This is a genomic window from Shewanella cutis, assembly GCF_022410515.1.
GTDB classification, from domain to species: Bacteria; Pseudomonadota; Gammaproteobacteria; order Enterobacterales; family Shewanellaceae; genus Shewanella; species Shewanella cutis.
The window spans coordinates 114,910-172,580 of sequence record NZ_JACSDI010000006.1 but is presented as its reverse complement, the minus strand read 5'-3'; the positions used below and the strand labels follow the sequence as shown (position 1 = coordinate 172,580).

46 protein-coding genes, 1 pseudogene and 1 riboswitch (2 of these 48 only partly in view) are annotated in these 57,671 nt (G+C 47.2%); of the genes and pseudogenes, 30 read left to right on the top strand and 17 right to left on the bottom strand.

Features of this window, described 5'->3' with window-relative positions; all coding sequences use genetic code 11:
- Positions 1-1,390 carry the 3' portion of an ABC transporter ATP-binding protein gene (locus tag H9J30_RS11235; protein WP_240131103.1) on the top strand. The gene continues 524 nt to the left of window position 1, outside the view, so 1,390 of the gene's 1,914 nt are visible here — the last part of the coding sequence; the start codon falls outside the window, past its left edge; its stop codon occupies positions 1,388-1,390.
- A gap of 34 nt (positions 1,391-1,424) precedes the next feature.
- A complete protein-coding gene (locus H9J30_RS11230) occupies positions 1,425-1,886 on the top strand; it encodes a DUF2390 domain-containing protein (RefSeq protein WP_240131102.1) in 462 nt (153 codons plus the stop codon).
- Positions 1,887-1,903: 17 nt separating this feature from the next.
- Here the strand turns inward: H9J30_RS11230 and H9J30_RS11225 are convergent, their stop codons facing one another.
- Complete coding sequence (locus H9J30_RS11225; protein ID WP_240131101.1) at positions 1,904-2,314, bottom strand: GFA family protein; 411 nt, start codon at positions 2,312-2,314, stop codon at positions 1,904-1,906.
- Positions 2,315-2,411: 97 nt separating this feature from the next.
- On the bottom strand, positions 2,412-2,747 hold the full coding sequence (locus H9J30_RS11220) for a winged helix-turn-helix transcriptional regulator (RefSeq protein ID WP_023266941.1): 336 nt from the start codon (positions 2,745-2,747) through the stop codon (positions 2,412-2,414).
- Between the two features lie 103 nt (positions 2,748-2,850).
- On the opposite strand from H9J30_RS11220, the gene H9J30_RS11215 reads away from it, so the two are divergent.
- Positions 2,851-3,633 carry an SDR family NAD(P)-dependent oxidoreductase gene (locus tag H9J30_RS11215; RefSeq protein ID WP_240131100.1) on the top strand — a complete coding sequence of 261 codons (783 nt, stop codon included), beginning with the start codon at positions 2,851-2,853 and terminating at the stop codon, positions 3,631-3,633.
- 70 nt (positions 3,634-3,703) lie between these two features.
- Positions 3,704-4,363 carry a cupin domain-containing protein gene (locus H9J30_RS11210; protein ID WP_240131099.1) on the top strand — a complete coding sequence of 220 codons (660 nt, stop codon included), beginning with the start codon at positions 3,704-3,706 and terminating at the stop codon, positions 4,361-4,363.
- Between the two features lie 87 nt (positions 4,364-4,450).
- Here H9J30_RS11210 and H9J30_RS11205 read toward each other — a convergent pair whose 3' ends face one another.
- Together H9J30_RS11205 and H9J30_RS11200 are read right to left on the bottom strand one after the other, a co-directional pair.
- Positions 4,451-6,046, bottom strand: a complete 1,596-nt coding sequence (locus H9J30_RS11205) for a GMC family oxidoreductase (RefSeq protein ID WP_240131098.1) — start codon at positions 6,044-6,046, stop codon at positions 4,451-4,453.
- A 46-nt stretch (positions 6,047-6,092) separates the two neighbouring features.
- On the bottom strand, positions 6,093-6,599 hold the full coding sequence (locus H9J30_RS11200) for a TAT leader-containing periplasmic protein (protein WP_240131097.1): 507 nt from the start codon (positions 6,597-6,599) through the stop codon (positions 6,093-6,095).
- A gap of 111 nt (positions 6,600-6,710) precedes the next feature.
- Here H9J30_RS11200 and H9J30_RS11195 point away from each other — a divergent pair, with 111 nt between their 5' ends.
- The 3 genes from H9J30_RS11195 (at position 6,711) to H9J30_RS11185 (ending at position 8,921) form a co-directional block, all read left to right on the top strand.
- Positions 6,711-7,694, top strand: coding sequence for a hydrolase (locus H9J30_RS11195; RefSeq protein WP_240131096.1), 984 nt, complete (start codon positions 6,711-6,713; stop codon positions 7,692-7,694).
- Between the two features lie 9 nt (positions 7,695-7,703).
- Positions 7,704-7,949 carry a YheU family protein gene (locus tag H9J30_RS11190; protein WP_037429042.1) on the top strand — a complete coding sequence of 82 codons (246 nt, stop codon included), beginning with the start codon at positions 7,704-7,706 and terminating at the stop codon, positions 7,947-7,949.
- An 84-nt stretch (positions 7,950-8,033) separates the two neighbouring features.
- Complete coding sequence (locus H9J30_RS11185; protein WP_011071167.1) at positions 8,034-8,921, top strand: phosphoribulokinase; 888 nt, start codon at positions 8,034-8,036, stop codon at positions 8,919-8,921.
- A gap of 360 nt (positions 8,922-9,281) precedes the next feature.
- Here the strand turns inward: H9J30_RS11185 and H9J30_RS11180 are convergent, their stop codons facing one another.
- Both H9J30_RS11180 and pepB read right to left on the bottom strand, forming a co-directional pair.
- Positions 9,282-9,779, bottom strand: coding sequence for a GNAT family N-acetyltransferase (locus tag H9J30_RS11180; protein ID WP_240131112.1), 498 nt, complete (start codon positions 9,777-9,779; stop codon positions 9,282-9,284).
- Between the two features lie 190 nt (positions 9,780-9,969).
- Positions 9,970-11,262: an aminopeptidase PepB gene (pepB, locus tag H9J30_RS11175; RefSeq protein WP_240131095.1), complete on the bottom strand. Its 1,293-nt coding sequence runs from the start codon at positions 11,260-11,262 to the stop codon at positions 9,970-9,972.
- Positions 11,263-11,430: 168 nt separating this feature from the next.
- Here pepB and sfsA point away from each other — a divergent pair, with 168 nt between their 5' ends.
- From sfsA to H9J30_RS11135, 8 genes are all read left to right on the top strand, one after another.
- Entirely contained in the window at positions 11,431-12,135 is a 705-nt protein-coding gene (gene sfsA, locus H9J30_RS11170; protein WP_240131094.1) for a DNA/RNA nuclease SfsA, read from the top strand.
- Positions 12,136-12,298: 163 nt separating this feature from the next.
- Positions 12,299-12,742 (top strand): RNA polymerase-binding protein DksA, encoded by a 444-nt coding sequence (gene dksA, locus H9J30_RS11165; protein ID WP_007644947.1) that lies wholly within the window; start codon positions 12,299-12,301, stop codon positions 12,740-12,742.
- A 136-nt stretch (positions 12,743-12,878) separates the two neighbouring features.
- Positions 12,879-13,775, top strand: a complete 897-nt coding sequence (gluQRS, locus tag H9J30_RS11160) for a tRNA glutamyl-Q(34) synthetase GluQRS (RefSeq protein ID WP_240131111.1) — start codon at positions 12,879-12,881, stop codon at positions 13,773-13,775.
- A gap of 282 nt (positions 13,776-14,057) precedes the next feature.
- Complete coding sequence (locus H9J30_RS11155) at positions 14,058-15,365, top strand: polynucleotide adenylyltransferase PcnB (protein ID WP_240131110.1); 1,308 nt, start codon at positions 14,058-14,060, stop codon at positions 15,363-15,365.
- A complete protein-coding gene (gene folK, locus H9J30_RS11150) occupies positions 15,365-15,853 on the top strand; it encodes a 2-amino-4-hydroxy-6-hydroxymethyldihydropteridine diphosphokinase (protein WP_240131093.1) in 489 nt (162 codons plus the stop codon). The genes H9J30_RS11155 and folK overlap by 1 nt, the downstream gene beginning before the upstream one ends.
- 56 nt (positions 15,854-15,909) lie before the next feature.
- Positions 15,910-16,704, top strand: coding sequence for a 3-methyl-2-oxobutanoate hydroxymethyltransferase (panB, locus tag H9J30_RS11145; protein ID WP_240131092.1), 795 nt, complete (start codon positions 15,910-15,912; stop codon positions 16,702-16,704).
- A 76-nt stretch (positions 16,705-16,780) separates the two neighbouring features.
- Entirely contained in the window at positions 16,781-17,626 is an 846-nt protein-coding gene (gene panC, locus H9J30_RS11140; RefSeq protein ID WP_240131091.1) for a pantoate--beta-alanine ligase, read from the top strand.
- Positions 17,627-17,922: 296 nt separating this feature from the next.
- The gene (locus H9J30_RS11135; protein ID WP_011071158.1) at positions 17,923-18,444 is read left to right on the top strand and encodes a hypothetical protein; all 522 of its coding nucleotides are present in this window, start codon (positions 17,923-17,925) and stop codon (positions 18,442-18,444) included.
- On the opposite strand, the gene H9J30_RS11130 is transcribed toward H9J30_RS11135, so the two are convergent.
- Together H9J30_RS11130 and H9J30_RS11125 are read right to left on the bottom strand one after the other, a co-directional pair.
- Complete coding sequence (locus tag H9J30_RS11130) at positions 18,368-18,586, bottom strand: hypothetical protein (protein WP_240131090.1); 219 nt, start codon at positions 18,584-18,586, stop codon at positions 18,368-18,370. The two genes, H9J30_RS11135 and H9J30_RS11130, sit on opposite strands and share 77 nt — an antisense overlap.
- 181 nt (positions 18,587-18,767) lie before the next feature.
- Entirely contained in the window at positions 18,768-21,275 is a 2,508-nt protein-coding gene (locus H9J30_RS11125; protein ID WP_240131089.1) for a S8 family serine peptidase, read from the bottom strand.
- A gap of 400 nt (positions 21,276-21,675) precedes the next feature.
- Here H9J30_RS11125 and H9J30_RS11120 point away from each other — a divergent pair, with 400 nt between their 5' ends.
- The gene (locus H9J30_RS11120; protein ID WP_240131088.1) at positions 21,676-22,095 is read left to right on the top strand and encodes a curlin; all 420 of its coding nucleotides are present in this window, start codon (positions 21,676-21,678) and stop codon (positions 22,093-22,095) included.
- A 14-nt stretch (positions 22,096-22,109) separates the two neighbouring features.
- The gene (locus tag H9J30_RS11115) at positions 22,110-23,618 is read left to right on the top strand and encodes a curlin (protein WP_240131087.1); all 1,509 of its coding nucleotides are present in this window, start codon (positions 22,110-22,112) and stop codon (positions 23,616-23,618) included.
- Between the two features lie 214 nt (positions 23,619-23,832).
- On the opposite strand, the gene H9J30_RS11110 is transcribed toward H9J30_RS11115, so the two are convergent.
- Both H9J30_RS11110 and H9J30_RS11105 read right to left on the bottom strand, forming a co-directional pair.
- Positions 23,833-24,504 (bottom strand): helix-turn-helix transcriptional regulator, encoded by a 672-nt coding sequence (locus tag H9J30_RS11110; RefSeq protein WP_240131086.1) that lies wholly within the window; start codon positions 24,502-24,504, stop codon positions 23,833-23,835.
- Positions 24,505-24,874: 370 nt separating this feature from the next.
- On the bottom strand, positions 24,875-25,480 hold the full coding sequence (locus H9J30_RS11105; protein WP_240131085.1) for a DUF2238 domain-containing protein: 606 nt from the start codon (positions 25,478-25,480) through the stop codon (positions 24,875-24,877).
- Between the two features lie 156 nt (positions 25,481-25,636).
- Between H9J30_RS11105 and serA the strand changes: the two genes are divergently transcribed.
- Both serA and ygfZ read left to right on the top strand, forming a co-directional pair.
- Positions 25,637-26,866: a phosphoglycerate dehydrogenase gene (serA, locus tag H9J30_RS11100; RefSeq protein WP_011071152.1), complete on the top strand. Its 1,230-nt coding sequence runs from the start codon at positions 25,637-25,639 to the stop codon at positions 26,864-26,866.
- Positions 26,867-27,000: 134 nt separating this feature from the next.
- Positions 27,001-27,957 carry a tRNA-modifying protein YgfZ gene (gene ygfZ / locus H9J30_RS11095; RefSeq protein ID WP_240131084.1) on the top strand — a complete coding sequence of 319 codons (957 nt, stop codon included), beginning with the start codon at positions 27,001-27,003 and terminating at the stop codon, positions 27,955-27,957.
- Positions 27,958-28,029: 72 nt separating this feature from the next.
- Here the strand turns inward: ygfZ and H9J30_RS11090 are convergent, their stop codons facing one another.
- The 3 genes from H9J30_RS11090 to H9J30_RS11080 all read right to left on the bottom strand — a co-directional run bounded on the left by H9J30_RS11090 (position 28,030) and on the right by H9J30_RS11080 (position 35,888).
- On the bottom strand, positions 28,030-29,046 hold the full coding sequence (locus tag H9J30_RS11090) for a response regulator (protein WP_240131083.1): 1,017 nt from the start codon (positions 29,044-29,046) through the stop codon (positions 28,030-28,032).
- A gap of 61 nt (positions 29,047-29,107) precedes the next feature.
- Complete coding sequence (locus tag H9J30_RS11085) at positions 29,108-34,405, bottom strand: PAS domain S-box protein (protein ID WP_240131082.1); 5,298 nt, start codon at positions 34,403-34,405, stop codon at positions 29,108-29,110.
- A gap of 124 nt (positions 34,406-34,529) precedes the next feature.
- Positions 34,530-35,888, bottom strand: a complete 1,359-nt coding sequence (locus H9J30_RS11080; RefSeq protein ID WP_240131081.1) for an alanine/glycine:cation symporter family protein — start codon at positions 35,886-35,888, stop codon at positions 34,530-34,532.
- 153 nt (positions 35,889-36,041) lie between these two features.
- Positions 36,042-36,164, bottom strand: a riboswitch (glycine riboswitch).
- A gap of 371 nt (positions 36,165-36,535) precedes the next feature.
- Between H9J30_RS11080 and H9J30_RS11075 the strand changes: the two are divergent.
- The 8 genes and pseudogenes from H9J30_RS11075 to napB form a co-directional block, all read left to right on the top strand.
- Positions 36,536-37,057 (top strand): annotated as a pseudogene (locus tag H9J30_RS11075) (ABC transporter ATP-binding protein); the annotation flags it as partial.
- Positions 37,058-37,211: 154 nt separating this feature from the next.
- The gene (locus tag H9J30_RS11070; protein ID WP_427915910.1) at positions 37,212-39,902 is read left to right on the top strand and encodes an FtsX-like permease family protein; all 2,691 of its coding nucleotides are present in this window, start codon (positions 37,212-37,214) and stop codon (positions 39,900-39,902) included.
- A gap of 50 nt (positions 39,903-39,952) precedes the next feature.
- Positions 39,953-41,176 (top strand): lipocalin-like domain-containing protein, encoded by a 1,224-nt coding sequence (locus tag H9J30_RS11065; RefSeq protein WP_240131109.1) that lies wholly within the window; start codon positions 39,953-39,955, stop codon positions 41,174-41,176.
- Positions 41,177-41,444: 268 nt separating this feature from the next.
- Entirely contained in the window at positions 41,445-41,729 is a 285-nt protein-coding gene (locus H9J30_RS11060; protein WP_037414522.1) for a chaperone NapD, read from the top strand.
- Positions 41,726-44,206, top strand: coding sequence for a nitrate reductase catalytic subunit NapA (napA, locus tag H9J30_RS11055; RefSeq protein WP_240131078.1), 2,481 nt, complete (start codon positions 41,726-41,728; stop codon positions 44,204-44,206). Before H9J30_RS11060 ends, napA begins: the two co-directional genes overlap by 4 nt.
- Positions 44,207-44,257: 51 nt before the next feature.
- On the top strand, positions 44,258-44,992 hold the full coding sequence (gene napG / locus H9J30_RS11050; RefSeq protein WP_240131077.1) for a ferredoxin-type protein NapG: 735 nt from the start codon (positions 44,258-44,260) through the stop codon (positions 44,990-44,992).
- A complete protein-coding gene (gene napH / locus H9J30_RS11045) occupies positions 44,989-45,993 on the top strand; it encodes a quinol dehydrogenase ferredoxin subunit NapH (protein ID WP_240131076.1) in 1,005 nt (334 codons plus the stop codon). The genes napG and napH overlap by 4 nt, the downstream gene beginning before the upstream one ends.
- Positions 45,990-46,421 (top strand): nitrate reductase cytochrome c-type subunit NapB, encoded by a 432-nt coding sequence (napB, locus tag H9J30_RS11040; RefSeq protein WP_011071135.1) that lies wholly within the window; start codon positions 45,990-45,992, stop codon positions 46,419-46,421. Before napH ends, napB begins: the two co-directional genes overlap by 4 nt.
- A 173-nt stretch (positions 46,422-46,594) precedes the next feature.
- Here the strand turns inward: napB and H9J30_RS11035 are convergent, their stop codons facing one another.
- A complete protein-coding gene (locus tag H9J30_RS11035; RefSeq protein ID WP_240131075.1) occupies positions 46,595-46,747 on the bottom strand; it encodes a hypothetical protein in 153 nt (50 codons plus the stop codon).
- Positions 46,748-46,841: 94 nt separating this feature from the next.
- On the opposite strand from H9J30_RS11035, the gene H9J30_RS11030 reads away from it, so the two are divergent.
- Positions 46,842-47,723 (top strand): LysR family transcriptional regulator, encoded by an 882-nt coding sequence (locus H9J30_RS11030; RefSeq protein WP_240131074.1) that lies wholly within the window; start codon positions 46,842-46,844, stop codon positions 47,721-47,723.
- 186 nt (positions 47,724-47,909) lie between these two features.
- Here H9J30_RS11030 and fusA read toward each other — a convergent pair whose 3' ends face one another.
- Both fusA and H9J30_RS11020 read right to left on the bottom strand, forming a co-directional pair.
- A complete protein-coding gene (gene fusA, locus H9J30_RS11025; RefSeq protein WP_240131073.1) occupies positions 47,910-50,003 on the bottom strand; it encodes an elongation factor G in 2,094 nt (697 codons plus the stop codon).
- Between the two features lie 637 nt (positions 50,004-50,640).
- On the bottom strand, positions 50,641-55,194 hold the full coding sequence (locus H9J30_RS11020) for an ATP-binding protein (protein WP_240131072.1): 4,554 nt from the start codon (positions 55,192-55,194) through the stop codon (positions 50,641-50,643).
- Positions 55,195-55,316: 122 nt separating this feature from the next.
- On the opposite strand from H9J30_RS11020, the gene H9J30_RS11015 reads away from it, so the two are divergent.
- A complete protein-coding gene (locus tag H9J30_RS11015; protein WP_240131071.1) occupies positions 55,317-56,228 on the top strand; it encodes a LysR family transcriptional regulator in 912 nt (303 codons plus the stop codon).
- 273 nt (positions 56,229-56,501) lie between these two features.
- Here H9J30_RS11015 and blaOXA read toward each other — a convergent pair whose 3' ends face one another.
- Complete coding sequence (gene blaOXA, locus H9J30_RS11010) at positions 56,502-57,299, bottom strand: OXA-48 family class D beta-lactamase (RefSeq protein ID WP_240131070.1); 798 nt, start codon at positions 57,297-57,299, stop codon at positions 56,502-56,504.
- A gap of 371 nt (positions 57,300-57,670) precedes the next feature.
- On the opposite strand from blaOXA, the gene H9J30_RS11005 reads away from it, so the two are divergent.
- Position 57,671: a 1-nt sliver of a hypothetical protein gene (locus H9J30_RS11005; protein ID WP_240131069.1), read on the top strand. It continues 1,157 nt past the right edge of the window; only 1 of the gene's 1,158 nt is visible here; only part of the start codon is in view: it crosses the right edge, with 1 base visible at position 57,671; the stop codon falls past the right edge of the window.

Here is a 57,671-nt window from a genome sequence, read left to right as displayed (position 1 = left end):
ACCGACCAACCACTTAGACTTAGATACCATGTACTGGCTCGAAGGGTGGATTAAGTCCTATCAAGGCACGCTGATTTTAATCAGCCACGATAGGGATTTTATCGACGAGATTGTCGATGAAATCGTCCATGTCGAGAATCAAAAACTCAATTATTACAAAGGCAACTACAGTGCCTTTGAGCGCATACGTGCCGAACGTATGGCGCAGCAACAGGTCGCCTTTGAGCGCCAACAAAAAGAACGGGCGCATATGCAGTCCTTCGTTGACCGTTTCCGCTACAAGGCCAGTAAAGCCAAGCAAGCACAGAGCCGCTTAAAGGCGCTGGAGCGGATGACTGAGCTGTTGCCATCCCAGGCCGATAGCCCGTTTTATATGGAGTTTCGCCCGCCGGAAGCCCTGCCCAACCCACTGATTAAAATGGAGCAAGTGGCCGTTGGCTATGGCGATAAGCAAATCCTTAGCAAAGTGCATTTGAACTTAGTCCCCGGCGCCCGTATCGGCCTCTTAGGGCGCAACGGCGCGGGTAAATCGACATTAATCAAACTGTTATCGGGACAACTGTCACCGATGACCGGATTATATGAGCCCAATCCCGGCCTGAATATTGGATACTTTGCCCAGCACCAAATCGAATTTTTACGCCTAGACGATACGCCGCTGCAACATTTGGTGCGCCTTGCGCCCAATGCCCGTGAGCAGGAATTACGTAACTTCCTCGGTGGTTTTGGCTTCCATGGCGATATGGCGCTATCGCCGGTTCGTCCCTTCTCCGGTGGCGAAAAAGCACGTTTAGTATTGGCATTATTGGTATGGCAACGGCCCAATCTGTTGCTGCTTGACGAACCAACCAACCATTTAGATTTAGAGATGCGCCATGCGCTCACTATGGCATTGCAAACCTTTGAAGGTGCAATGGTAATTGTATCGCACGATCGCCATTTATTACGCTTAACCTGTAGCGACTACTATTTGGTTGACCAAGGTGAAGTACAAGCCTTTGATGGCGATCTTGACGATTACCACCAATGGTTGCTCGACGCCGCAAAAGCCGCCAGTGCCAACCAAACGGCCAACAGCGATGACACCAAACCCGCTGTCGATAAGAAGCAGCAAAAGCGCTTAGAGGCTGAGCTACGCCAAAAAGTGTCACCCCTTAAACGCAAACAGGCGAAGCTTGAAACCGATCAACAAAAGCTCAGTGAGCGTCTCGCCGAGCTAGAGCATTTGCTGGCCGATAGCGAATTATATGATCAAGACAACAAAGCTAAGCTCACTTCGGTACTCAGTGAGCGTACCAGCTTGACACAGGCGCTAGAAGAAAGTGAAATGCAATGGCTTGAGTTACAAGAAGAAATAGATGCAATGGAACTTGAGCTAATGGGGCAGTAATTGCCCTCTATCGCCTAACATACAAGGAAGCGGTATGTCGGATGCAAACCCGCTAGACAGCCAAATTTGGCATTGGTGTGATATGAGCTACGGGCAAAATAAGCCACTTTGCCTTGAGCTACAGGATAACAATCAAGTGAACGTGAATTTACTATTGCTGGCGCAATATTTAGATCTCACGCTTGATGTGGCGGGTCCGCGACAGTATACGACCGAACAATGGCAACAGCTAGTGAATGCAGTTTGGGAGTGGGACGAAAAGTTTCTTACACCCTATCGCCGTTTGCGCCGTCTCGCCAAGGCCAGACTGAATGAAGAAGAATACCAGCAAATGCTTGATGTTGAGCTGATGTTGGAGCGCAAGGCGCAGCGCACAATTCTAAATGCCATCAATGGATTATCGCCAACTGGCGAACAAACCAATCTGGTGAGTTATCTCGCTCTATTTGGTTTATCCGCAGCGGATGTTAACGCACTGGATTTGATCGCACCTTAACTGGCCTCACGCACAACTTACTTAGTGCGGGCTTGAGGGTAACGCTGGCAGTTATCCTCAATCTTAAGCCAGCTCAGCTGCTGCTCAGTATAAATATGGTAATTTGGCTGCACTGAATTAGGATCATCTAAGCTGGCAATCGTTAGGGTGAGATAGTCGGGATACTCAGTGTGCCTAAAGGTCAGTGAGCAGCCACACTGGGCGCAAAAACCACGCCTCACATATTCTGATGAGGCAAATTCAGTCACTTTGCCCTTAAGCCAAGTCACTTGCTGCACCTTAAAATCCATCCAAGCACCAAACACGGCCCCAATGCTTTTTTGGCACATGCGGCAGTGGCAATAATCGGCATCGAAGGGCTTACCCTCAATCCGATAACGAATTGCTCCGCATAAACAGCCGCCTTCTCGTCCTATCTGAGTAAACATATCGCCCCCATCACCGCCCATCAAATAGCGCGGGATCAAAATATCGTTAATGACCTTAATTTAGCGTATCGACACAGCCAAGCTGAAATCCCACGCATTACCCATCGATTTCTTGCTGCAATTTTTCGAGTTCATCCAAAATATGCAGAAACTTTTGACCAAACTCAGTTACCTGATATTCGACCCGCGGCGGTAATTCGTTATAGATAATTTTATCTAAGATGCCAAATTCAATGTTCTTTTTTAAACATTGATTCAATACTTTCGTGGAGAGTCCCTCAACCGAACGCACCATTTCTCCAGGCCTTTGGATCCCATTGGCCAACAACTGATAAACCGTTAATGACCATTTACAGCCATAAATCGTCTCGACCATTCGGGCTGAACGCTCAGGCGGCGATTTACGTGAAATTATTTTTTCATTGTTATTCATAAAGATGTACCAAAAAGTACCTGCTTAACCAATTTGTACTTACTGTTCATATAGTTATTGAGTCCATAAGATTACCACCTTGATAATACATAAGGAGTAGCAAATGCAATTTAATACCTCAAATCTCGCCATTATTATCGGTGGCAGCAGCGGCATCGGTTTTGAAACCGCTAAACAACTGGTCAAGCAAGGCGTATCAGTGCTTATCGTGGGTAATCAACAAGAAAAACTCACTGCCGCCGTCGCTGCACTCAAACAGGAAAATACAACCCCCGAGTTACAGGTCGAGGGGTTTCAAGCCAACCTTTATCAAGCTGCGGATCTTAATCGACTGATTGCACACATTAATCAACTCGAACATAAGGTCGGCTATCTCGTCAATGCGGCGGGTTATTTCAACCCAAAATCTTTTATTGACCACACTGAAGCGGATTACGAACTGTATATGGGGTTAAATAAAGCCCTGTTCAAAATCACCCAAGCCGTCACCCACAAGATGATCGATGCTGGCGGTGGTAGTATAGTGAACATAGGTTCAATGTGGGCAAAACAAGCGGTTAAAGCCACGCCTTCGTCGGCCTACTCAATGGCAAAAGCCGGGTTACACGCATTAACCCAACACTTAGCGATGGAACTCGCAGATAAACATATTCGCGTTAATGCGGTTTCACCCGCGGTGGTGAATACGCCAATCTATAACGCCTTTATTCCAAAGGAAGAGCGAGACCAAGTGCTTGCAAGCTTTGATGCTTTTCATCCCATTGGACGAGTCGGTACTCCTGCCGATGTGGCAAATAGCGTGTGCTTTTTGCTATCCGATGATACCAGTTGGGTTACAGGTGCAATTTGGGATATTGATGGCGGCGTGATGGCAGGACGCAACTAAATTCGCAAGTTAATGCACTGCGAGCAACACATAAATCATTATTAGAAAAAGTTAAATCAGGTCTAACACTATGCTTAATATGGACTTTAGTGAACGTGTCGTTATCAATGCCGAGCCACAACCATGGTTGCCAAGTCCTGCTCAAGGCGTGTGGCGTAAACCACTTGAGCGGGAGTCTAAAGAATCAGGACACACCACCAGCATAGTGAAATATGACGCAGGCTCGCAGTTTACGACTCATAAGCATCCGCTGGGCGAAGAAATCTTTGTGCTCGAAGGGGTATTTTCCGATGAAAACGGTGATTATCCCGCAGGCAGTTATCTTCGCCATCCCCCTAGGAGCCAGCATGCCCCTTTTAGCCAAACAGGCTGCGTGATTTTCGTAAAACTTAACCAATTCGATCCGCGGGATCTCAAACTGATCAGAATGAATACCCAACAGACCCCATGGTTACCGGGTATTGGTGGCTTACAAGTCATGCCGTTACATGAGTTCGAGCACGAACATACCGCATTAGTGAAATGGCCCAACGGAGAAAAATTTCAGCCCCATCGGCATTTTGGTGGCGAAGAAATCTTAGTGTTATCGGGCAAGTTTCAAGATGAGTTAGGTGAATATCCACGCCACACTTGGATCCGCAGCCCTCATATGAGCGGCCATTTTCCTTTTGTCGAAGAGGAAACCATTATCTTAGTAAAAACAGGCCATTTACCCATTAGCACCATGTAACGCAAGTAGACAACTCATTGGGTTTATACCGCATAAGTGTTAACGACTGACTTATGCGGCAATATGCCACCCCATGCCGAGGAAATATCAGCCTTTACCATCTGTCAGCTTTTGCGCCAACGCGGTGGCATTGCGCGCGGTAATGCCATAAATCGACAGCTGCGGATTAGCCCCGAGACTGGTCGGGAAGATAGAGCCGTCCATCACCGACAGATTATCCAGATAATGTGACTGACCATAACTATTGACCATAGAAAGCTTTTCATCTTCGCCGAATGGACAGCCGCCCATCACATGGGCAGAGGCCACCACAGTCTTTAGTGGCGCTAAGTCCATTTGCGCTATGCTCTCTTTCGCCTCCTTCCATGAGGACAGATAAGGCATACCGTCACTAATAGGCAGTACTTTTAAAGCGCCCGCCGAAAATTGCAATTCGGCCATGCTGGCGTAGGCTCGCCGCGCCGCCCGCCAAAAGGCCTCGGTTAGTGGATAATCTAACGTAAAGCCGGTTGGGGTTAAATGCACTTGCCCGCCTTGGCTGTCGGGATGATAGCCATCACGAACCAAGGCAATGGTGACCTGTAACTGATTAAACTGCGCCATCAACTCAGCATGGCTTATGCCGTAACCTATGGTCTTAGAGGCGATTAATATAGGATGCACCGGCGGCACTTCAAGCTTGTAACCTAACTCGCCATCTGCGCCATTTTTCCAAACAAATTCATCCGAATAGATAGATTGCGGCGCGCCGCTGTGGGCATTAATCACATCGGCAAATACCCCACCAGACAGCACCGTGGGATGTAAAAAAGTGCGTTTGCCCAATAGTTGGTAGGGATCAGGCACCTCGGAGCGCATCATTAAGGTCGGCGTGTGGATAGCGCCCGCACTTAAAATATAGTGTTTGGCTTTAAACAGCAGCTCAACCGACGTCGGCCGTAAATTCACATCTAACGCTTGTGCCTTAAGAGCAAAAACTTGGCCATTATGATGTTCTATCTTAACAACTTTGGCGCGGCTGATAAGTTGAGCGCCCTTGTCTAATGCGCTCGGAATTGTCGTGACTAACATCGACTGCTTGGCATTAACAGGGCAGCCCATACCGCAATAGCCAGTATTCCAACAGCCCGCCACATTGCGCTTGATGACGGTATATTCCCAACCTAGATTGATACAGCCTTGCTTGAGCGCGCCGTTATTACGGTTAGGTTCATAATTCCATTCATGAATATTGAGCCGTTGCTCCATTTGTTCAAACCAAGGCACGAGGGCTTCGGAGTCAAGCCCCGCAACGGATTTATGCTGCGCCCAAAAGGCTAAGGCTTCCTTTGGCGTACGGATGGAAGTGGTCCAATTGATGGTGGTCGAGCCACCCACGGCACGACCTTGGAAAATACCAATCGCCTTATCAGCGGTTTTCATCGCCGCAGCCTGTTGGTACAAATTCGGGTATGCGACTCGCTCTTCCATATTAAAATCGCTGGAGGATTTAAGCGGCCCCGCTTCAATCATGATCACACTGAGTCCGGCTTGAGTGAGGATCTCCGCCGCCACACCGCCGCCAGCGCCCGTGCCCACAATCACCACATCGGCTTCAAATTGTTGATTTGCTTGTAGCTGACTCGCATCAGTGTGCTGCCAACCGGCATTTAAGCCTGTCACTATGGGGTCTACGATTGCCAATTGGAACGCTCCACTTTCACTTAATTGTTATTATTAGAAATTTTGCCTATTTGAATAATTCAGGCTTGGCATAATGGAGTCGACTCCAATGCTCAGGACAGGCGTAATAACTTGCCATGACTAACTCTCGTAACCCTAAGTAAGCCGTTTGCAACAAAGCAAAATAGCTGTGGCGCCAACTCTCCAGCATTTGAGTGAGTTCGGCGGGAGAACGCATTAGCAGCGGCGTCATACTCGAGGTGAGGAGCAGTAAACCGAGGCGATTTTCCAGCATATCGAGTAGCTCAAATAGCTCGGCCTGTTGTTCATCGGGCAATACTGCAATCGATTGTTTAATGGCATCTAAGGTACGATTTTGTGCCGCCGCCTTGTGAGTTGCCACATCGGGCAAGGCCCCATCAAGCATCACAGGCAATAACACACTGAATAATAAACGGTAGTCTTTACCCTCAGCTTCATCGGGCAGACTAAATTCGGGAGAATAGAGATTAACCCCCAAGGCTATCGCCGCGGTACCGGCAAACGCACCTAATAAAAAGGTTCGTCTGTTCATCAATGTCTCCCCAAGACGTTTAGTGTTAAATTACTGTGCTACAATGACTGCGAGTCTAAATTAAACACACGTTTTAATTTTCAGCAATAGTTGATATCAAGATAAGATCCCATGCCGAACGCTTTTACACCGCCTTGGTGGGCCAAAAGTCCCCATGTACAAACAATTTTGCCCGTATTCACTAAAGTGGCCAAACCTGTGCTTGAACGGCAACGACTGGAGCTGCCCGACGGCGATTTTATCGATTTAGATTGGCAAGCCACTCCAAAAGTTGGTAAACCGATTGTGGTCATCATCCATGGATTAGAAGGCAGCGCACAGTCACACTATGCCAGACGTATACTGCAAGCCTGCAAAACGCAGGGGCTGGCTGCGGTAGTTCACCACCACCGGAGCTGCTCGGGAGAAGCCAATCGCCTCGCCCGCAGTTATCACAGTGGTGACACCGATGACCTGCAGTTTAGCTTAAGCCTGCTGCAACAAACCTATCCGCAATCACCTTTATTGGCCGTAGGTTACAGCTTGGGCGGCAACGTACTGACCAAATACCAAGGCGAATATCAAGACCAAAGTCTGTTAACGCGTGCCGTAGTGGTGTCAGCCCCATTGCAATTATCAGCGTGCGCTAAGCGTTTAGAACACGGCTTCTCAAAGGTGTACCAAAGCCATTTAATCAAGCAGTTACAACATAAGGTCAATCAAAAGCTTACCGACCCAGATTTGGCTAGCGCTATGCCGTTGACCCCAGCACAAGTCACTAATCTCAATACTTTTTATGACTTTGACGACAAAGTGACCGCGCCACTCCATGGATTTTTAGGCGTGGAAGATTACTATACTCGTGCTAGCGGCTTAACTTATGTTAATCGCATCACCAAACCCACACTCATATTGCACGCTTTGGACGACCCCTTTATGACGGATGAGGTCATCCCCCATCCAAGCCAGATTTCTGAGCATGTAGAATATGAGCTCCATGCCCATGGCGGCCATGTTGGTTTTATCGAAGGCGGCGCACCTTGGAAGCCACGCTATTATCTAGAGCGGCGCATTTTAGACTTTTTACTCGCCAATGACGCGTCATCGGCACCTTAAGGAACCCGAATGCTTATCCCCTATGATGCTTTGCTACAACTTCCCAAAGAGACCTTAGTCAACTTGATCCGCGAATATCTGTTAGGGCAAGTGGAGGATGGTAGTTTTACCAGCCTCGATGAGCAAGAACTATCAGGTGCAATAGTGCAATGCCAACAAGCACTTAAACAAGGTAAACTCGTCTTAGAATACAGTGAAGAGGATGAGTCTTTTGCCATTCGTCACGCTGACCAAGTGGCCAAACGGCAAGATTGACCATTAGTATCCCTGTGCCGTATAAATAGCTTATACGATTTATCGCTTCAACTGAGCGGCTCTTTAGGTTCCTAGGTAGAAAAAATGTCAGCAAAACATCCAATTATTGCAGTTACAGGCTCATCCGGCGCAGGAACCACCACAACCACCACAGCCTTTAGTCATATTTTTCGCCAACTTGGAATTAATGCCGCCTTTGTCGAAGGGGATAGTTTTCATCACTATACCCGCGCAGAAATGGAAGTGATGATCCGTAAATCCCAAGCCGAGAATCGTAACCTGAGCTATTTTGGCCCCGAGGCCAATAATTTTGCCCGCCTAGAGCAATGCTTTCGCGATTATGGCGCCACCGGCCAAGGTGAAACCCGCAGCTATTTACATACCTTCGATGAAGCCGTGCCCTTTAACCAAATGCCAGGCACCTTCACCCAATGGCGGCCACTGCCTGAAAACACCGATATGCTTTATTACGAAGGCTTACATGGCGGCGTAGTCACAGGTGATGCCAATGTAGCCCAGCATGTCGATTTGCTGATCGGCATGGTGCCCATCGTAAACTTGGAGTGGATCCAAAAGATCATTCGTGATACTTCGGAGCGTGGCCATAGCCGCGAAAAAGTCATGGGCTCGATTGTCCGCAGTATGGACGATTACATTAAGCATATGACGCCGCAATTTTCGCGCACCCATATCAACTTCCAACGGGTGCCGACGGTAGATACCTCTAACCCCTTCAGCGCCAAGGATATTCCAAGCCTAGATGAAAGCTTTGTGGTGATCCGTTTTCGCGGCATAAACAATGTCGACTTCCCCTATTATTTAAGCATGATCCAAGGATCCTTTATGTCGCGGGTCAATACCCTAGTTGTACCCGGAGGCAAAATGTCCTTAGCGATGGAACTTATACTCACACCGCTGATTAAGGATTTAATGGAAAAACGCCAACAGCTCAATAGCCCTCAAGCCAACTAATATAGGTCTATTTTTGGCTGACGAATAATGAAATAAAACCTTTTTGAGCAATAGATTAAGCTTGATTTAAGCCATAGAAGTTAATCTTATTGCCATCGGGATTTCAGGCGAAAGAACGATAGTTGGCATACTCTTGGGAGTTAATTCCCCCATCTTGATCTGTTGATTCCCTTGGGTATGCCAGCAACCCTATTCAGCGTTAAGTCTTAGCAGTTAATTCCACGTCCATGCTTGATCTGTTGATTCCCTTAGGTATGCCAGTAACGTTCAACAAAATAGGTTCTAGGTTCTAACAGCGAAGCACTCTAGTTGTTGCGAAGCAACGCCCTAGATTCTAGCAGCAGCGTTTTTGGCTGCGCCCTAGCAAGCCAGATTTTTATACATCACCATACATTCCAAGGCGATGCCACGGGGTGAGCAATAGATGGAGTCTTCCTCTAAGCCTTCACCACCGAATCCGCAGTGGCGATAAAACCCTACGGCATTGAGGGTAGACTCTAATCGCAATTGGGCGATGCCTAAGTTAAAAGCTTTTGTTTCAATAAATTGCAGCAGAGATTTACCAACACCTAACCCCATAGCGTCGGGGGACACAAATAACGCTTCAACCTGAGCGTAGGGTTCATCCAGCATGACCATACCGATCACTCTCTTAAGTGGTGGCTTATTGTTGGATTGCTCTGCCACATAAAAATGCGCATCGACGATACGACTAAATTGCTCGGTCAATTCGCCTTCGGTCCAAATAATCAGATCGTCCGCATCATAAAATCCGGCGCAGCCTTTATTAATGGCTGCATTGCGGATATCCCAGCAGGCCTTTGCATCCAATTGCGTCGCTTTACGTATCCTTAGCATCATTTTCCCCAGGCAATCATCTCTGCCAGAATCATGAAATAAAATATTGAATTACAAATAAAACTTAAGAAGCAAGTACATCCAATTCCTAAAGTATGCAATAAAAAACCGCCCGCAGGCGGTTTTAACTCAATAAGAAATTGCACTCGTAAGCTTAGCCGCAAAGGTAAACTTAGTCGTGAAGGCAAACTTAGCTTTTAATCAGCTCACTAATGGTCAATACGCCATGAGTCGTCGCGCCAGCACCCCACAGTGCAGAAGCCGAATCTTCGAAGGCCGCCGCTAAATCCACGTGTAGCCATTTGGCTTCTGGTGAAACGAAACGCCATAGGAAACCTGCCGCATTCGAGGCGCCGCCGGCACCACCACCTTTCACTGGGCGGCTGTTTGCCGTGTCAGCATAGGCTGATGGGCACATTTCTTTGTGCCAAGGATCCAATGGCAATGGCCATACACGCTCGGCCACAGTCGACGCCTTTTGCTGAGCTAACTGTAATACGTCAACCTGTGGCGAAAAAATCGCGTTGTAGTTAGAGCCCACCGCCATGACCGCCGCGCCGGTTAAGGTTGCAGCATCGATAATAAAAGGTGCTCCCGTGGCAGAGGCAGCTTGTAGACCATCGGCCAATACCAAACGACCTTCGGCATCGGTGTTTACCACTTCAACTGTGACACCATTTTTATAGGTGAGGATATCGCCCAGTTTGTAAGCACGGCCGCTGATCAGGTTTTCTGCGCAGCATAAGAAGAGTTTAACGCGCTTGTTTAGGCCCGATTTGATCGCTAAACCTAAAGCTGCGGTCACTGTGGCTGCGCCGCCCATATCGCACTTCATCCCCAACATCCCCTCAGAGGCTTTAATGCTGTAACCGCCTGAGTCGAAGGTAATGCCTTTACCGACTAAAGCGACAGACACGGGGGCATCGGCCGCAAGAGGATTAAAATCAAGCTCTAACATCGCAGGTGGACGCTCACTACCGCGACCTACCGCATGGATGCCAATCCATTGCTCGGCTAATAATGCTTCGCCTTCAATGATACGGTAGCTCACCTTAGCGCCACCGATATCAGCTAACCATTTGGCCGCTTGTTGCGCCAGTTTCACTGGTGAGAGATTCTCAGGAGTCTCATTGATCAGTTGACGGGCAAATGTAGCCACTTCTAAGCGACGCTGTAATTCGGCTTGTACCTCGGCATCGCCGCACCATTGGATCTTGTAACCTGGTTTTGCGGTGGCGAAGCCCTGAGCAAACACCCATTGGCTATTTAGATCCCAAAGTGAGCCTGACAAGGCCACATTACTGATCCCTTGATTGCGTAATTTACGTGCCGCCATTTGGATTTGACGCAACTCGTCTCCACCGCTCAGATGCACTAAGGCGCCTTCTGCCGTAAAAGTCACATCTGCCTTACCCCAATGGGCTGCGGGGGTATCTTTGGTTAACGCAACGCTCATCACTTCAGTTACTTTCAATTCACTCATGAGGGATCCTTATTTTGATTTGTTCTTGCACATACATCAGTTGGCGGCAGTTTACTGCCAGCGGCTAGGGACTAAAAGCCATCAACCTAAGTTACTCAGGTAAAATATGTAAACATTTGCGAAATTTGTTAGTCTTGGGCGCCAGAATCACCCAGATACAGGGATAGCATGCACTTTACTCCAGCACTGAAACCGGGAAAATTACTCGAACGTTACAAGCGTTTTCTCGCCGATGTTCAACTCGAAGACGGCAGTGAAATCACCGTCCACTGTCCGAATACAGGCTCAATGCGTAACTGCCTGTTCCCCGGTGAAACCCTGTGGTTCTCAACGTCCAGCAATACTAAACGTAAGTATGCCCACACGTGGGAATTAATGACGACCCCAACAGGCGCGCTGATTGGCATTCACTCAGGCAATGCCAACGCCCTGGTCGAGGAAGCACTTAATAAAGGCATCATCACCGAACTGACAGGCTACGACAGTTTACGCCGCGAAGTGAAGTATGGAGATGAAAATAGCCGTATTGACATTTTGCTGGAGTGCGCTCAAAAACCCGCCTGCTATATAGAAGTCAAAAGTTGTACTTTGCAGGAAAATGGCCAAGGTTATTTCCCTGATGCGGTGAGTCTTCGCGGCCAAAAACACCTGCGAGAATTAATGCATATGGCTCGCCTTGGGCATAGAGCGGTATTGTTATTTGTGGTGCAACATACTGACATTATGAGTGTGGCTCCCGCAGCACACATCGACCCTGAATACGCTAACTTATTGAAAAAAGCTGTTTTATCAGGAGTAGAAGTACTAGCGTATCGCTGTGAAATATCCCCTAGTGAGATACATCTAGCCCAATCGTGTCCAGTCCGAGTATGATGTTAAGATTCAGTAAAATGCTTTTTCATTTCAATTAGCGAAGGCAGTCAAAAATTTCTGCCAAGGTGAAATGAAAAATTTGCCTCGTTGTAAAGATTCTGATATAGATAGCGGCCGTTCTTAAGGACGCCCTACAAACGCAAATGATGACAGGAGATGCGTTATGCCTGAAGGCACCAAAAAACTTGGCGTACTCGCTATCGCAGGTGTAAGTCCCTACCAGGAAAAACCCGGTGAGGAGTATATGAACGCTAAGCAACTGGGTCACTTCAAGACAATTCTTGAAGCTTGGCGCAATCAGTTGCGTGAAGAGGTCGACCGTACTCTGAGTCACATGCAGGATGAAGCAGCAAACTTTCCCGATCCTGTAGACCGTGCAGCACAGGAAGAAGAGTTCAGTCTCGAATTACGTGCGCGCGACAGAGAACGTAAACTGATCAAGAAGATCGAAAAGACCCTACAAAAAATCGAAGAAGACGATTTTGGCTTCTGCGATTCTTGCGGTATCGAAATCGGCATTCGCCGTCTCGAAGCGCGCCCAACAGCTGATCAATGTATCGACTGTAAAACGCTTGCAGAGATCAAAGAGAAGCAAATGGCGGGTTAATCGACCATCTCAGGCGGGGATTTCCCCGCCTACTTGTTTATTCGCTCTGGTTTATCCTCCTTGTAATATTTCGCTTTTTCTGAACATCCCTCTAAAATACAGCCACTTTAACTTGTCACCCATGTCAAATCCTATGATGGCGACCTTAACCACTGCTATTTCACCACAAGGTCCTTACGTTGGCCGTTTTGCACCTTCACCTTCGGGGGCATTGCATTTTGGCTCGCTAGTCGCCGCCCTTGGCAGTTATCTGCGGGCGCGCTCATTGGGTGGTAAGTGGTTAATACGCATTGAAGATATTGATCCACCAAGGGAAGTAAAAGGTGCCGCCGATGATATTTTGTGCACCCTAGAAGCTTATGGTTTCGAGTGGGACGATAGCGTGCTGTATCAAAGTGCGCGCACGGACGCCTATCAGGCCAAACTTGATGAGTTACTCGCCGAGGATAACGCCTACTTTTGCCAGTGCAGTCGCAAACAAATTCAAGCCATGGGTGGAATTTACGATGGCCGCTGCCATCAATTAGCTACGCCGCATCAGTCTGGCGCAATTCGACTGGTTAATCGCGCTCAAGTTGCTGAGTTTAGCGATAATCTGATGGGGAAAGTGGTTGTAGATCATGACTTCGCCACTGAAGATTTTATTATCAAACGCAGTGATGGCCTCTATGCCTATCAACTTGCCGTGGTACTGGATGACGCCCACCAAGGTATCAGCGAAGTGGTACGTGGTTGCGATTTGATTGAAGCCAGTTGCCGCCAATTAAGCCTATATCAAAGCTTAGGATTAACAGCGCCACAGTGGCTGCATTTACCACTCGCCTGTTTAACGCCGGGATTTAAACTGTCAAAACAAAACCATGCACAAGCCATCGATAAGCAGCATCCGCAAGCGAGTCTCAATGCGGCCCTCAGCTTTTTAGGTCAATCCCCAGTTGAGCCAACAAACGTGGCACAAATGCTGGCGCAGGCGGTGGCACAATTTCAACTGTCGGCCATTCCTAAGCAGCGGGAAATCATACTGACGACTTAACTTAATCGAGCTAGGCGCCTGCGAAACGGACACTTTTAACAACCTCAGCGTCATGGCATAGCTCAGCAATCGGTATATACCCATCGGAGCGCAATTGGTATATCATAGCCGCCAGATTTTTAACCACGTAACAGATACATTCCGAGGTGTCCCATTTTTCGCCGTATCAGCCAATTCTGCAAGCAGCTATTTGAAGACGCGCCTAAAACGACCGCTCCAACTCCAGCTCAGATTGAACCCCAAACGCCTGAACTCACATCCGGCGGCTTAAGCTTGGCGCTCGTGCCTCGGGATGCGCACTCCATTTCCCGCAAGCAGATTAGTGAAAATGCGCTTAAGGTACTATATCGACTGAATAAAGCCGGTTTTCAAGCCTATTTAGTGGGTGGGGGTGTACGGGATTTGCTCCTCGGACTCGAACCGAAAGACTTCGACGTTGTCACCAATGCGACGCCGGAAGAAATCAAAAAACTATTTCGCAATTGCCGTGTAGTCGGCCGTCGATTCCGTCTGGCGCATATCGTTTTTGGCCGCGATGTGATTGAAGTGGCGACTTTCCGTGGTCACCACGGTGAAAGCAATGAAAAGATTTCCAAAGCCAATGCCGAAGGGCGTTTGCTCAGGGATAACGTGTACGGAGAAATCGATGAAGACGCCGAGCGCCGCGATTTCACCGTTAACGCCCTTTACTATGATATTAGCGATTACTCTATCCGCAGTTACGGCGGCGGTATGGAAGATCTTAAGGCGGGCACCTTAAGACTGATTGGCGATCCCGAAACCCGTTACCGCGAAGATCCGGTACGTATGCTCAGAGCCGTGCGTTTTGCCACTAAGCTCAGCATGACCATCGACGAAGTGACCGCTAAGCCGATCAAACAGTTAGCACCACTGCTTAAAGATATTCCTGCAGCCCGCATGTATGAAGAAGTGCTCAAACTCTTCTTCGCTGGCAAAGCCGTGGCAAACTTTGACATGATGCAGGAATATAAACTGTTTGCGCCCCTATTTCCTCAGGTGGATGCCCTCTTAAAAGAAGCGCCAAAAGGCCCTACGATGAAGATGGTGCAAGCCATCATGAAGAGCACTGATGATCGGGTAAATGAAGATAAGCCCGTGACGCCATCGTTTTTCTATGCGGCGATCCTCTGGTATCCACTGCGCCAACGCGCCGAAGATATTGCCGTAGAAAGTGGCCTCACCTTATACGATGCCTTTTTCGCGGCGATGGGTGATGTCATGGAGCAGCAATGCCAAACCATTAGCATTCCGCGCCGTTTTAGCACACCAGCCAAAGATATCTGGCAATTACAACTCCGCTTTGAGCGCAGCCAAGGCACACGCGCCTTTAAACTGCTAGAGCATCCGAAGTTTAGAGCAGCATACGACTTACTGTTACTGCGTGGTGAAGTCGAAGGTGGCAATTTGGCCAAGAGTGCCGCTTGGTGGCAACAGTTTGTTGAAGCGGATGAAACTGAGCGTTTAGCCATTGCTCGCAGTGGTAACAAAGCCTCAGGCAACCGTAATCGCAATACCCCCCAGCGCCGTCGTCGTCGCCCAAGTGCCGCAAAAGCTAAAGCCGAAGAATAATGACTCAAGTGTTTGTCGCCCTAGGGGCGAATCTTGAAGATCCCAAAGCACAGCTGGACAATGCCTTGATGGCCTTGTCCAGCTTGGCTGAAAATCAAAACCTTAAGGTTTCGCCCTACTATCACTCAACGCCGATGGGAGAGGTAGTTCAACCCGACTATATTAATGCCGTGGCAAGTTTTGAGACCAAGCTTACCCCACTCGCCTTGTTAGATGCATTGCAACACATCGAAAATACCCAAGGTCGTGTGCGCAAAGAACGTTGGGGACCTAGAACCTTAGATCTCGACTTACTCTTATATGGTGATGCCATCATCGATGAGCCCAGACTCAAAGTGCCGCACTATGGCATGAAAGAACGTAGCTTTGTACTGGTGCCTTTAGCCGCTATTGCTCCCGATCTGGTTTTACCCTGTAAAACACCGCTACAAAGCCTCATCAGTGAAAAATTCTTGGCCGAGTTACAACTACTGGGCAATGATCATTGAAGTCAGCACCCAGTTAGCTTATAACACCACTTCCATTTGGTTTGAAGATCACCCATATGTCTAAAGTTACTAGCTCAACCCTGTTGAAATACAAACAGGAAGGTAGAAAATTCACCGCTCTGACAGCCTATGATGCCAGCTTTGCCAGCGCGTTCGACGGCGAAGGCATCGATGTGCTACTGGTCGGCGATTCTTTGGGAATGGTTCTCCAAGGCCACGATGATACCCTGCCCGTCACGACCGCCGATATTGCCTATCACACCCGTTGCGTGCGTCGCGGTATTGAGCGCTCACTGCTGATCGCTGATATGCCATTTATGAGTTATGCCACGCCAGAGCAGGCCATGGATAATGCCACCACGCTCATGCAAGCGGGTGCCAATATGGTCAAACTTGAAGGTGGCCACTGGTTATTGGAAACAGTCACCAAATTGACTGAACGTGGCATTCCTGTTTGTGCTCATTTGGGCCTAACGCCACAATCAGTAAACGTTTTTGGTGGTTTTAAAGTGCAAGGCCGCGACGCTGAAAATGCCCAGCGCATTATCGATGAGGCCAAAGCCTTAGAAGCAGCAGGCGCGCAGCTATTAGTGGTTGAATGTATTCCCGCATCACTTGCCACCGCAATTACTCAAGCCTTAACTATTCCCGTTATCGGCATCGGCGCAGGCGCCACGACAGATGGTCAGATCCTAGTAATGCACGACGTGCTCGGTATTTCGAGTGGTTATATCCCACGTTTTTCAAAGAACTACCTAAAACAAACTGGCGAGATCCGTTCTGCCGTGCGGGCATATATTGAAGAAGTCGCCAACGGCAGCTTCCCAAGTGCGGAGCACACGTTTAACTAAGAGTACAGAGCGCACATTCATTTGATTGTGCCGATACACATCCAACTCATTTTAGGTTTTAGCAAGGTAAGAGTTAATGATCACTAGCGCCCATATCGATGATATTCGTACTCAAGTGCGAGCATGGCGTGCCAAGGGCGAAACCGTCGCCTTTGTGCCAACCATGGGTAATCTCCATCAGGGACATATCACCTTAGTGAAAGAAGCGGCCAAGAAGTGCGACCACGTAGTCGCGTCGATCTTCGTCAATCCCATGCAATTTGGGCAAAATGAAGATCTCGATGCCTACCCGCGCACCTTAGAGGCCGATAGCCAAGCGTTAACTGCAGCGGGAGCAGAGCTGTTGTTTACACCAACCCCAGCGGTTATTTATCCCAAAGGGTTAGCACAGCAAACTTATGTGGAAGTACCAGGGATCTCCGATGTGCTCTGCGGCGCCAGTCGTCCTGGTCACTTCCGTGGCGTCTCGACGATTGTCTGTAAACTGTTCAACATAGTGCAACCGGATGTCGCGTTCTTTGGTAATAAGGATTATCAACAACTGTTAGTGATCCGCACTATGGTTGAAGACTTATCTTTACCCATTGAAATAATTGGTATTGACACCATTCGCGAAGCCTCAGGTTTAGCCATGAGTTCACGTAATGGCTACCTTACTGTGGAAGAAAAAGCCGCTGCGCCCGCACTGAAAAAAGCCATTGATGCCATGGCGCAAGGGATCAAGCAAGGTATCAGCATCGAACAAGTCACCGAGGAAGCCAAAGCGAGCTTAACCGCTGCAGGCTTTACCCCTGATTACTTAGAAGTGCGTCATGCAGATACCTTAGCAAAGGCTGAAACCCAGGATAAAGCCCTCGTAATTTTAGCCGCAGCTTACCTTGGTAAAGCGCGTCTTATCGATAATCTGCGCTTTGATCGTTAAGCATCAATTTAAGATTTGAGAAAAGGAGCTTAGGCTCCTTTTTTATTACCTCTGCACTACTCGTATTTTGGGGCGTCTAGCTGAGCGTCAAAAAATTTCCATTGTCAAAAAACTGGTTTTATTCTTTAACTTACGTCATAGTATTCACAAATGTTAACCTTAAGTAACATATGTTTATAGCACACGGATTGATACCTGCTAGAGTTTAAATGGGGAGAAAACAACTCCATTTTACTCTGGCTTAGTACCCATAGTGATAACTTCATTCATCGCGTATACAAAGGATTTGTCGTCGAATGGCAAGACTCATCGTGACCCTTATTTGCGTAACCCTGCCCACTGCAGCGCTCGCAAATACCGTCTATAAATGTCGTAAAGACGATAAAGTCGTCTTTAGCCAAACCGCTTGCCCACAGGAATATAGTCAACATAAAATTGAATATCAGTTAGGGATAACGACTGAAATTGATTCCGATAAACGTGAAGACAAAGTCGACCCGCTGCATGCCTTACTAAATAGCCAGACTTTATCCAAGGATAAATTGCTGCAATTACTCGACGGTGAGCTCTATCGCTTAAAACAAGAAAATAGCTATTTTGATATCCTAAGGGCAAGTGAATTACAAAAACTCGAACGTCAACGATATTGGCAAAATAAAGAGAAAACAGATCCTGACTACTTAAGCCAAGTAAATAAAATTAATGCTCATTTTGATGAGCTTACCTCAATCAATCGGCAACTCATGCAACAATTATCCGAACGAAAAACGCAAATTGGCGCCGAAACTCAGCCGAAGAAATTATCAGATAAACATTAATACCAATCGTATTAAATATCTGTTCATTCAGCGGGAATTCAACGCGCTTTAGACAAGGCGAAGGCTTGAAGGCATAGTGGTGCTCTGTCGAAAGCCTTAAACGCAGTATAAAGCGCGTTGAAACCCGCCCTTTGGGAGCCACACAGACATCTCACTCCGGTGTTGCATTGACTTAAAAGGGAATGACCATTTCTGCGTCAATGCGCCTTGGATTGAAATGCCTGTGAGGCTCTGAACTGATTAGATATTTAATGTGATTGGTATAACATAACGACCATAAACAAAAGGCGACCCTAAGGTCGCCTTGTTATTTTATCCATCCATTAGAACTGTGCAACAACTGGCGCAGAACATAATGTTCCAGTGGTTTCACACACTTGGTAAGTCACACTTGAGGCAGTGGTAGTAAAGCGATCACGATAGTTACCATCGTTCTCAGTCGTTACCACCAACTCACCATTCCGGTAAAGGGCAACGTTTTCACCTAAAGCACTATCCCATGTAAGATCCACCATCGCACTGCCACGGCGTGATACTAATGCGCGGCTAACCGCCGCATTAATATTATGCTCATAGACTTGTACTTGCATCGTCACAGTGTTGCTGTGCTCCATTGAATCAGTCACAGTCAAAGACACAGTATAAGTGCCCGCTGCAGCATATACATGGCTTGGGTTCATCTCTGTTGAGTTTGCGCCATCACCAAAGTCCCAGCTGTAGCTGACGATATCATCGTTTTCATCTGTACTGGTGTTGGTGAAGGCTACGCCTAATCCTTCAACGGCAAACTCAAAACCTGCAACAGGCGCAGCTGGGGAAGCCTCACCTAAGCCGCTGATGACTAAGCCCCAGTTATTAAGCGTTCCTCTATCAGCCGCAACATTGTCATCGACTGATAACGACCAAGTACCTTTTGCATTTTCACCATCGAATGCACTTAGATCCCAGCTCTTAACGATATTATCAGCACTGCCACCATCGCGGTTATGTAACACCACTTGAGTACCCGCTGGTGAGGTTAGCACAACACGTAAGTCACCAATCCAAGTGTGACTGATATTCACGTCAGCAAGCACACCAAAAATCTGTACATCATCGGCGACTTCTATTGTGCTAATAACGCCATTAGGGTTGTTATCCGGAATGGCTACAGAGTTCTCATTACCATAGGTAAAATCGTTTAATCCTTGTGGGAACACATTAAGCGACACGACTTTAGACTTTTCAATCGCACCATCATTGCCCGTCACCGTAATGCTGTAATCCCCCCAAGCCGTTTGCGCGGTTGTCGCCACGTTTAAGGTAAATGAACCACCCGCAGAAACGGTTGAACTTGATAATGAAACCCCTTCAAGTGCAGGTGACACACTGACAGTCAACGCCACATCGCCATTCCAACCAGCCACGCTGCTAACACTGAAGTTATAGCTTGCAGCGCTACCCGCTTCGACAGATTGTGAAGCTGGTGATACGGTGAACTTATAGCTAGGTGATGGGTTAGCCTGCTCCAGCGCATTAGCCACATTGAGGCGAGTACCCGCAACCGTTTTACCGGTTAAATCCGCATTCGCATCACCTGAAGCCATCAGTAGTTCTTTCATTTCAACAGGTGTTAAGTCAGGGTTTAATGCCCAAACGAGAGCTGCGGCGCCCGTCACGTGGGGAGTCGCCATCGAGGTACCAGAGTAAGTCGCGTAACCACCGCCGGGGACAGTTGATAAAATCGCCGAACCTGGCGCGCCCATATCAACACTGGTTAAACCCCATTGTGAGAAGTCTGACATACGGTCATTGCGAGTTGTACTCGCAATGGAGAACACCACATCAGAGTTATAACTTGAAGGATAGTGTGGGCTCGCATCATTATCGACGGCATCGTTTCCTGCTGCGGCAACAAATAAAATCCCAGCTTCACCACCCGCATCAATCGCATCTTTTAATGCTTGACTAAAGCCGCCACCGCCCCAAGAGTTGTTGGTCGCTTTAATATCAACACCATGATTAACCTTAAGGTTGGTGAAGTAATCGATACAGGCAATAGCGCCCGCGGTAGAGCCATAACCGTCAGTATCGAGGAACTGACATCCGGCAATTTTAACGTCCCAGTTAACGCCTACTACACCGACACCGTTATTACCTTTAGCGCCAATCGTGCCAGAAACATGGGTACCGTGGCCGTTTCCGTCCATTGGATTCCCGTTATTATTCACAGCGCTGAAACCGTGAATATCGTCGATAACACCGTTTGCGTCATCATCGATGCCATTGCCCGCAATTTCGCCCGCATTGACCCAGATGTTGGCTTGCAAATCGGGATGGTTGTAATCCACACCAGTATCGATAACACCAATCACCACATCAGAGCTACCTGTGGTAATTTCCCAAGCTTCAGGCGCATCGATATCCGCATCAGCAGTGCCACCGCTTTGGCCAGTGTTATTCATTCCCCATAGGCTGGCAAAACTTGGGTCATCAGGTGTACCTATCGCCTTGATAATATAGTTAGGCTCAGCGTATTTCACCGCAGGATGACGGCTGATCACCTTAATGGCATCTTCAATATTGGCGCCTTTACGCAATGCTAAACGGGCCAGCTTGCCGTTAAGTAAATGCGGAAATTTATCGTCGACACCATCGGCATTGACATCGGTTAATGTTCCACGAATTAAACGCTGAGCCGCCGAGCGCTCCGCTTTAGTTGCATTGTCTTTATACACCACGAGAATGGCATCTTTTTCATAGACAGGGGCATCTTTTGCCATAGCCGGTACGGCTGACAACGTCATAGCTGCTGTAATTGCTAACGCCAACGGTGAGAGTTTTATCGACATATTGAGCTTCCTATAGTCCTTTACGTTGAAATTCTGGAACGGCAATTACGCAACCTACACTCAAGGTTGAATGGATAATAGCGGCGAATTTCCAGCATGTTTGCCGATAAATTGTTGCCATAATGTTTCAACTTTAAAAAGCACCGAAAAGCTAAATACAACTTAACTACTAGACCAACTTGGTAAGATAAAAATAGGGTAACTGTGAGGTTTAATCGACAAAAAACTGGATTTTCATACGATTAACAAAAGTCAGCAGGATTAACATTTAAATTACACCATCGAAATAAATACCCTTTCGGCCAATTGTCTCTCAGCACTATGACTCGTAACTTGATGCCTGAGTTGGAAGGTGTGTACTAACGCTTTCCAAAACACCTACACATGCAAGGAGTCACTTGTGCCAAATCCATTAACACGCTTTTTGGTACTGCTTATCTTGTTATGTAGTTATCTGACACCCAGCCTTGCGGCAGATGTCAGTGAATTGCCAATTACTCTGCAAGCGCTCATTGAGCGTTCAGGACGCGATAATCTTATTGACCTCGTGCAGCAAGGAACGGCAAACCAAGGGATGGTGTTCCAATCAGGCAGCGATAACAGCGCCTACGTGACACAAGCGGGTAACGATAACGTTTCCCTCGTGACACAGATTGGTACCAATAATGAAGTCCAACTACTGCAAGTCGGCGCTCAAAATAAGGCTTCAATTACCCAGATTGGCAATGACAACCTGGTGCAATTGAACCAGCTAGGAAGCGGCAATTTTTCGATTCAACAGATTGCGGACGGTGCTGCAATCTCAATTACTCAATATTAAACAGGGAGAGTCACATGAAATCACAAGCTAAAATGTCATTGATTGCTTTAGCCATTACAGCTGGATTAAGTGGTCATGCACTAGCAGCAAGTACGATCAACGAAATCAGCGTGAAACAAACTGGCGAAGGTCAAGACACCTTAGTCACACAAACGGGTGTTATTAACGCAGCTGCAGTGACCCAAACCGGTAATGCACAAGTCGCCACAGTGGTTCAAGACGGTGTGTGGCATGAAGCGGAGGTTAATTCAACTGGCGATGCCAACGAAGTGACGGTTAGCCAACAAACAGACTGGCATGTTGCCGCTGTTGATGTGACAGGTAATAACAACGAAGCTGAAGTGACTCAAGACGGTTTCTTCAACCAAAGTAGCAACGATGTCGTGGGTAATGACAACCTCGTTTCTGTTAACCAATTAGGTGATCTAAACGAAAGCTACGTTGAAATTGCTGGCAATGAAAACAGTGCGCTTGTTGAACAAGAAGGTGATGAAAACCTTGCCGTATTCCGTGTTGAAGGTGATAACAACGACGGTGATATCAAACAATACGGTAACAACAACCAAGCGGGTTTAATTGCTCTCGATCTAAGTGCCAACGTGGGTAATAACAACGATGTCTCCGTCGAACAAATCGGTAATAATAACTTTGGTGCAGCCAAAGGCATCGCTGGTAACGACAACAGCGTTGATATCTACCAAAAAGGTGATAACCACACTGGCTTTGTTTACGCCTTGGCCGGTAGTGAAAACGATATCAGCATGGAACAAGAAGGCAGCAACAACACTGCCTATCTGTCAATGACTACAGGTGATGATAACACTATCGACATCACTCAAGACGGCGATAGCAACACTGTGGGTGATTCTTTAATTGCTGATATTCAAGGTGATGATAACGATATCACCATCAAGCAAAAAGGTGACAGCAACGGCGCTGAGTTCCAAGTATGGGGTGATAGCAACGACGTTGACTTAAAACAACGCGGTGATGCCAACTTCGCAACCTTTGGCGCTTACGGCACGGATAACGATTTCGATTTATCTTCTAAAGGGGATAACAACCAACTTGTTGCCTTTGCAACCGGCGAAGACAACAGCATTGAAACCAGCCAAGAAGGTGATGCGAACTTTGCCTACGTCAATGCCACTGGTGACGATAACGAAGTCAATGTAGAGCAAGATGGTGATCAAAACGAAACCATCATCACTGTTGAAGGTAACAACAATGCTGATGTCACAGCGCTACAACACCGTGGCGATCTGAACTTAATCGATTTAATTATCGAAGGCGATGAAAACGCAGCAGAAATCACTCAAGCAGGTAGCGGTAACTGGGTGGGCGGCGATAGCAGTAGCTCATTTGCAGCGAGCTCATTTGCAGTGAGTGGTGACAATAACAGCCTAATGATTACTCAAACAGGTAATGACAACTTAGTATTAGGTTCTCAAGCGGGCAACAACAACAGCATCAGCGTCACTCAAAGCGGTGATATGAACGTTGCGACTGTAGTGCAATACTAATCTTAACCAATAGGCAGCTTTCAAGTTGAAGGCTGCCAATAAAAACGGGAACATTTAATATGCTCCCGTTTTTTATTTATTAAATTAGTAAGTTGACTGCTTGATTTTTAACCATCACAACTGGATTGTCCAAGGGCAAACTGCTCACATACCTAGCAATCTCGACTGACATATACGCAAAGTTCAGCTAGCACCAAACGAGCCTAAATAACGTCTAACTGCAAAACTCAAAATGGGTTTGATAGGTCTGTGCCCAACGCAATAATTCAACGCGATTGCGTGATTGCGTTTTACGAAATATAGAAGAAATATGAGCCTTTACCGTATGCTCACTGATGCAGAGTCGATGAGCAATTTCCTTATTGCGCGCTCCGCTAGAGACAAATTGAATAATCGTTCGTTCTCTTGAGGTAAGTGCTTGTAGCATCGCGACAGTATCAGCGGGCATATCATTTTGCCCGTCTAATTTTTGTATCACCCGACGAAACATCTTGCTGAGCAACGTTCTGTCGTACCACAATTCATCGGCCACCATTTTACGCAGCCCTGTTAGCATCAAATCCATTCGCTGATCGGTAAATAGCAGCCCTCGAATTCCTAGCAGCATTGCTGATTCCTGATCTAAGGAATTGCGCTCGACTTGATACAAAGCCACTGGAATATGGGGTACAAGACGGGACGCCAACAGTGGGATACCTTTATTATCTAAGGCTGCGCCTTTCTGAGCAATCAAACAGAAGCTGCGATGTCCTTTATCTACATTTAACTCTAACTCAGAGGCATGTTTAACGATCCGTGTTTTCAATCCAATAGATTCAGCAAGTATCGCTAAATGGCAAGGTGCCGCCACTTGATGTAAAAATACTAACTCATTGATAGTGCTCAATTTACTCTTCTCCCTGAAAAGTATTTCGTTATCTTTATATGAGGCTAGATGAAATATCACGAATATCTCGCCCTACATTTCATTAACATAACCCATTTTGACTACTTACCGTATGAATGCCATCACCCAAATGTACTAATAACATCTATATATATGTAGTAAATTCGACTAACTGTCTAAATAGTGCTTATTTACCAGCAATTAATACTAAATGCTATCTACATTACACTCAGGTTTATACCTTAGTCTATAAAGAGATCAATCGAAAGTTTAAACAAAAAATTAACACAGAAATATGACGGTTTAGGGAACAAAAAATCCCCTCAAAATCCTATTCTGAGGGGATTGGAGAACAGTAATAAGTGAGTTATCACTGAGCGGTAAGCTTAGCGATTTGCTTATCCTGTACACGAGACAAACTCAACAGCGCCACAATGGCGCCAATTAAGGCTAAAAACATATCCGATTGGGTATCCCAAACGTAACCCTGAGTCCCTAAAAACGCTTCAGCACCTTCACCAGTAGCTGCGGCCACCCACCATTCAATGAGTTCGTAGAAGGCACTGAAAGCGAGTACAAAGCAAGTGACCAAAAATGCACACCAAGCTCCTGGTTTAACCGCTTGATTACGTAACATAATCTCACGGGCTAACATCGCGGGAATAAAGCCTTGGGCAAAATGCCCTACCTTGTCGTAATTATTGCGCTCGCCGCCCATCCACTGAGCAATCGTGTCAAACAATGGTACTTCGGCATAGGTATAGTGCGCCCCAACAAACAGTACACAACAATGGACTAGGACTAAAAAATACACCAATGGCGTTAGCACAAAGCGTTTGCGGGTAAAAAACAATAGTGGAACCGCCACTAATGCGGGCAGAGCTTCGAGCCACCAAGTAAAAGGATCGGCAGGTTTTATCGCCGACCACACTAAAACTGAGAGGTAAATACCGCACCAAGCAATTTTATTATTCAATGTTCCTTCCTCTTATGCGATATTGTTCTCATTTTAGAATATTAACTTTAGCCATCTAGCCCTCCACAGTGAGCAAAAAAAGTGCTACTTTGGTGGACCAAGGTTGTCAGCATAGCATACAAGAACCACTTCAATTAATTAGAGGGTACCCATATCATGGCGAAACATTCGCTTGACAAGGATAAGATCAAGATCCTGTTGTTGGAAGGCGTCCACCAATCTGCGGTAGATGTGTTTGAACGCGCGGGATACACCAATATTGAATATCACAAAGCCTCGTTAGGTGATGAAGCGCTACACGAGTCCATAAAAGATGCCCATTTTATTGGTATTCGTTCCCGTACCCAACTCTCCGCCGATGTATTGAAACGTGCCGAAAAATTAATTGCAATTGGCTGCTTCTGTATCGGTACGAACCAAGTAGATCTTGCCACCGCCGAATCCCTCGGAATCCCCGTATTTAATGCGCCGTTTTCCAATACTCGCAGCGTAGCCGAACTTGTATTAGGCGAAATCATTATGTTGATGCGTGGTATTCCTGAGCGCAATGCCATCGCCCACCGTGGCGGTTGGATGAAAACCGCCGCAGGCAGTTACGAAGTCCGCGGCAAAACGTTAGGCGTGATTGGCTATGGCCATATCGGGACTCAGCTCGGTATTTTGGCAGAAACCTTAGGTATGCGTGTCGTGTTCTTCGATATTGAAGATAAATTGCCATTGGGTAACGCCCAGCAAATCCACTCAATGGAGCAATTACTGGCTCAAGCCGATGTGGTCAGTTTGCACGTGCCTGAAACGCCACAAACGAAAGACATGATCAGTACCGCCGAATTTGCCGCTATGCGTAAAGGTAGCATCTTTATCAACGCTTCCCGCGGAACTGTAGTCGATATCGATGCGCTCACTGTGGCACTTAAAGAACGTCACCTTGCAGGCGCTGCAATTGACGTATTCCCAGTTGAACCACAATCGAATGATGATGAATTTATCAGCCCATTACGCGGTTTAGATAATGTGCTGCTCACGCCGCATGTAGGTGGTAGCACCGCAGAAGCACAGGAAAATATCGGTATTGAAGTGGCTGGCAAATTAGCCAAATACTCTGATAACGGCTCAACTGTGTCGGCCGTGAACTTCCCTGAAGTATCTCTGCCAATGCACAAAGGCACCTCTCGCCTACTGCATATCCACCAAAACCGTCCTGGCGTGCTGATCAAAATCAACAAGGCCTTCTCTGAGAAGGGTATTAACATTGCCGCTCAGTACCTGCAAACCACCGCAGAAATCGGTTATGTGGTTATGGAAGTTGATACGCATCAAGCAGAAGAAGCGTTAGTAGAACTCAAGGCAATTGATGGCACACTGCGCACACGCGTATTGTTCTAAAACCTAAACCGCTTAGGTTTGCCCCATCTAAGGCGCACATTTCATTTAAGATATGTGCGCCTTATGCTTTTGAGGCCTGAGGAATTCCGCTACAATCAAGCCTCTTGCATCGCCTTCATTTTCAGGATCTCGCTATGACTATTGCAGTTTCGACACCCAATTGGGATCTGGACGCCTCTATGCCTCCACTTATGCTCGCTAACTTATCCCACCTAGGCCTTATCAAAGTGGTCGGCGAACAGGGCCGGAGTTTTATCCATGGCCAAGTGACCGCAGATATTAGTTCACTTGAAGCCAACCAATGGCGCTGGGGAGCACATTGCGATCCTAAAGGTAAGATGCTGGCTAGCTTTAGAACCTTTGCGATGAAAGATGCGTTGTTAATGCTGATGCCAAAGGACACTATCGCAGTGGATCTGCCGCAACTGCAAAAATATGCGGTATTTAGCAAGGCAACCCTAAGTAATGCATCGGAGGAATGGTGTTTACTCGGCGTGGCGGGTGAACAGGCTAACCAATTCGTCACCCAACACTTTGGTGAAGTCGCTCAGGAACTGACTCTGATCGAACATGGCGCAATTTTAAAAGATGCGGATCGATTTATTTTGGTTCTGCAACCGCAAGCCGCAAGAGCGCTTGCTGCCGAGCACACCGTATTTGATGCCTGCGCTTGGCAAGCATTAGAAATCGCAGCAGGCTACCCCAACTTAGCACCAAGCCATGCCAATCAATACGTACCGCAGATGTGTAACCTACAAGCGATTAACGGTATTAGCTTTAATAAAGGCTGTTACATGGGGCAAGAAACCGTGGCCCGGATGAAATACCGTGGCGGAAACAAGCGTGCACTTTATATCCTCCATGGCACAACCTCGTTAACGATTAATCTAGAAACTAGCCTTGAAATTGCGATGGAAGACGGTTATCGCAAAGGGGGGCAAGTCATTGAATTCGTGCAACGCGGTAATCAAGTATTGCTAACAGCGGTATTGGCAAACGATACCGAGAACGATGCCAAGCTGCGTTTTGCTGATGACGAGCAATCTAGCTTAAGTATTAAAGCATTGCCCTACTCACTCGAAGAAGCCTAATTCCTTGTATTTGAGCTAGTCGTAGTAAAAAGGCGCCTCGGCGCCTTTTTACTTTAATCTTCAAAATCTGCTTTAATGTTCAAAATAAGTATCTCGAATCGCAATCACCTCAGGTAGGATTTGCTTAAACTCCTCCACCAGCCTAGGGTCGAAATGCTGCCCAGCTTGGTTTTCGAGTAGTTCCATCGTCGCTTCAATGGTCCAAGGCTGCTTATAGGGACGCTGTGAAGTCAGCGCATCAAACACATCAGCAATCGCCACAATCCGCCCTTCAATGGGAATATTTTCCCCTGATAAACCATTGGGATAACCTGACCCATCCCATTTTTCATGGTGTGTTAATGCAATTCGCCGCGCCATTTGCAGCAGCGGATCGCCATGTTCACCGATAATTTCTGCGCCGATTACAGCATGCTGCTGCATGATTTTCCATTCTTCAGCATCCAGCTTCCCCGGCTTTTTAAGTACAGCATCGGGCGTGCCGATTTTACCAATGTCATGCATAGGCGAAGCGTTGTACAGCAACTCACAAAAGGTGCTGGGCAAACCTAATTTAATCGCTAAAAGCCGGGCATAATGGCTCATACGCACCACATGCAGACCTGTCTCATTATCTTTATACTCGGCGGCGCGACCAAGGCGACGAATAATTTCGAAGCGGGTTTCTTCGAGTTCTTGGGTACGCTCTTTAACTTGTTGTTCCAGAAGGCGCTTTTGATCGTATAACGCCAAGTGCGTTTTCACTCGAGCCTTGACAACTGGCGCGCTGACGGGTTTGGTAATGTAATCAACCGCGCCCAACGCAAAGCCCTGTGCTTCATCGGCAACCTCAGATAAGGCCGTCACAAAAATCACCGGAATATGGCAAGTTAATGGCTCTTGCTTAAGGAGCTTGCACACTTCATAACCATTCATTCCGGGCATCATGACATCGAGCAAAATTAAATCAGGCAGTGTTTTGGTCACAAGAGCTAAAGCTCTGGGACCATCAATTGCTACTTTGACTTTATAGTCCTCACCGAGTATGCCCACCAAAATATCGATATTTTCGGGTGTATCATCGACGACTAATATTGTTGCCTTATCCATCAATATGTTCACCTTTCCTGTGGCTTTATCAATGGTCAATACAGTACTTGATTGACCGCTTTTACGTTAACTCCGCAAGCACTTCATCAATCAAATCGACGGCTTCATCGAATTGATATTGATTAATCATCGTTAGCGCAGGACTAAGCTGCTGCCATAACTGAGTACTCATTTGGGGTTTAAGTGTATCCATTTGTGTTACTGCATCTGAATCAGCATCTTCTAAGCTTTGGCGTAATTGCTTTAAGGCAGCAATCAAGGCATCTTTCGGCAAATGCTCAGCCGTTGGCGTACTTATTTCCTCAAGCTGAGGTTTGGCCTTTTCTATCGCTTCACATATTGATGCGACTAAAATTTGGATTTGGTCTAACTCCACTTGGTAGTCCGCATTTTCACTTAAGTGGAGTTCCAGTTGCCGCGCCAACTCCGCAAGCCTTGAGGAACTGAGATTACCGGCCAGCCCCTTAAGGGTATGTGCCATCCGCACCGCATCCTCACGCTTATTGCTGGCAAGTGCCTTGTTGATCTGCTCAACAACATTACGTTGACTGGTTACAAAACGATCAAAGATACGTTGGTAGAGACGCTTCGAGTTTTGCACCAACTGTAAGCCTCTATCGATATCCAGTTCTGGATGCTCAGGCCATTTCACCACTGACTCCACATCAAGATTGATCGGGTTAAGTGATTCATTGACAACAAACTCTGCATTCTCCACAGGCGGTACTGGGGCGCCTAAATATTTCAATAGGGTTTGATACAGTAAGTTGACCTCAATCGGCTTGGCAATGTGATCATTCATCCCTGCTCTTAAACACATTTCCTTATCACCCGCCATGGCATTGGCGGTCATGGCTATCACGGGCAATTGCGCCAACTCGGGTCTTTCTCTAATTGCTTTCGTCGCCTGATACCCATCCATCACCGGCATTTGGCAATCCATCAACACCAAATCAAAACTCTGCTGAGCTAATTTATCCAACGCAATTTGACCGTTGGTCGCAATGGATAAAATAATCCCCACTTGCTCTAAAAACTCAGTAGCCACCTCAAGGTTCATTTCGTTATCTTCAACTAACAGAATACGCTTACCTTTAAGGGGCAATAACAACTCAGGCGCAATATTGTCTTGATGGCGCCTAACGGGAAGAATCCCTGAGCGACCAAGGGCATTCATAATGCCGTCAAGTAATCTCGATGCACTGATAGGTTTGCTGATATAGCCCGCCAAGCCGAGTTGCTCAATTTGAGTTAAGAAATCTTGATTGGCATGGGCTGAAACCATCAAGATCCGCGGGGCATTTTTTGCTTGTTGCTTAATTTGTTTTGCCGTTTCAATCCCGTCAAGATTCGGCATTTTCCAGTCAATCAATGCCACAGCATATTCTTGCTGGCTACAACGCATAATGGCCTCGTCACCAGAACGCACTGTATCTACGTTAAAGCCCATACTCTCCAACGTGGTGCGCATAATGTCCCTTGCGGTGGCATTATCATCGGCAACCAATATAGACATGCCTTCAAGCTCTTGTCCTACAACAAGTTTTTGCCCACTGGAGATACATAATTTAACGGTGAAAAAGAAAGTACTGCCATGACCGAGTTGGCTTTCGACCCCAATGTTGCCGCCCATTAATTCGACCAGTTGTTTACAGATAGCAAGTCCAAGCCCTGTTCCACCATATTTACGGGTGGTAGAGGTGTCGGCTTGAGTAAAGGACTTAAACAGTTTGGCTTGTTGCTCTTGGGTTAGTCCAATACCACTATCCCGCACACTAAAACGTAACACGACATCATCGTTTTGCTGCTCAACCAAACTCAGAGACAGTAATACCTCCCCACGCTCGGTAAATTTGATCGCGTTATTCATCAGGTTAATCAGCACTTGACCTAATCGCAGCGGATCCCCTAGTAAATGGCGAGGTACATTGGGCGCAACAGCAAACAACAATTCGATCTGCTTTTGCGCAGCCCTTTCGGAGAACATATCGCTTAAATCTTCAAGCATAGTGTCGAGTTGGAAAGGCACATTTTCGATATCAAGCTTGCCCGCTTCAATCTTCGAAAAATCAAGGATATCATTAATAATTGACAGTAAAGATTGAGACGCACGCTCAATTTTTTCGAGATAATTTTTCTGCTTTTTATCGAGTTGTGTTTGTAAGCAAAGCTGCGACATACCAATAATGGCATTCATCGGCGTACGGATTTCATGGGACATATTCGCGAGGAAGTCGCCCTTGGCTTTACTGGCGGCATCGGCCTCTTCTTTAGCGATTAGTAGCTCATCCGAAAGCAGTTTTAATTCAGTCATATCGACCATACTCACCACTGCGGATTCAAACTGGTTCTGGCTGTCCAACAAGGCTGACACGTTAACAGTCATCCATAAGGGCTCACCGGAGGGGCGAATAAAACTTCTCTCGCCTCGGTAATGATCAATTTTGCCTTCAACAAGCTCCTTAAACTGTGCTTTTGCAACCTCTCTATCCTGCGCACTCAACACGTCAAAGATAGTTGTGCTGCGTAATTCGTCACGGCTTAACCCCATGTCTACACAGAATTGGTCATTACAATCGAGCATGAAACCTTTAATATCGACATTGACGATACCAATGGTTGCACCATCAAATAGCGCCTTGAAGTGGGCTTCACTGACCGCAAGCTCTTCTTCAATTGATTTTCGCTCAGTCACATCCATCACATAGCCGTTCCAGATGATGGCTCCGTCATCGGCATAATGCCCACTGGCGCCCGCTTCCATCCACCGAATCCCACCATTGGGATGGCGATAACGAAACTCGCGGATCCATCGCAGTTGATCATCGCTCTTGCCCGCGAGTGCTCTTATGACTTCAGGACGCTCTTCATCAAAAATCCGCTCAGCAATAATGTTAAAGTCACGCAACAGCTCTTCGCGGTGTAACCCAAGCATTGCCAATGCGGCACCTGATAGGAAAGTAAAGCTGCGATCAGTTGGAGAAACCCAACGCAACTGATACACAGTACAAGGGATAGATTCAGTGATATTGGTTAATTGCAGTCTTGAGGCTTCAATCTCATCAATGGCTAATTTACTTTCAGTAACGTCGTCAATACTGCCATCGAACCACAAAGGTAAGCCTTCTTCAGAGTAACTAGCCTTGCCCTTTTCGTGCACCCAGCGAATACTGCCATCGCGATGACGGATACGATATTCAACTTCAAAGGTTTCCTGCTGTGCTAGTGCTCTTTCGATATGCTGGTTGCACAGTGCGCGATCATCCTCCAAGATCAGTGAAGTAAACGTCCGTTGACGATTTTCAATAAACTGGCTTGCCGCATAGCCAGTGATCTCCGCAATGTTGTCGCTTACATATTCAATGACCCACACCTCGCCAATGCGAGTACGGTATACCGCGCCAGGAATATTGGTGACAAGACCGCGAAAACGTAATTCACTATCACGGATCTTTTGTTCAACCGCTATTTTTTGGGTCATATCTCGAATCGAAGCAGCCACTTGACGATGACCATCGAAATCACTCGGTAAAATGCTCAAGGCAATTTCGGCGACGAATTCACCGCCATCAGATTTAAGTGCGCGCACATGGCGTGCACTTGCCATTGGCCTATCACGCCCTTCACGCAGAAAATCCCCCCTTTCCCCCCTATGTAGATGCCTTAATTCTTCTGGTAACAAGGTTTCAATTTGCAACGCCAACATGGCTTTCGCATCATAACCAAAGAGCTGTTGGCAGCGGCTATTGCTAAACACTATTTGACCATTCTGATCAACAATCAACATGGCTTCAGGCGCCGCCTCAAGCACTGCGTTAGACCAAGCGGCAGCAGAAAACTGTTCAGTCACATCGGTAAATAGCATTTCCACTGACATAAGCTCGCCCGAATCTGACACCAAGGGCTGCATAAAAACATCCAACCGCCTTGCTTGCCCTTTGGCATCCACTAGCTCAATTTGGTGGGAAGGAACATTCTGCCCCTTAAGCGCCAGATCAGTGTATTCCCAGTTTTTCTCGTTAAGGGGGTTAGCCGAAAACAGCCTTTGATATTTACGTTTGAGCAGTTCAGGGGGAATACCCAATACTTTGGTCACCCCTTCACTCACTTGGGCGAGTTGGCCGTCAGGGTCAAGGGAACAATAGAAGGATTTGTCACTCATGCCATCGATTAAACGCGCAAAGCGATTACCGCGTGAGTCTAAAATCGCCTGCTCCCTCTGGGCGAGAAGATCCGCCATTTGGTTAAAGGTTTCGCTTAAGGTCACAATCTCGCTCACTGCGCCTTGGGGAATAGCCAGCTGTTGGGTCTGACCTTGACCAAAAGCCAAAATACCGGATTCGAGCACTTCCAAAGGTCGTGTTAAACGTTTAGCTGCAATATAGCAAGTCAGTAGCAGGAGTAAGGTTAATAAACTTAAGTTGAGAATAACTGATGCAATATCATCAAGTAGTGAAGTAAATAATTCTTGCTGAGGTACCATAATGACAACGCGCCATTTCAGCTTAGTTACTTCTGCAATGCTGGCAAGATAAGCGGTACCCTTAGCATCAATGAAACTGGCTTGTCCGGTCTTACCATCATCTAACAGCGCCCCAAAAGCATTGTTTTTGCTATTGCGCTGATCCAACCATCCAGAGGAAGAAGCGGCTAAGACCTTATCCTTATCACTGTGAAAGATAAGTCTACCTTGGTCATCCATAACCACTAACCTATTGGGTGAAATACCGAGCTGCTCGGGCAATCTATCTAATGCTAAATCGACCGTTGCGACGCCAAAATAATCCGGCTGAGCACCAAAGGGGACGGAGTATGTCAGCATCAAGGTATTCCCAGCCCCCTCATCGAAATAGGCTTTTGACCAGTATCCTCCGGCTTGAGTGATGGCTTTTGACCACCAATCCCATTTTCCATTGGTGTAATCATACCCATCAGCGCCAATATCTAAATAATGGAAACTATTACCACTGCGGTATACATAGGGAGAAAAAAGTTTTTTATTAGGAAAAATGCCCGGTTTAAAGGCTACAGCAGAACCATAAAAATCGGGATTACGCTCAAGGCGATTAGTTAAGACTTTTTGCAGCTTATCAGAATCGTTAATATCATTCTTGTCAGCCAAAAAACCAATAAAATCAGCAAGCCCTTGAGTATTAGCCTGAGCATGTTCAAGCAAGAACTGTAATCGAGAGGCTGAATGAGCAGACTGCTGAGCTAAATTATCATAGAGGCGTTGTTCTATGGAAAGGTAGTTAAACCAAGAAGTAATCCCATAAACGGTAGCCATGATTAAAATCAATGGCAGCGCGATATGGGATAGGATCCTGCTGCGGAAAGTACGAAGTTTACTTTTGTCCATGGCGTCGCCTCAAAGTCCCCGTTTCACCCCCCTATTTTGGGGGCTCTTATAAAGTAAACGAAGAACTCGGTGGCGACAATCTTAAAGTTAAAACAGTTTCAACTAATATATTGTTTTAAAAACATTAATAAATAGGGTTTAGTGTACTGTTTGCAAATGTTCGAACAAAATAGCTTTGGGTTTCAGCAATGATAATATGCCGCAATCCAATAATCGCAATCAAGTTCGGTATAGCCATTAAGCCGTTGACCGTATCGGCCAGTAACCAAATCACATCAAGCTTGATAAAAGCTCCACCCGCAATCAGGCCTAAAAACACGATTTGATAGGCACGCAGTCCACGCTCGCCAACTAAATAGTACCAGCAGCGCTCTCCATAATAGTGCCACCCTAAAATCGTCGTGAAAGCAAAGCAGACTAAAGCGATGGTGACTAAATACTGGCCGATAGCAGCCGAGCCCCCCAAGCTAAACGCCGCACTGGTCATGGCCGCGCCTGCGGTGTCACCGCTCCATACGCCAGTGATGATGAGCACTAACCCCGTCATAGTGCAGATGATAATAGTGTCAAAAAAGGTACCCGTCATACTCACTAAGCCCTGCTCGACTGGCTCATTGGTTTTTGCCGCAGCTGCTGCAATGGGCGCACTGCCTAAGCCAGACTCATTAGAGAAGACCCCGCGGGCAATCCCCATTTGAATCGCTTGCGCCACGGTCGCCCCTAAAAATCCCCCCGCAGCCGACACAGGGGTAAAGGCCGACTCAATCACTAATTGCAACGCGGGTAGAATGGCATCGGCAAAACCCACTAAAATCCACACACAGGCCAACACATAACCAATCGACATCGCTGGCACAAGCTTTTGCGCCACGTTGGAAATACGTTGGACGCCACCTAAGGTGACAGCCGCCACCAGCAGGGTTAGCACCAGCGCAGTCACCCATGTTGGTACATCAAAGGCGATAGTTAAGGCATCACTTATCGCATTCACTTGGGCAAAAGTCCCAATGCCGAAAAACGCTACCCCCACGCCAAACAGCGCAAATAGCTTCGCCATCCAACGCAAACCGAGGCCACGCTCGATGTAATACATCGGGCCACCGGCAATTTGCCCGCGCGCATCAGTAGTGCGGTATTTTACCGCTAGCATACATTCGGCGTACTTAGTCGCCATGCCAAAAAAGGCGGCAAGCCACATCCAAAATAACGCGCCAGGACCGCCCATCTTAATCGCCGTTGCCACCCCAACAATGTTGCCCGTACCTATGGTTGCAGACAATGCAGTACAAAGCGCGGCGAAGGACGATAGATCCCCATGCCCCTTCGCGGGTTTGAACAATAGGCTAAGCGCCATTGGCAGACGAAAAACTTGGATAAGCTTTAGTCGCGCAGTGAGATAAATCCCTGTGCCAACTAACAAACAAAGTGTGATAGGACCCCAGACAATACCATTTAGGCTGCTGAGCAAGGCTTCAAAACTCATGATATTCCTCAATTATTAAACAACTAAATTAATAAGGGAGGAGGAAAAGAAATGGCTGTGACACAACGCTGTCAGCCTAAAGAAATACCATCTCCCCAGCCAATAACGGCAGGAAAATAGTCCACAAAGACAAACGACAGGGACTGTGCAGTCATCCTCTCCTCTGTCCTTTTGCCTGAGCGTTTCGCGTCGCTTAACACAGTGCGACACTTTCGCCTTCGGCGCCACCTATTATTGCAAGTTAATGCAATTGGTAGTCTCTCCAGAGGCTCGTCCAGTAACAGTCCACGCCTTGCGGCACCTGAAAGAGTGCTTTGTTTATGGAATGCTTCCAACAACAAAGTTGCCTCGTCGGTGTGGGGTTAATTCCCCACTCTCCTGCTACCTTCATCCGAACGGATTGTTAAAACGATAGCCAGCTATCGCTTAACAGGGCGCACAGCATGCAACAAACACCACAATAGCTCAAGCCCATTTGCTCACAGAAATGAGCGCCAAGCCGTTAATCGCAGAAAATTCAAACAGGCTAAATCCTAAGTCTTAATCGATGTGAATTGATCTAACTTGCCCAAATATCGGTATCTATAGGATTGTAAAATGCTTTATCTTTAGCCTAGGTTGGCTAAATCCCCAATTGGAAGAGATAGATGAAAGAAGTCGCCAAGCTTATCCAAGTAAGTAAAAGTTTTCGCGACGGCGAGCAGCGCCACACTGTGCTGCAAACGGTCGATTTAACTTTGCATCAAGGGGAGACTATTGCACTCACTGGCCCAAGTGGCAGCGGCAAAAGCACTTTACTGAATCTGATTGCGGGCTTTGAAACCGTAGACAGTGGCCAGATAGTGCTGAATCATCAATCCACCACCAAGTGGCAAGATAAGCAATGGAGTGAGTTTAGGCGTACCCATTTAGGCGTGGTATTCCAACAATTTAATTTACTCACTCCGCTGAATGTCAAAAATAATATCGGCTTCTCCCTGCACCTTAACGGTGATAGCTGGAATCCTTGGTGCGATTATTTGGTGGAAAAGCTCGGATTAGCGGCATTGTTAAACCGGCAGGTTGAAGCGCTTTCCGGCGGACAACAACAGCGGGTCGCGATAGCTAGGGCATTAGCCCACAATCCGAGTTTACTGCTGGCCGACGAACCCACGGGTAACTTAGATGACGAATCTGGTAAACAGGTGATGTCACTGCTATGCGAACTCGCCAAAGAGAGCCAAACCAGCATTTTGATGGTCACCCACAGCGAAGAGTGCGCCGCCTTTATGAACAAACGCTGGCATCTGTCCCACGCCGCAGTGTCGATCTCCGGCTAGCATGATGAATAACACACAGCTAGAACATAAAGCCAATCCATACCACCACTTAAGCAAGAGTGGACAATGGCTGCGTATCACTTGGGTACTCAAGGTATTTTTAGCCCATTATCGCCACGCGCCATTGCAGGCTGGGGCGATTTTACTCGGAATCGCCCTCGCCGTGACGCTGCTCATCGGGGTAAAAGCCACCAACGATAATGCGATTCGTAGCTATAGCGAAGCCACAGAGCTATTAAGTCAGCGGGCCGATGTACTGCTGACCTCACCCGTTGGCCAAGATAATCTCGATGAATCGGTGTATTTCAGTTTAAGGCAGGCTGGGATTAGCCAAAGTCTTGCGGTAGTCAGTGGCAGAGTCGCAGGCCAAAACGGCCAGTATTGGCAAATTGAAGGCAGCGATATTGTCGCGGCATTGACCGCCACATTAACCTCAAAAAATGCTTCACCGTCCTCAAATAATAAGGCAACGGCTAATTCTACTGTCTCAATGGGAGATCTGCCCCTTGCCGACCTAATGAGCGGTGAGCCAGTGGTGGTGATGAGTGATAGTCTAGCCAGCAAAATCGCGCCCAATGGCCAGCTCAGCCTAGCCCAATCCATAACACCATCGACCCTAAAAGTGAGCCGTGTCGATGATAGTTGGGGACTTGGCAGCGCCATCTTGACCGATATTTCCCTCGCCCAAAACTTACTTGGGATGCAGGGCAAACTCAGTTATATCGCCCTATTTAGCGATAGGGATAAACTAGTCGCGTTAAAACAACGGCTCGACACCTTAGGTATCACCCCAGATCTCGCCAACTACAGTCAGCAGGATCAAGGGCAAGCCTTAATGGCGCTTACCCGCAGTTTTCATTTAAATCTCAATGCAATGAGTATGTTAGCCTTTGTGGTTGGGCTGTTTATTGCCTATAACGGCGTACGTTACAGCCTGATGAAACGCCAACGTCTGCTGATTCAACTGCTGCAACAGGGGCTAGAACGACTCGACGTGATGCTTGCCCTGCTCGCCGAATTACTATTTTTGGTTATCTTAGGCTCGGTAATCGGGTTTATCTTAGGTTTACAACTCAGCCATTGGCTACAACCTATGGTTGCCATGACGTTAGAGCAGCTCTATGGTGCCCACTTGCTGCCGGGCATTTGGCAATGGCATTGGTTAGCACAGGCGATCGCGCTCACCTTAGTGGCAGCGCTTGCTGCTTGCATGCCCTTGTATTTTGATCTTACGCGCCAATCCCTTGCCCAAGGCGCTAACCGTTATCAGCAAACTAAGGCCCACAACCAAACCCACCAGCGGCAATTTATCTTAGCCTGTGGGTTACTCGTACTCGCGGCGATACTGTTTCCCTTCAGCCAAAGTTACAACACCAGTTTGATATTACTAGGCATAGTGACGGTCGCGATTCCTCTGCTGTTGCCCCAAGTATTGCATTGGGGAGTAAGCTTACTGCTCCCCTTCACTCGTCCAGGGCTTAAACACTATTTGCTTGCCGAAACCCGCGAGCTTATCGCGCCACTTTCCCTTGCGATGATGGCCATTTTGCTGGCATTAAGCGCAAATGTGGCGATGAATACCCTAGTGGGCAGCTTTGAGCAAACCCTAAGAAGTTGGTTAGAAACCCGCTTACATGCCGATTTATACCTGCGCCCCAGTGCTAACCGTATGGCTGATGTACGGGATAAATTAAGCCAAGATCCTCGTGTCAGCGGCTTATATCAACAATGGCAAGTCGATGGCGAGATGTCGACCCAAGGTCCAACAGCTCAAACGATCCCCGTGAATATTATCAGCCGTGATGATGAATCGATAAAGTACACAAGTACACTCAAGGACAGTTTACCTGACCTATGGCAACGCTATTTTGGCGGACAATTTGTCTTGGTGAGTGAGCCAATGGCGATTAAGTATCAGTTGATGCTGGGCGATAAAGTCACTTTAAACGTGCTCGATAAAACCACCAATAACCAAGTGGTTATCGCAGGAATTTATTACGACCATGGTAATACCCGCAGTGAGGTCATTATTAGCCATCAACTGTGGCAACAGGCACAACTGCCACTGTTACCCATTAGCCTTGCGGCCAGTTTTCATCCTCTGGAACAAGCTGATAAATCATCCTCATTGGAGCTAACTCAACCAATACCCACAAACGGCAAGCGCAGTGAGGCCGAACTGGATGAACTGCAAATGCAGCTCGCTACAGAGCTAGAGTTGGCTCAGGCGCAAATTTATAGCCAAGCCAACATAAAGGCCCAAGCCATTGCTATGTTTAAACGCACTTTTTCAATCACGTTAGTGCTCAATAGCTTAACCTTGCTGGTGGCCGCCATTGGGCTATTTAGCGCCTGCTTAATGTTAACTCAAGCACGGCAAGCGCCACTGGCACGGCTTTATTCCCTAGGGGTGAGTCGCAGCAAACTGCGTACTATGGTATTTAGCCAAATGCTGCTGGTTGTGGTCGTCACTTGCCTGATTGCGATGCCTACGGGAGCTCTGTTGGGGTATTTATTAATCGATAAAATCACCCTACAAGCCTTTGGTTGGACCATCCCAATGATCTGGGACTGGTTTGCTTATGCCAAAGCCATCCTCATCGCACTGGTGACTTGTACCTTAGCCGTGCTCTTACCGCTTTACTGGCAAACCCGCAGGCCGCTAATCGCCAGTTTGCAGCAGGAAACCCTATGAACAGTCGTCCATATACCATTACCCAATTGACAGTAAATGGTTTACTCACAATGAGCTGGCTTAAGTGCCGTACAAACGCACGCTTAATCACTCAACTCATCATCGGTGGATTACTCTTTTTCACGATAAGCGGCTGCGATAATGCGCCCGCGAGCGTTTCAGAATCCAAATCCATGGGGGCTTTGCTAGGGCAAACAAAAGAAGGCGAAACAACCTCAACGCAACAAGCCTTTGCCAAGGTGACACCTGAGCATCAGTTTCACTTTCCCCAAGATCATCTTGCCCACAACGGCTTTCGGCAAGAATGGTGGTATCTCACCGCTAACTTAACCACCGAAAAAGGTGAGCAACTTGGCGCCCAATGGACCCAATTTAGGGTGGCACTAAAACCTCAATATACAGAATCGCAAAATGCGCAACCGACTACCCTTAACTCCGCTTGGGCAACTGAACAACTCTATTTTGCCCATAGCGCACTGACCTCTAGCGCGGCACATCTGGCCCATGAGAAATGGTCTCGCGGTCATCCAAAGCTTGCGGGCGTCAATGCCAATCCCTATCAAATTCATCTCGATAACTGGCAATGGCAGAGTGAATCGAGCGCGTTATTTCCGGCAATCTTAAGGGTTGAGACCGCAGACTTTAGTTACGAGCTAACGCTGACCAGCCAAGCACCGCTGCAATATCAAGGCGATAATGGCTATAGCATTAAAAACCGCGAGGGTAATGTCGCTTCCTACTACTACAGTCAACCTTTTATCAGCATTACTGGCCAGATCACCCGACATATCAACATCAATGGCCAAGCCGAAAGTCGGGTCGAGAAAGTCACAGGCCAAGGTTGGCTAGACAGAGAATGGAGCTCACAATTTTTAACCAAAAGCCAGCAAGGTTGGGATTGGTTTGCTCTGCGCCTCAATGATGGTTCGGCGCTAATGCTCTTTCAGTTAAGGGAGCAATCCACCGATAAGACTCAAACTCCATCAGCCTTTTACAGCGCCAGACGAATGTTTGCCGATGGCACAGGCCGCAATATCAACTCCCGAGACACGCCAGATGGAATAAAAATGACGCCGCTTGAATGGCAAACCACCCGCACCGGCAAATACCCCGTAAGCTGGCAAGTCCAAATCCCGAGTGAGCAAATCGATATCCGTATCTCGCCGTTAAATCCCAATAGTGCCATGGCGTTATCCACCTCCTATTGGGAAGGCCCAATCAAACTTAGCGGTAGCCACTCTGGCATGGGTTATATGGAGCTGACGGGATATTAATCCACTTATAGTGATGTTTGACTGCCGGATCTTTCGCTAATCTAACCAATCTCGCCATTCCCTCTCCAAAGAGATAGCGATTGTTTAAATTTCAAACTGAGAGTTAGATCACGCGCAAAACTTTGATCCCGATCGACTATCCCCTGCAATACCTCTTGTGAGGTATACCCACATTTTTTATCAGGTCTAGACTCGCAGTTATCCACATTCAGTTGTACAGATGTTTATGCAAAGCAGCTGAGTGCATCTCAAGATAAAGGTCACCGCTATGAGTCAGGAATACCATGTCACCAGCCTCGTGGTACATGCAGCCCCTAATGCCTTGCAACAGGTTGAAGCCGATATTGCCGCGCTAAAAGGCTGCGATATCCACGCCATTTCACCCGAAGGTAAGTTGGTTATTACCCTCGAAGGGAATACCCAAAAAGCCATTCTCGACAATGTTGAAGCCATCAATGGCCTGTCCGGTGTGTTATCCGCCAGTTTGATTTACCACCAAGTAGAACCCCTAGAACAAGAACTGTTAGAAAAAGAGAGTGAGGAAACACTATGAGCATTAGCCGCCGCGAGTTTCTCAAGGCTAACGCAGCGGTTGCCGCTGCGACGGCCGTTGGCGTCACGCTTCCCGTGAAAATGGTTGAAGCCGCCGAGTCAGATAACATCAAGTGGGACAAAGCCCCCTGCCGTTTTTGCGGTGTGGGTTGTAGCGTATTAGTCGGTACTAAAGCGGGTAAAGTGGTTGCCACCAAAGGCGATCCAGAAAGCCCAGTTAACCGCGGGCTAAACTGCATTAAAGGTTACTTCCTATCGAAAATCATGTACGGCAAGGACAGATTAACCACGCCATTACTACGCATGAAAGACGGCAAATATCATAAAGAAGGTGAATTTACCCCCGTCAGTTGGGATGTCGCCTTCGATACTATGGCCGCTAAATGGAAACACAGCATCGCCACTAAAGGCCCAACCTCTGTCGGTATGTTCGGTTCTGGTCAGTGGACGATTTGGGAAGGTTACGCTGCATCTAAACTGCATAAAGCTGGATTCTTAACCAACAACATCGACCCTAACGCCCGCCATTGTATGGCCTCAGCGGTCGTTGGGTTTATGCGTACCTTCGGTATTGATGAACCGATGGGCTGTTACGACGACTTAGAAGCCGCCGATCACTTTGTGCTCTGGGGCGCCAACATGGCCGAGATGCACCCGATCCTGTGGGCACGTTTATCTGATCGCCGTTTAAGCAGTAAAGACTGTCGCGTGCATGTGCTATCCACCTTCGAGAACCGTAGCTTCGATCTTGCGGATAACCCGATGGTTTTCCATCCGCAATCTGATCTTGTGATCCTCAACTATATCGCCAACTACATCATTCAAAACAAAGCGGTAAATACCGACTTTGTGACTAAACACACTAAGTTTGCCCTCGGTGTGGATGATATCGGTTATGGTCTGCGTCCAGATCATCCGTTAGAGAAGAAAGCCAAAAACCCTGGCAATGGTAAATCAACACCTATCAGCTTTGACGAGTACGCTAAGTTCGTCAGCACTTATACGCTGGAATACGCGGCAAAAATGAGTGGTGTGGAACCTGAAAAATTAGAAACGCTAGCCAAAGCCTATGCCGATCCTAAGACGAAAGTCATGAGTCTATGGACCATGGGGATTAACCAACACGTACGTGGTGTATGGGCAAACAACATGCTCTACAACATTCACTTACTGACGGGCAAAATCGCAACGCCTGGTAACAGCCCATTCTCACTAACAGGCCAACCTTCAGCCTGTGGTACCGCCCGTGAAGTCGGCACATTCGCCCACCGCTTACCTGCAGATATGGTGGTGGATAACGATAAGCATCGTGCGATTACCGAAAAAATGTGGCAAGTGCCTGAAGGCACGATTCCACCAAAACCTGGCTACCATGCCGTGCTGCAAAGCCGGATGCTCAAAGACGGCAAGCTAAACTGTTACTGGACTATGTGTACCAATAACATGCAAGCGGGCCCGAATATCAACGAAGAAATGTACCCAGGATTCCGTAATCCTGAAAACTTTATCGTGGTATCCGATCCCTACCCAACCGTCACCGCCATGGCAGCAGACCTTATTCTGCCAACCGCCATGTGGGTCGAGAAAGAAGGCGCCTACGGTAACGCCGAGCGCCGCACCCATATGTGGCATCAACAAGTCAAAGCCCCTGAGGGTGCTAAGTCAGATCTCTGGCAATTAGTCGAATTTTCAAAACGCTTTAAGGTGGCTGAAGTCTGGCCCGCTGAGCTTATCGCTAAAAAGCCTGAATACGCTGACAAGACGCTTTATGAAGTGCTGTTTGCCAACGGCGTCATCAACAAGTTCCCCACCTCTGATTGTAAGGGCGACTTAAACGATGAAAGCGAACACTTTGGCTTCTATCTACAAAAAGGCATTTTCGAAGAATATGCCGCCTTTGGTCGTGGCCATGCCCATGATTTAGCTGACTTTGACCGTTACCACGAAACCCGTGGCCTACGCTGGCCAGTGGTGAATGGTAAAGAAACCCTACGCCGCTTCGTTGAAGGTAGCGATCCTTATGTTAAAGCGGGTGAAGGTTACAACTTCTATGGCAAACCCGATGGTAAAGCGGTGATTTTTGCCCTGCCTTACGAGCCTGCTGCAGAAGAGCCAAACTCAGAATACGATCTGTGGATGTCCACTGGCCGCGTGCTCGAACATTGGCATACAGGCTCAATGACCGCCCGCGTGCCAGAGCTTTATCGCGCTTATCCCGATGCGCAAATCTTTATGCATCCAGAAGACGCTAAGGCCCGTGGTCTGCAACGGGGTGATGAAGTGCTCGTCGCCTCACCCCGTGGCGAAATCAAAACCCGTGTCGAAACCAAAGGCCGTAACAAACCGCCACGCGGCGTGGTGTTTATGCCCTTCTTCGATGCGCGTCAGTTAGTCAACAAGTTGATTTTGGATGCTACCGATCCACTGTCAAAAGAAACTGACTTTAAGAAGTGCCCCGTAAAAGTGATGAAGGCCTAAACCTTCATTTGATAGCGATGGCGTCAATTAATAGCAATTAAGGAGTCTAAGGTGAGTCAGCAAGTTAAGAGTGCATTCACAGCCAAGCAAGTCAACCGTCGCCAGTTTTTGGCCACGACGGCGAAGGCTGGCTGTGTGATGGGACTCGTGGGATTAGGCTTAACGGCTACGGCAAAAAGCCAAGGCCAACTCGCCTCCCAAGCTTGCAGACCGCCGGGCGCCCTTGAAGAAAGTGATTTTCTCTCGGCCTGCGTGCGCTGCGGTTTATGTGTGGAGGCTTGCCCTTACGACACGCTAACACTGGCACGTTGGTTCGATGGCGCCGCCACTGGCACGCCATTCTTTACCGCAAGACGCATTCCCTGCGAAATGTGTGAGGATATTCCCTGCATCAAAGCCTGCCCATCGGGTGCGCTTGATCCTCAACTTGAGCACATTAGCGATGCAAAAATGGGGATTGCGGTACTGATCGATGAGAAAAATTGCCTGAACTTTAAAGGATTACGCTGCGATGTCTGTTATCGGGTTTGTCCGTTAATCGATAATGCCATCACCTTAGAACGCCAGCGCAATGAGCATAGCGATCATCACGCGATGTTTTTACCCACAGTCAACAGCGATACCTGCACGGGTTGTGGCAAATGCGAGCACGCCTGCGTGCTTGATACCGCCGCGATAAAAGTCTTACCGACCGCACTGGCGTTAGGTAAAGCCGCAGAGCACGACACTTATCTCAACACTGAGGAAACCACCTTAGAGATGTTGAATAAGGGGCTGATGTTATGAGCAATGAGTCAATGAGTAACAAGTCTACAAGTCATAAGACAGTGAACTCAAAAGCCAAAGCCCGCACGCAGAGCGAGCATGCCGCAGCCATTGCTGAACTTGGTTGGTTTGGCGCGCATAAATATTTGCTGCTACGCCGCACTGTGCAACTAGGTCTTTTAGGTTTATTTGCACTGGGGCCACTACTGGGGATTTGGCTATTTAAAGGTAATTTATCGGCCAGTTTACTGCTCGATACTATTCCCTTTGCCGATCCACTGGCGAGCTTGCAATTGCTGTTAGCAGGACATATTCCCGAGCTTAGCCTCTTGATAGGTGCAACTTTGGTCATACTGTTTTATGCCCTCGCCGGTGGCAGGGTATTTTGCAGTTGGGTATGTCCGGTCAATCTGGTAACTGACTCCGCAAGCTGGCTTAGACGTAAACTCAAACTTCCTCGCACCAGCGAGTTACCGCGCAATTTACGTTACTACCTGCTGGCGCTCGTGCTGTTATTACCCCTGCTCACGGGCAGCTTGATTTGGGAATGGGTCAACCCCGTTCCCTTAGTCTATCGCGCCGTGCTATTTGGCAGTCTCAGTGGTTTATGGATCTTAGCGGCAATATTTTTGCTGGATCTATTTATCGCCGAGCGCGCTTGGTGTGGTCACCTTTGCCCAACGGGAGCCTTATTTGGCTTAGTTGGCAAATGGAGCCCCATTAAGATCGTCGCCAGCAAAGCTAGCGCCTGTGATAACTGCATGGATTGCTTTGCTGTTTGCCCCGAACGCCAAGTATTAAAGCCCGCATTAAAAGGGCAAAATCCGGTAATCACCAGCCCTGACTGCACCCAATGTGGCCGCTGTATCGATGTTTGCGCTCAGCGTGTTTTCCGCTATCAAAGCCGTTTTACTGGCACTCAGACTCAACTAAGTACAGGTGGCTCGACCAATAGTCAGTCGCCATCTAGCTCTTCACCAATTCGTCAACACATTGCCCCCAAGGCGGAGAATGACCAATGAAAAAAATACTCACCTTAGCCGCGATTGTATTAGCCATCGGCGGCTGCTCAGGCCAACAAGCAGAGACTCAAGCAACACCTGTCAATATCAAATCCCTTGCAGGTGATAGCGCGGTGACGGATATTCGTCCCGCCGATGCCATGCCAGTCTATCCTGCTCGCGGTAAAGCGTTGGAACGCAGCTTTACCGACCAACCACCGCTTATCCCCCATAAGGATGATTACAAAATCACCCTCGATAAGAATGGCTGTTTAACTTGTCATAGTTGGGATAAAGCTGCGCGCATGAAAGCCACACCGGTAGCAAAATCCCATGTTATCGACGATAAGGGCACGCTCAACGGCCATAACTATTTCTGCACCCAGTGCCATGTTGCGCAGGCTGAAAACAAAGCGCCTTTAGTCGAAAATAAGTTCTCAACTCAATAAACCGCACTTCCCTGCATGCAAAAGCCACTGCTACCCAGTGGCTTTTTACTATCCATAACAGAATTAGACATAGACGTTTAAAAACTCAGTTTGGGGAGATGTTGGACGAAATGAAAGATAAGCGGACGGGACTATAGATAAAATACGGAAGAATCGAAAAGTAAAAACCCAGCCTAGGCTGGGTTGACTTGTTGTTTTGCTTTATGCAAACCACCCGCCGGAGCCGTTACTCTTTTTTGCGCTGCTTGAGCTGTTTGCACATTCTTTGTTTCAGGCATAGCTGCTTGCCACAACGCACCTACCCATAAACTTGACGTTGACTTCATTGGTAAATCTCCTGTTCTGTTAACAAGCTCAAAGTAATACTTAGGCCACCATCAGTAAAATGAATTAACGCCATACAATAGATTCCATTTGAGCATGAACATCCCAATCAAGACCTTGCAATGTTTTTTAACCCTAGTAGAAACGGAAAACTTCACCCGTGCCGCCCAAAAATGCTTTATCACCCAGCCAACGCTGAGCAAGATCATCCAAAGACTTGAAGAAAGCCTGGGAGAAACGCTGCTTATTCGCAATAACCAAAAAGTAGAGTTAACTCAAGCAGGGCAGCTATTTGAGCACAGTGCGCGGGAAATCCTTGGTCAATGGCATAGATTGCAGGAGGACATGAGTAACTTAAGCGGCTTAAAATCGGGGCGGCTTAGGCTGGGCGTCTGCCCTATGATGAGCAGCTTAATTATCGGACTACTGACCAGTTACCGGAAACGCTATCCCGGCGTTGAGCTGCAAATGTATGAATACGGCGGTTTCGGCTGTGAGCAGGCGCTGCTGAATAACAGTCTAGATATCGCCTTTACCGCACTGCCCACAACCCATGAGACAGAACTGATTAACCAGCCGCTAACCAAGTATCCCCTCTTAGCTTGCTTGCCTGAAGCTCATCCGCTTGCCGCTAAGTCATACCTCAGTTGGCAGGATTTTGAACCTTACCCGTTTATTCTCTATAACGAGGATTTTTCCCTCGCGAAGTTGATTAATCGCCTCAGCCGTAAGGTCGGAGTGCAATTAAATATCGCCTTTCGCAGTGGTCAATGGGATTTTCTTGCAACCATGGTTGAAGCCGATATGGGACTGGCCATATTACCCGAACCTATTTGCCAAAAACTGAGTAACAGCAAGCTTGTCTTTAGACCTATGCAACCGGCCTTGACCTGGGATTTAGCCCTGATTTGGCGGCAGAACTTACCGTTAACGCCCGCAGCAAATGCTCTGCTGGAATTGAGCAAGCAAAAAGCATGAAAACGTGAATGCTGAATGCTGAATGCTGAATGCTGAATGCTGAATGCTGAATGCTGAATGCTGAATGCTGAATGCTGAATGCTGAATCTTTGACCGGCAACCGTCATCCGTCAACCGTCATCGCCCATAAAAAAACCGCTGTAAGCCTTGGCTTAGCAGCGGTCTCTATTCGGGTAAAGTTAAGAATTACTTCTTAGCTTCAGCAGCTTTACGCTCTTTAACTTGCTCAACAACTTTGTCCGCAACGCTGTTTGGACATGGGCTGTAGTGTGAGAACTCCATAGAGAACTGACCACGGCCTGAAGTCATTGTACGCAGAGTACCGATGTAACCGAACATTTCTGATAACGGTACGTCAGCCTTAACGCGAACACCCGTTACACCAGCAACTTGGTCTTTGATCATACCGCGACGACGGTTTAAGTCACCGATTACGTCACCCACGTTGTCATCAGGGCTGAACACGTCAACTTTCATGATTGGCTCAAGCAGTTGTGGTTTAGCTTTAGCAATTGACTGACGGAATGCCGCTTTAGCAGCGATTTCGAACGCGATAGCTGAAGAGTCAACTGCGTGGTAAGCACCGTCAGTCAGTTCAAACTCAACGTCTAACACTGGGAAGCCAGCGATAGTACCGGTGTTCATCATGCTCGCGAAGCCTTTTTCAACTGCTGGCCAGTATTCCTTAGGAACGTTACCACCAACAACTGAAGACTTGAACACGAAGCCAGAGTTTGGCTCACCTGGGCGAATGATGTATTCGATCTTACCGAATTGACCAGAACCACCAGATTGTTTCTTGTGGGTGTATTGGTCTTCAACCATTTGAGTAATGGTTTCACGGTAGGCCACTTGTGGCTCACCTACGATCAGCTCAACACCATAAGTACGCTTCAGGATGTCCACTTTAATATCTAAGTGCAGTTCACCCATACCTTTAAGGATGGTTTCACCTGAATCTTCGTCAGTTTCTACGCGGAATGATGGATCTTCTGCGATCATCTTACCGATAGCGATAGCCATCTTCTCGCTGCCGCCTTTGTCTTTTGGCGCTACTGCGATAGAGATAACTGGCTCTGGGAACACCATGGCTTCAAGAGTACATGGGTGTTTAACATCACACAGAGTGTGACCAGTTTGTACGTTCTTCATACCAACGATAGCGATAATGTCACCAGCTTCAGCTGATTCAATTTCGATACGATCGTTCGCATACATTTCGCACATACGGCCGATACGCTCAGTCTTACCAGTAGCACTGTTAAGAATGGTGTCACCTTTCTTCAGGCGGCCAGCATAGATACGTACGAAAGTCAGGGCACCGAAACGGTCATCCATGATCTTGAACGCTAATGCTTTTAATGACTCATCAGCAGAAACGATAGCGTATTCGCCAGTTTCGTTACCTTCTTCGTCAGTTAAAGGTTGTGGATCAACTTCATCTGGCGCTGGCAGATAGTCAACAACGGCGTCCAGAACTAGTTGCATACCTTTGTTTTTGAATGCGCTACCGCAGAATGTTGGGAAGAACGCCATAGTACGAGTACCCTTACGGATACAACGTTTCAGGTCTTCAATAGATGGCTCTTCGCCTTCCATGTATGCTTCCATCAGATCGTCATCTTGCTCAACAGCAGTTTCGATCAGCATTTCACGGTATTCTTCAACTAAGTCAACCATGTTCGCAGGAACATCTTTAACTTCGAAGTTTTCTGGAATACCAGAATCGTCCCACACGTAAGCTTTGCGAGTTAACAGGTCAACAACACCGCAGAACTCGTCTTCGATACCAATTGGCAGAACCATAACCAGTGGGTTAGCAGCTAAAACGTCTTTAGTTTGCTTAACAACACGTAGGAAGTCAGCACCCATACGGTCTAACTTGTTTACGAAGATGATACGAGCAACTTCAGATTCGTTAGCATAGCGCCAGTTAGTTTCTGATTGAGGCTCAACACCGCCAGAACCACAGAATACAGCGATACCGCCGTCAAGAACCTTCAAAGAACGGTAAACTTCAACGGTGAAGTCAACGTGCCCAGGGGTATCAATAACGTTGAAACGGTGATCTTTCCAGAAGCAGCTTACAGCAGCCGATTGAATGGTAATACCACGCTCAGCTTCCTGAACCATGAAGTCAGTTGTTGATTCACCATCGTGAACTTCACCGATCTTATGGATTTTACCGGTTAGCTTAAGAATACGCTCGGTGGTCGTGGTTTTACCCGCGTCAACGTGAGCGAAGATACCAATGTTTCTGTATTTGGATAATTCGGTCATGATTCAACTTTAATGATTAGTTTAAGAAGTAGACGGAGTATGCGACAAACCACCGACACACCGCACATCAGATTATTTTAGGCGCATATTGTAAATTGGAACCCAGTTATGCGCAAATGGCTCTTGCAATTTTTCACGATAAAGTCGCGGAAAAAATTAAAAAAAAATAAGAAAAACATGTGAAAACAATTAAATAAAAAAATTTAGCTCAATTTTCAAACAGTTACCAAAAACCTTAAAAATAAGCGTATTTTCGCTGACATTGATGTTTTTCCATGTGTTAAGCACTCTAAAATAGCAAAAAATCTGCCCAATAAGATCCTTCTCGATACATCAGCTGATGCTAAATAATCACTAATCGCTTAGGCTTATTAGCATAAATAGGCAATTTCTAGTTAAAAGTGACAATCAACTTAGGAATTCGTCCAAATTAACATACTCAGTGTTAAATTCATCCACACAACTCTGATTTCTGCCCAACGCCTTAGCTTGATAAAACACCTTATAAGCTCGCTCAACGTAAGACAGCGCGTGTTAAATTGGCTAGATATTTTGAATATTGAAAATCAAGCTTTCCGAATGAAAAATACCCGCCGAATTGGCGGGTATTTCAATTAGTTAATCTGCTTATGCAAGATTAATCTGCAACGGGCGATACGACGAAGAGTAAGTCACCTTGCGATACTTGCTGACCATTGCTGTTCAAAATACGCTCGATGCGGTACTTCTTATCTTCTGGATAGAGTACTGCGCCTTGGCGATTGAAGCCGGCTAAGTTAACCTGCGAGAACATCTTCATCGCTTCAGTTAAGGCTAGCGTTTGTTCAGCAGTAACAATATCACCTTCTTTCACGAAATCAGGTTCGCCTGGCGCTGGAGAGGTATAGAAGATACCTGCGCCTTGGGCTAATACTTTCAGTTCGTTACTTTCACCAACACGCAGTGACTCAGTATCCACACCCACGGTTTCGGCAGCGGCTTCCATTTCAGCGATCAGCGCTGGAATGTCTAACTCAGCCATAAAGCGTGGCAGGTAGTTAGTATCGTATACGCCTTCTTTGAAGGTGCCATCGCTTAGGATCAGTTTAAGCAATGGAATGTTAGTCGCGATACCTTTGAGTACTACGCTGTCTAAGTAAGCGTGCAGTTTCGCGATAACATCTTCACGGTTTTCACCGCGCATAATCACCTGAGCGATTAAGCTGTCGTAATAAGGTGATACTTCTTTACCCGGTGCGGCAATCGAGATGATTTCCACATCTGGATGATCTGGGAATACACATTCGGTGATCTTGCCAGGATTTGGGATCAGTTGGAGTACACCATGGCTATCGAGTGCCGCTTTTTCTGCAGTCACACGCACTTCCATCGCATAACCGATTTCTTTCGGCTCGAGGTTCTCGATTGAACGACCCGCAGCGATATCAAACTGCGCGCTTACGATATCGATACCAGAAGTCGCTTCGGTTACTGGATGCTCAACCTGCAGACGGGTGTTCATCTCCATGAAGTACACTTCGTTTGCATCTAGGTTATAGATGAACTCTACAGTACCTGCGCCCATGTAATCGGTCGCATCACCTAAGGCACGGGTGTAATCCAGCACTTGTTTCTTCAGTTCATCCGGCAGCATGGTTGAGCCAGACTCTTCGACTACTTTCTGGTTGTTACGTTGTACAGAACAGTCACGTAAACCTAATACCTTAGCGTTACCAAACTTGTCACGCAGTAACTGCACTTCGATATGACGCAGTGAGGTTACATATTTCTCTAAGTACAGGTCGCCGTTACCAAAGGCCGCAGCTGCTTCGGTAGCCGTTTTTTGGAACAAACCAATCATATCCTCAGGACGTTTAACAACCTGAATACCTTTACCACCGCCACCTTGTACCGCTTTGAGCAGGACTGGGTAACCAATTTCATTGGCCACGTTCACCGCTTGCTCAGCGTTGGTCAGAATACCGTGTGAACCTGGTACGACTGGTACGTTTTGGCTTTGTGAAGTCTTAATCGCGTTCGACTTGTTACCCATAGTCGTCATTGAATGTACGCTAGGACCAACAAAGTTAACCCCGTTATTCACACACAATGCCGCAAATTGTGGGCTTTCAGATAGGAAACCGATACCTGGGTGCAATGCATCAACTTGCTCATATTCAGCTACTTTGAGCACTGAGTACGCGTTCAGATAACTTTCGTCAGAGGTGTTACCACCTAAACAGACTAGCTTGTCTGAGTCTTTCAACATATCCGCAGGTACAGCGGTCATATCAGGATCTGACGCCACCAATACTACGTTTATATTGTTATCATGCGCCTTACGGATCAACTTAACAGCGGTACAGCCACGGGCATGAACCAATACTTTGTTGATTGGTTTCATCAGCTTACGCGGATCGTTTTGTACAATTTCCTCTTCTTCAGCTGGCGCTTCTACAACCAGTGTTGACAAGGCGTTGATGATAACCTCATTGATCTTAGCCGTAGGCATTGGCATCAATGGATCGATGCTCGCCAATTGATTGTCTAAGGTTTCACTAAATGGGTTATGGACTAGGCCGGCCATTGCGCCAGGTACTTTCGACAGGTAGTTCGACAGTGTCGACGTCGATGGTAAGTACGCAGGAACCACCATTTGACCCGCGAATGGCATGTTAGTACCAGACAGGTAATAGGTTTGCACTAATGGGTGAGTCACAAAACTCGCCTGCGCACCACCGGTACAGTCACCAAAACCAAACATCAGTACTGGCAATTCGTTATCACGGATAAAACGGGTGATACGGTCGTTCACTACCGCCATAGAGAACAGTGCCGCGGCACCTTCTTTGGTTTGCATACCACCTGAGCTGATAAAGCAAACCACAGGTAGCTTACGCTTAGCACACTCGATCAGCAGCGCAGAAAACTTCTCGGCACTGGCCATATCAAATGCACCCGCTTGGAATGCCGTGTTAGACACAGCAAGACCCACACGCACTTTTTGACCTTTTTCTTTAAAGTCAGCAATACCGGTGATCAGACCGCAAGGACGAATACCTTTATCTAACGCATCTTCAATGGATAGACGGAAACCAGGGAAGTTGAGCAAGTTAGCCGACATCTTGTCGCCATTGATTTCGTCGAAATGGGTGAAGAATTGCTTAATCACATTTTCCCAGGTCATCTTGCCTGTACGCTTTTCGTCACGTAGTACTTTTTGGATCAACAGATCCTGATAACCCATGGTCAAGCGGTTCCAGAAGTCCTTACGACGACCGATACGAACAGGGTTAATCGCGCCAGTATACTTGCTGGTATCGCTTTCACTGTCGAAGTATTCAGGCAGTAAACGTTCGAAGAAGTAAGTCAGAATAACGAATAAACTGTCGTTAAGCTGCGGGAAACCCACACTCTTCCACTGCTCTACACGCACTAATAAATCGGCACGGTTAGATTGGCCCATAAAATACTTGAGCCACTTGTAGAATTTTGCCTTGTCGTTAGCCGTATCTTGAGTCGACAGCGCATGGTCAATTGACTTGTGCAGCAGGTTGTTCACTGAGTTGCGCGACAAGCTCTTTGACATCATGGCTTCTTTCGCGATTGACGCTAAGCTACCCACAACGTTGTCGTAGAGTGAGTTAAAGATCAGGATGTTATGACATTGCCAAATAAAGTCTTCACGCAGCTCATCGTTAACAACAACGTCAAGCACAGTCAGTTGATTTAGCTCAGGCCATTTTGCTTGAGTCACAGACTTAGGCAGATTTTCAAGATGCTGGATTAAGCCCTTGAAGTTGTTTGCCGCGTTGCTCTTCCAGCGGTGATATAAAGACCAACCGATGTTAAATATCAGCGCTTTACGAGCCTTTTTATAGTTCTCTTTTGGCTCACCCAAAATCAAACGCGTCAGCATGTTACGCTCTGTAGACACTTCATCGCGCTTAGCAATAAAGTTCGCCCATAACTTGTTGAGATCTTCATCGTAAACCAGCTTATCGGGGCTAGATAGCCAAGCTTGGAATACACGGTCTTGCTCTTGCTGGATACGTGCTAACAAATCACCTTCAGGCACGCTAACACGTGACAAACGTCCGTATTGCTCCTGAGAGATTGAATGAATGCGGCTACGCAGCGTTAAGTAACGCAGGTAACGGTAAGCACTACCAAACAAGTTGTGATGGTTGGTTGGGCTAGTCGCAACAGCCAACTCTGCGTTTAACTCTAGCGCCATCAAGTTTTTAGATGGGTTAAGGAAACGCGCTAAACTGCGGTCATAGTGCTCACGTAAATCTTTAGATTCACGCACAAAGTTAATTGCTGCACGTTCAACTGCTTCGATACTGCTGATGATAGCGCGACGTAAATTGTGCTGACGCTCATCACGATCACCTGGAGAGAAATCGATGATGCCATCGATACAACCCGCAGTGTAAAGCTCTTCTGGAGACACGCCCACAGACTTAGCACATTCCTGCCATGACAGGTTGTACTTACGTGCAATACTTTGCAGACCTTGTGGCTGAATCGTGTTGAAAATACCATCGCGTAGCGATAACAGGATGTTAGCCGCCGCTAATGGAATCGCGCCGCCCGAGTAACCCGCACCGATAACGATACCAACTGTCGGTACGTCAACGTTGGCACTCTCGGCAATCGCCTTAGAAATAGAATGTGCTTGGTTTTGGCTGTTGGCCACTTCGCCCGCATCGGCCCCTGGGGTGTCGATGAGGTAAACGATAGGCATAGACAATTCGGCAAAATGACGAATCGCTTTACAGGCAGCGTAGTGATGCTCAGGCATCCATGCGCCGTTAGCCGTTGTACGCTCTTGGGCAATAAAGCCGATACGACGAGTGCGCGAACCGAAATTCAGCTCGACCTCAGCACTGTAGAAAGAGCCCAAGTGGGTTTCCGTGATCAAGCGGCCTTTTAGGTCTGCAATGATACGTTTCGCACCTGGACGACCTTTATCTTGGGTCGGCTGGATCACTTTTGCGACGTAACCGTCGACATCCAATGATGCCAAGTCTTTTAAATTTGCCTGAATGGCATCGTCGTTTAAAAGACCTTTAATTTCTTCTGATAAACTCTGTTTACTGTGTTTAGGAAACAGAGAAAAATCCTTTGCCAAATGCTCGGCCTGTAAAAAAAGCGGATCGGGCGTTTGGGCTTGAGTCATGTGTTTGGGCTGATTATTGCTGGTCATCAAAAGATCCTCTGCTTTAGCCTCTGAAAATTTTTAGCCAATAAATATAACTTTGTTATCCTGCCAAATGCCATTAAACTGCATAAGACGCTATGTTCCAAATATGAGACAGTGGGAAAAACATGCCAGATTTAAACGGTATGATGCTATTTGCAGCCGTAGTGAGAGCAAAGGGATTCTCCCAAGCTGCACGTGAAACCGGCCACCCAAAATCCACCATCAGTCGCAAAATCGCGCAGCTTGAAGAAGAACTTGGCGTGCGATTGTTACAACGCGACACCCGTAACCTGAGTCTGACTCAAGTCGGGGCACTCTTTTATCAACACTGTGATTCCATTCGCAATGAGGTGGAAGCGGCCAAGGCGGTTATCGAGAGCACCCATGATGATGTATCAGGATCATTACGGATAGCCATTCCGGTCTCTTTTAGCCAAGAATTAATTGCTAACCTCTGTAGCGGATTTATGCGTTTATATCCCAATGTGGAATTGGATGTCCAGTTTACCGACAACGATATCGGTTTAGTGGGTGAAGGATATGACATAGCTATCAAATACGGGCCACTGCAATCCTCTGATCTTGTTGCAAGATTACTGTTTGAGCGCCAACCCATTCTCGTGGCAAGCCCAGGTTATTTAAAAACGCGTGGCACGCCTGCAACACCAAAAGAACTCAGTGAGCACAGTGGCATTTTACTAGGCACGTCACGCTCAGCGCCTATTTGGCCCCTAGGCAAAGGGACACGTAAGACCATGGTGAACTTTCAGCGCAAGGTCAGGGTAAATAGCCCCATTATGGTCAAGCAATTAGCGCTTGATGACTTTGGCATTGCCATGCTGTCCAACTCCGCCTGCAAGACAGAATTGGCGAATGGACAACTGGTTCCCATACTGCAAGAATGGCCAATTGAACCTTTTAAGGTGTATGGGGTGTATTCGAGCCGTCGCCAATTAGCCACCAATATCAGTGCTTTTTTAGACTTTTTCGTTAAACGCTTTAGCAGTCAAGAAAGTCTACAATCCTTGATGGGCTAAACGCTTTATCACAGCTGTACCTCTTTATTCCGCCATTATGAATACCTATTTTCAGGGATAACAAAAGGCCTAGCGAATTTGCTAGGCTTTTAGTGTTTAGGAATGAAGGGCTAATGCTCAAGCAGACTGTTAACACGCGGAGCTTAAGTCGATTGGGCCTGACCGGATTAAACATGAGCCATTAGCGATAAGCGCATCGACTATGAGTATTTTGTCAATATAACTTTACAGCTTATATGACGGCTATTTCACTCAAATAAGCGCTAACCGCTTCTAGGGAATAATTTTTTCCTGTTTCAGCACGGCTTTCGTAATGGCTTGACGCACCCCTAAGCCCTCAGCGGTGGGCATATCCATATTAGTCGCAAAGAACCAGACATTATCATCAAGTTCGACCCAACCCACCCACCAACCGATTTTCGGTTCAATTCTGGTGGAATATCCAGTTTTAGCCCGAATAATATAGTCGCCATTGGCTTCGGTCAGCATGGCTTGCTTGACAATACGCTGGCTGCGCTCAGAAACGTGCAACTTGTTATGGTACAGCTTACGTAAAAATGCGATTTGCTGGATGGCCGAAATTCTAATGCCGCCGTCAAGCCAAAAAGTATCTAAATTGCCCGAAATATCCTCATTGCCATACTCGAAGGCATGCAACATTTTACTCATACGCGCCTGCCCAATTTGGCGGGCAAATTCTTGATACACAGGCACAACCGAATATTTCATTGCGGTAATTAAGTCATGGTCGCGGTTCCAAGCGGCGATATCACGCGTCTGTCCATCCCATTTAAAGACTTGGTGCTCATCCTTAACCACACCCAAATCAAGGGCTATCAGGCTGTTAGGAATTTTAAAGGTCGATGCGGGTAAAAATGCCTGGTTTGCCCGCTTAAGATTATTGGTAAATCCTTGCTGTTTATTTTCGTTCCAAAGTACAACCACTCCTTGTGCCTTTTGCTCAGTAAAATGAGCATTCCAATTTTTGTTCTCTTGCCATTCCTTTGCTACGGCAGGCATTCCGATAATCGATGCCACCAAAAACACAGCCGATAAGGCTAATGCACGCATAACGTCCCCTTGCTCAAGGCAATAAATCCATAAAAATAAGGTGTTAAGGTTACCACTGTCGCTGCCTGCTTTCCCTAGCAAACTGCTGACCAATTGTGGCAGAAAAATGGCACGCAGCTAATGCAGGAAATGTTGAATACTCACAATCAACGAAACGAACTCACAACCTAAAAATGCCACCCAGATAACATCTATATACAAAACAGGAATAAGATCCTCGAATCACTATAGGTAAACTCTTATACTCAAAACCATCATTGTGGCTTTTTGGCATAAGTTTCATTATTTCTAAGATGAAGTAAGCCTGAACGCCCTAGAAACATCGTCCATTTCCAGCAAAATAAGTGATTAAAATAAAAAAGGAAACGCCAA

Coding starts and splice junctions, on each gene's coding strand:
- H9J30_RS11230 (WP_240131102.1), top strand. CDS start 1,425: ATGTCGGATGCAAACCCGCTAGACAGCCAAATTTGGCATTGGTGTGAT.
- H9J30_RS11225 (WP_240131101.1), bottom strand. CDS start 2,314: ATGTTTACTCAGATAGGACGAGAAGGCGGCTGTTTATGCGGAGCAATT.
- H9J30_RS11220 (WP_023266941.1), bottom strand. CDS start 2,747: ATGAATAACAATGAAAAAATAATTTCACGTAAATCGCCGCCTGAGCGT.
- H9J30_RS11215 (WP_240131100.1), top strand. CDS start 2,851: ATGCAATTTAATACCTCAAATCTCGCCATTATTATCGGTGGCAGCAGC.
- H9J30_RS11210 (WP_240131099.1), top strand. CDS start 3,704: ATGCTTAATATGGACTTTAGTGAACGTGTCGTTATCAATGCCGAGCCA.
- H9J30_RS11200 (WP_240131097.1), bottom strand. CDS start 6,599: ATGAACAGACGAACCTTTTTATTAGGTGCGTTTGCCGGTACCGCGGCG.
- H9J30_RS11195 (WP_240131096.1), top strand. CDS start 6,711: ATGCCGAACGCTTTTACACCGCCTTGGTGGGCCAAAAGTCCCCATGTA.
- H9J30_RS11190 (WP_037429042.1), top strand. CDS start 7,704: ATGCTTATCCCCTATGATGCTTTGCTACAACTTCCCAAAGAGACCTTA.
- H9J30_RS11185 (WP_011071167.1), top strand. CDS start 8,034: ATGTCAGCAAAACATCCAATTATTGCAGTTACAGGCTCATCCGGCGCA.
- H9J30_RS11180 (WP_240131112.1), bottom strand. CDS start 9,779: ATGCTAAGGATACGTAAAGCGACGCAATTGGATGCAAAGGCCTGCTGG.
- pepB (WP_240131095.1), bottom strand. CDS start 11,262: ATGAGTGAATTGAAAGTAACTGAAGTGATGAGCGTTGCGTTAACCAAA.
- sfsA (WP_240131094.1), top strand. CDS start 11,431: ATGCACTTTACTCCAGCACTGAAACCGGGAAAATTACTCGAACGTTAC.
- dksA (WP_007644947.1), top strand. CDS start 12,299: ATGCCTGAAGGCACCAAAAAACTTGGCGTACTCGCTATCGCAGGTGTA.
- gluQRS (WP_240131111.1), top strand. CDS start 12,879: ATGGCGACCTTAACCACTGCTATTTCACCACAAGGTCCTTACGTTGGC.
- folK (WP_240131093.1), top strand. CDS start 15,365: ATGACTCAAGTGTTTGTCGCCCTAGGGGCGAATCTTGAAGATCCCAAA.
- panB (WP_240131092.1), top strand. CDS start 15,910: ATGTCTAAAGTTACTAGCTCAACCCTGTTGAAATACAAACAGGAAGGT.
- panC (WP_240131091.1), top strand. CDS start 16,781: ATGATCACTAGCGCCCATATCGATGATATTCGTACTCAAGTGCGAGCA.
- H9J30_RS11135 (WP_011071158.1), top strand. CDS start 17,923: ATGGCAAGACTCATCGTGACCCTTATTTGCGTAACCCTGCCCACTGCA.
- H9J30_RS11125 (WP_240131089.1), bottom strand. CDS start 21,275: ATGTCGATAAAACTCTCACCGTTGGCGTTAGCAATTACAGCAGCTATG.
- H9J30_RS11115 (WP_240131087.1), top strand. CDS start 22,110: ATGAAATCACAAGCTAAAATGTCATTGATTGCTTTAGCCATTACAGCT.
- serA (WP_011071152.1), top strand. CDS start 25,637: ATGGCGAAACATTCGCTTGACAAGGATAAGATCAAGATCCTGTTGTTG.
- ygfZ (WP_240131084.1), top strand. CDS start 27,001: ATGACTATTGCAGTTTCGACACCCAATTGGGATCTGGACGCCTCTATG.
- H9J30_RS11090 (WP_240131083.1), bottom strand. CDS start 29,046: ATGGATAAGGCAACAATATTAGTCGTCGATGATACACCCGAAAATATC.
- H9J30_RS11085 (WP_240131082.1), bottom strand. CDS start 34,405: ATGGACAAAAGTAAACTTCGTACTTTCCGCAGCAGGATCCTATCCCAT.
- H9J30_RS11080 (WP_240131081.1), bottom strand. CDS start 35,888: ATGAGTTTTGAAGCCTTGCTCAGCAGCCTAAATGGTATTGTCTGGGGT.
- H9J30_RS11070 (WP_427915910.1), top strand. CDS start 37,212: ATGAATAACACACAGCTAGAACATAAAGCCAATCCATACCACCACTTA.
- H9J30_RS11065 (WP_240131109.1), top strand. CDS start 39,953: ATGAGCTGGCTTAAGTGCCGTACAAACGCACGCTTAATCACTCAACTC.
- H9J30_RS11060 (WP_037414522.1), top strand. CDS start 41,445: ATGAGTCAGGAATACCATGTCACCAGCCTCGTGGTACATGCAGCCCCT.
- napA (WP_240131078.1), top strand. CDS start 41,726: ATGAGCATTAGCCGCCGCGAGTTTCTCAAGGCTAACGCAGCGGTTGCC.
- napH (WP_240131076.1), top strand. CDS start 44,989: ATGAGCAATGAGTCAATGAGTAACAAGTCTACAAGTCATAAGACAGTG.
- napB (WP_011071135.1), top strand. CDS start 45,990: ATGAAAAAAATACTCACCTTAGCCGCGATTGTATTAGCCATCGGCGGC.
- H9J30_RS11035 (WP_240131075.1), bottom strand. CDS start 46,747: ATGAAGTCAACGTCAAGTTTATGGGTAGGTGCGTTGTGGCAAGCAGCT.
- H9J30_RS11030 (WP_240131074.1), top strand. CDS start 46,842: ATGAACATCCCAATCAAGACCTTGCAATGTTTTTTAACCCTAGTAGAA.
- fusA (WP_240131073.1), bottom strand. CDS start 50,003: ATGACCGAATTATCCAAATACAGAAACATTGGTATCTTCGCTCACGTT.
- H9J30_RS11020 (WP_240131072.1), bottom strand. CDS start 55,194: ATGACCAGCAATAATCAGCCCAAACACATGACTCAAGCCCAAACGCCC.
- H9J30_RS11015 (WP_240131071.1), top strand. CDS start 55,317: ATGCCAGATTTAAACGGTATGATGCTATTTGCAGCCGTAGTGAGAGCA.
- blaOXA (WP_240131070.1), bottom strand. CDS start 57,299: ATGCGTGCATTAGCCTTATCGGCTGTGTTTTTGGTGGCATCGATTATC.